Source organism: Archangium violaceum Cb vi76 (assembly GCF_000733295.1).
GTDB lineage: Bacteria > Myxococcota > Myxococcia > Myxococcales > Myxococcaceae > Archangium > Archangium violaceum.
In genome coordinates this window covers 1-56,541 of sequence record NZ_JPMI01000079.1, presented here as the reverse complement: position 1 = coordinate 56,541, position 56,541 = coordinate 1, and the positions used below count along the sequence as shown (strand labels likewise).

The window sequence follows — 56,541 nt, the reverse complement described above, 5'->3', positions numbered from 1 at the left end:
GGACGTTCTGGAAGCAGTTCACGAAGTTCGTGCAGGACTGCAGCTCGAGGCAGTCCTTCGTCCCGTTGTCCCAGTCCGCGCGCTCCGAGGAGGTGAGATCGCTCGTGCACTTGGTGTACTGGTCCGTGCACTCATCCGCGCTCAGGCCCGCCGGAAGGAAGTTGCATTCATCCGCGCGCTCGCAGAACCGCTGCTCGGTGGTAGTGCAACCAACGACGAGACTGCCGCAGGCCAGCGCCACGGCCATCTGAATCCGGAACATCCTCATGGGTCTTCCCTCCCTCATCGGAACCCCGCCCCACGGCGACAGGAGGCGGAAATTCACTTGGTGTCCGGGGGCGTGACTGCCGGAGAAAGGTGCGCATGTCAACCAGACGGCCGCCGCGTCGGGGTGGGAGGGCAGTTCACCTGTCCCCTGGAGGGCGGCTAGAGTAGGCCCGCCATGTCTCCTTCCCCCCGCCGCATCCCCCTCGTCAACCTGTCCCACTACCGCTCCGGCAACCCCGAGGAGCGAGCCCGCTTCGTCCGGGTGTTCGGAGAGGCCCTCAAGGAGTTCGGTTTCGTCTCCGTCGAGGGTCACGGCATCGACGACGGGCTCATCCGCCGCACCTACGCGGACGTGGAGTCCTTCTTCCGCCTGCCGGAGCAGGTGAAGCACCGCTACCACGTGGCGGAGTTCGGCGGTCAGCGCGCCTATACCCCCTTCGGCAAGGAGCACGCGAAGAACCGCACCGTGGGCGACCTCAAGGAGTTCTACCACGTGGGCCGTGACCTCCCCGAGGGCCACCCGCGCCGCCCGGACACCGCCGCCTACAACGTCTGGCCGGAAGAGGTGCCGTCCTTCCGCTCCAACACGCTCGCCCTCTTCAACGCGCTGGACGAGGCCGCGGGGCTGATGCTGCAGGCCGTGGCCGAGTACTTCGGCATCGAGCGCAACACCTTCAGCGACATGGCGCAGGACGGCACCTCCGTGCTTCGCGTCATCCACTACCCGCCCCTGAAGGAGAAGTTCATCCCCGGCGCGGTGCGCGCCGCCGAGCACGAGGACATCAACCTGCTCACCCTGCTGTGCGAGGGCACCGCCTCGGGCCTGGAGATCCTCACCCGCGACGGCGAGTGGATTCCCGTGGACACGCTGCGCGGGCAGATCGTCGTGGACTCGGGCGACATGATGAGCCGCATCACCAACGGCGTCATCCCCGCCACCACCCACCGCGTGGTCAACCCGCCCTCGGCCGCCGAGGACAACACGCGCTACTCCATGCCCTTCTTCGTGCACCCCTATCCGGAGTGCGTGCTCGAGCCCCTGCCCGGCACCGTGACGCCGGAGAAGCCGGGCCAGCCCCCCATTACCGCCGACGCCTTCCTCAAGCAGCGCCTGCGGGAGATCGGCCTCATCAAGTAGCCTCGGCGGCGTGGAGACTCCCACGCACGTCGGCTGCTTCAACCTGCTCCTGCTCGGATGGCTGGCGATGGCTCCCGGCGTGGCCGGAGCCGAGGAATTGCCCCGTCCCCTCCTGCGCCCGGGCAACGTCGACCTGCGCGTCGAGGCGGCCGCCTCGCTCCTCCCCCTGTCCCTCGAGGCCGGTGCCACCGTGGAGGCCGGCGTGCTGCCCATCGCCGCCGGTACGCTCTCCCTCGGCGCGGAGCTCGGCGCCAACCTGTGCGCGCTGGCCTGCTGGGTTCCCAACCTCTTCTCCGAGCGCGACACCTCACGCTGGGACCTCTCCGTCGTGGGCCGCCTGGGCTACCACTTCACCGTGACCAACCGGAACTACAGCCGGATGGACCTCTTCGGCGTCCTCCTGGGGGGCGTGCTCGAGCCGCACACCACCGTCACCGCCCCCGGCTACCGCTTCGAGGGCCGCGGCCGGGGCGCCGTCCTCGGGCTCGGCATGGGAGGGAACTATTTCCCCTCCGCCTCTCGTTTCTTCCTGGGCTTCGAGGCCCGGCTCCGCTTCTCCACCGGCACCTATGCGCTCACCCTCACCCGGGGCACCTATGACTTCACCGAGGATGATCGCCGGTGGCTCCAGCTCGGCCTCAGCACCGCCTTCTTCGTGGGAGTACGGCTTTTCTGACCCATCGAGCCCATGAACCATTGATTTCCAGACCTTTGGAGGGCCCTGCGCCCGGGCACGAAACTCCATCCAGGTCATCCCGATAATCTGAGGGCCAGAGGCGTCTTCACTTTCTCGCTGCATCCCGTTCCCCAGGGGGGAGAACACCATGAAAGTCGGACAGAACCGGCCGTCCGTGCCCACGCAGAACACCACCGCCACCGAGAGCAGCAAGGGCACCCCGGCGGCACCGGCGCGGACCACCACGGCCCGGAGCGCGAGCACGTTCCAGACGGGCTTCGACACGGCGGTGAGGATGAACACGTTCTCCGTGGAGGCCGCGGCCACGCCCGTCGTCATGACGCCGCCCCCTCCCCCCGAGAACGCCGCGCCGGGGGTGACGGGCAGCAAGCTCACCGACGATCAGCTGCGCAAGGCGCTGAACGAGGCCCACCAGATGATCTTCGGCCGCGATGTCGACCCGGCCCAGCTCGAGGGCTGGATGAACCGGGCCAAGACGCTGCGTGACCGCCCCGAGGACCCTTCCAAGCCGCTGAGTCTCGACGACATCAAGTACACCCTCTTCAGCGAGCTGCGCACCGGCAAGACCAAGGAGCAGACGAAGACGCTGGACGAGCCCACGCTGAAGAAGCTGGTGAACGATGCCTACCAGCTCTTCGCTGGTCCCGGCACCCAGCCCGACGCCGCCAAGGCGAAGGAGCTGCTCGACCTCGCCACGCAGCTGCGTGACCACCCGGAGGATCCCTCCAGGCCGCTGGATGCCGACGGCATCAAGTACGCCCTCTTCTCCAAGCTGCGTGGCACCTACAACAGCGACCCCAAGGCCAAGATCACCGACGACCAGTTGCGCAAGCTGCTGGACGAGGCCCACACCCTCGTCTTCGGCAACGGCGCCAACGGCCCCAACGTCGAGGCCTGGATGGCGAGGGCCCGGAAGCTGCGCGACGACAAGGACAATCCGCTGGACGCCAACGGCATCAAGTACGCCCTCTTCAGCCAGATGCGCCAGGTGAAGTAGCCGCGCGCACGGCCCGAGCCGCTGGAGACCGGATTCATCTTCAGCGGCTCGCCCCCGCGCCTCAGTGCACGAGTCTTCCGGACGCGGAGGACGTCTCCTCGCCCACCGGAGCACCGCCCGCTTCGAGCAGCTGGAGGAGATCCTTCGTCGTCAGCCGCGCCGCGGCGTCCGTCCCCTCGAGAACACCCGCCACGAGCGCGCGCTTGTCCGCGTGGAGCGAGAGGATCTGCTCCTCGATGGTTCCACGGGTGACGAGCCGGTACACCGTGACGGGCTTCTCCTGGCCGATGCGATGGGCCCGATCCGTGGCCTGATCCTCCACCGCCGGGTTCCACCAGGGATCCAGGTGGATGACGTAGTCGGCCGCGGTCAGGTTGATGCCCGTTCCTCCCGCCTTCAGCGAGATGAGGAACAGGTCGCCCTCGCCGCGCTGGAAGGCCTCCACCCGCTTCGCCCGGGCACCCGCCGGGGTCGAGCCATCCAGGTACTGGTAGCGGAACCCCGCCCGGTCGAGCTCCTCGCACACCAGGGCGAGGTGCGAGGTGAACTGGCTGAACACGAGCGCGCGGTGGCCCGCGTCACGGAGCTCCTCGAGCAACTCGAGCAGGCGGCGCATCTTGGAGGAGCTGACGCTCGATTTCGAGTCGTAGAGCCGCGGATGGGAGGCCAGCAGCCGCAGGCGCGTCAGGGCCGCGAGCACCTGGAATTGCTGCTGCTCGTTGCGCACGCTCCTCCCCTCCTTCGAGACCTCGGCCACGGCGGCCAGGCGCGCGTCCTCGTAGAGGGCCCACTCCTCCTCGGAGAGCGCGACGGGGACCTGGATCTCCGTGCGGGACGGCAGCTCGCGAGCCACCTCGCGCTTCGTGCGACGGAGCAGGAAGGGCTTGATCACCCGGGCGAGCGCCTCTCGGGCCTCGGGGTCCTTGCCGCGCTCGATGGGCGCGGCGAAGCGCTCACGGAACTGCTCCCAGCTCCCGAGCAGGCCGGGGAAGACGATGGAATAGAGGCTCCACAGCTCCCCGAGATGGTTCTCCAGGGGCGTGCCCGACATCGCGAGCCGGAAGCCGGCATTCAGCTTCCGTGCGGCACGGGCCCGGTGCGTGGCCGGATTCTTGAGTGCCTGGGCCTCGTCGATGACGAGGGTGGCGAAGGTGACGGCGCTCAGGCTCGCGATGTCCCGCGTGAGCAGGCCATAGCTGACGATCAGCACGTCCTTCTTCGTGAGCTTCGCGAGACATCCCGCGCGATCCGGCTGCTCGGCGTAGAGGATGGGACGGAGCTCGGGCGCGAACCGGCGGAGCTCCGCCACCCAGTTGAAGCCCACGGACGTGGGGCAAAGGACGAGCGCGGGCCCCAGGCGCGTCCGGTCCACCAGCACCGAGATCGCCTGCACCGTCTTCCCCAGGCCCATGTCGTCCGCGAGGCAGGCACCCGCGCCCCACGCGGCGACCCGGCTGAGCCACGCATGCCCCTCCACCTGATAGTCACGGAGGGTCGCCTTGAGCGCCGCAGGCGGCTTGGGCCGGAGCGACAACGAGGCCGCGAGGCGTTCGGTGAGCAGTTTCCAGGAGGGAGCCGCCTCCACCTCCGCTCCCTCGCCGCCGAGTGCTTCGATCGCGGGGACGGCTCCGGGTGACAGCTCCACCCTTCCGCTTCGAATGAAGGCGTGGTCGGAGACGGCCTGGAGCCGGTGGCGCAACGTGTCGCTGAGCTCGACCCAGCGCCGCTCGTCGACCCGAACGAAACGCTGTTGCCGCCGCGCCGCATCGAGCAACACCGCGAGCTCGAGCCGGCCCACTTCGACCTTCAGCTGGCCGTTGATGCCGAACCAATCCCGCTTCCGCTCGATCTGGACCTTGAGCGCCTCGGGGCCGACCGACGACATGACCCTCGGCTTCTCGTCGAGCCACTCGACGGCAAGTCCACGCGGCGGATTCTGCAGCGCGGCCACGAGCTCCAAGGCGGAGTCGGTGTCCTTCATCCGGAAGCAGTAGGGAGGGCCTTCTTCCGAGTTGGCGAGCGGAAGCGTCGAGAGCATCGCGCGCGCCCGCTCATCCTCGGTGAGCAGGGAGCGCCGCACGTACGCGCGCTCGGCGCCTCGCAGCAGCAGGACGTCCCGGGGACCCACGCCCGGATGGAAGAGTGGTGCACCCGGACCCGGACGCACGAGCAGCTCGAGTTCGAGCGATACGTCCGGCAGGAGCCTCAGCCGGACCACCGTCTCCGTCTCGGAGACGACCTCACGGCCCTTGAGCGACTCCGGGACGACCAGCGGGAGGCGGGCCTCCAGGCGCGAGAGCCTTTCGAGCAACGGCTGCTGCGCCTCGGGGGGGAACCGCGCGCCGTGCTTCTGGAGCAGCTCGAACAGCTGGCGGGCCTCGTCGCTCACGTCGATGAGCAGGCACCGGCTCCTCCGCTCCTCGGCGGTGAAGAGCGGCTCGCCCGGCACGAAGGACTTCATCAACGCGGTGAGCAGACGTGCATCGAAGACCTCTCCGTCGACGGAGGGCTCGAGCCGGATGTGATCGCCAGACGGCACCGCGATGAATCCCAGCCGGACCCGCTTCAGCTCGAGCGGCTCATCGGGCGAGACGTCGAGCGCCACGCGCGGATGTCCCACGAGCGCGAGAAAGGCACGGGCCGCGTATGTGCTGCCCCGAGCGCCCGGACGTGCCGACCAGGAGGAGAAGAGCTCGGCGACGCGCAGATCCTGTTCGGAGAGGGAGTCGCGGTGCTCATCGAGCAGGCGGGCGGGAGTCGTGCGCGCCCCCGAGGACAACGAGCCCCGGCGGTTCCGCTTCTTCACCGAGGGCACCGCGGTGAGCATCCCGAGCTCATGCTCGATGCGCCACCACACCTCGATGAAGGTGCGCGGCTCGGCGAGCTTCGCCTCGAATACCTCGAGCGCCTTGAGGGCCCGGGCCCAGGAGGGACGCAAAAGCTCATCGGCCAGGACGCGCGCCTCGTCGCGCCGCGCGGGGTCCTCGAGCAGGTCCAGCGTGGCGTCGAGCAACGCGAGAGCATGCGTGCAGCCACCGCCCCGGGCCTCACAGGTGCACTCGAGCCGGGGCTCGCCGTCATTCGGGAACGACAGCCTCGATTCGGCGGCGAAGGAGCCATAGGACGGCCCACCCCGAACACGCCGCCAGCGCTCCTTCCACGAGACGGCACAGGGCTCGGCGAGGAACGACCAGGTGCCGGAGGCCCGTGCGACGCGGGAGCGGGGATTGGCACGAGGGCGGATGCCGCGCCGGAGCTGCATCAACCGAGACCAGAGCACCGCGAGGGCGGGGTCCTCGTGCGACTCCGGACGCGAGACCTCCTCGAGCACCCCGAGCCGGATGGACTCCGCTTCATCGGCCAGGAACGCGGCGACCGCGAGGGGCACCGCCTCCTCGAGCACACCGCGAGCACGAGCCGCCAGATAGCGCGCGGCCCCTTCGCGAGAACCGATGTCCCGGATCGGGAGGCCGCTGAGCGCGTAGCGCAAGCTGTTCTTCTGCGCCTCATCCACCGCGAGTGCGGGCAGCAGCACTTCCGCGGAGGTCGCCAGGGCGTCCTGGAGCGAGTGGGCCTCCGCCCATTGCTCCAAGTCCTTCCGGGTCCCGAAAGGAGAAGGGAGAGAGACAGGTCCGGAGGAGGCGGGGGTGCGAGGCGTGAGGAGGGACACGGAGGCGGCGGAGTGTAATCGCGAGGGAAGTCCGGTTCAGCCCCGGGTTGTGCTGCCTGGGCCGCGAGGGAGCAGGCGCCACCGGATGGGGCACGGATGCCATGGCAGCGGCGTCATGCCGGGAGTGTTGCTCGGGCCGGGTAACACGCAAACCCTCGGGATTCCAGCGGGGCGGAAGTGGCCCGAGGCCTGCAATGGGCGGCGGCCCACAACAAGGAGGATGTACCCATCATGAAGAAGCTCACCTTCGTTCTCGCTCTCTCGCTCATCGTTGGCTGCGGCGCCGTGCAGGACTGGTCGGGAACCTACGAAGGCACCTCGAAGCGCGCGGCGAGTGCCACGGAACTGGAGGCCGCAACGGCAGTGAAGGACATCTGGACGGTCACCCATGACAAGAGCACCGGCGTCATCCAGATCGTCCGCGAGCGCACCGGAGACGCGGCCTGCACCCTGCTGGCGAGCCACGGGAGCGATGCTCACGGCGGATACGGCGCGGATCTCGAGGCGAACCAGAAGTGCGTCATCAACGGCACCGAGCACATCCTGAGCAGCGGGGAGCTGCACCACGCGGACGCCGAGGAGTTCGAACTCCAGTGGAAGACGTCCGCTGACGGCGACGTCGCCCTCGTCGAGCAGGGCACGCTCACGAAGAAGTAGCGCCCCACGAGCCCCATCTCATGGAACGGCCTGCATCCGGTGATGCAGGCTGAGCGTGGCGAGAATCTCCTGGGCGGCCCGGACGCCCTCGGAGGCACCGCCCTCCATGAAGCCCTGGAAGTCGATGGACGTGTGCTCTCCCGCGAAGAACACATTGCCCTGCGTGACGCCCTCGTATCCGGCGAAGGTCTGGTACTGGCCTCGGCGCCAGTACGAGTAGGAGCACTTGAAGTTCGGATCGAGCTGCGGGAGTCCCATGGTGGCCTTTCCATTCCACAGGGCGGTGAGGCCGGGGAACACGGGCTCGGCCTGGGAGAGGAAGCGCCGCGCGTCCGCGCGCACCGCATCGAGCTCCGAGGTCGCGATGGGCTCCGGGGTCTCCATGGCATCCGCGAAGGCCCCTCCGGCGTAGCCAACGAGGATGCCGTGGTCCCCGGGTTGGCCACGAGAGGCCTCCCACGTCGACTGGTACCCGGTGTCGGAGTAGCTGCCGCCCGTGCCGGGGTCGGGGCGAGGCCCCTGCTCGTTCCAGAGGCGCCGCGTGAACTGGAGGTGCTGCTTGCTCTGGCGGCCCCGGCCCAGCTCCTGGATGGCCTGGTGCTTGAGCGAGTCGAAGCCCGCGCGCCCGTAATCCAGCTCGCGCAGCACCGCGAATGGCAACGTGAGCAGCACGATGTCCGCCACCACCTGCGTCACACGGGAGCCCTTGGACGCAAAGGTGAGTGCATAGGCCCCCGCCGGAGTGCGTGAGAGCGCCTCCATCCGCATGCCGGTCTGGATGGACTCGGCCCCGAGGTACGCGGCGATGGCCCGCGGGAGTTGATCGTTTCCGCCCCGAATGCGGTAGCGCTCGTCGGACTCGCCGAACAGGGCCAGGTGTGCCGGGTCGGGTTGAGCGCCGAGGAGGTAGACGATGTTGAGCGCGCTCTGCTCACGGGTATCCGAGTTGAGCTCGATGAAGTACGCGGTATCGAGCAGCGCGCCGAGAGGAGAGGAATGCCCGCCAGGCACGCGTGCTTCGATCCACTCATGGACGCTCATGCTGTCGAGCATCCGCCCGTGCGGCGTGGACTGGGCGAAGGTGGTCGGGTACCCGGCGAGGCGCACGTCCTCTTCGATCACCGGCAGGATGGACTGGAAGTCCCGGTCCGCGTCGGCCTTCGGGTAGTACTTCCCGAAGAAGTAATACGTCTCCTCCGAGGGCATGGGCTGCGCCATGAGGAGATCATCCAGCTCGAGCCCGAAGCGGCTGGCCTGGGAGAGAATGGTCTCGTGGCCGGTGTCGATGAGTTCGCCATACCACTCGAACACCTGCCCCTGATCGAAGTAGGTGGTGTTGGAGAACATCCGGCCTCCCACGCGCTCCGAGGCCTCGTAAAGGGTGGAGGGGATGCCCGCATCCGCCAGCGTGAGCGCCGCGGACAGTCCGGCGATCCCAGCTCCGACGATCGCGATGCGCGGAGCGTCGCGATTCGGTGCGGCCCGGCAAGCAGCCAGGGTGGCCAGGGTGGCCGCCGAACCGACGAGAAAACCACGGCGGCTCATGCTCCCGGGCCGCTGTTCACGTGATTGGACCCGCGCCTCGCGGAGTGCATTCACCGGAAGGCCCTTCCGGACGGAGAGCCGGTGCTCAGCGGCGAGTTGCTTCAGGGAGCGAAGCAGCGGGGTTCGGGCCATGGGCGCCTCCTCGTTGCGTCACAGCCTGCCACTGCCACCCGCACGAGCAATGCCACGAGCCGCTCTGCCCCAACCACTCAACACGAACCTGCCCTGGAAGGCTACGCTCCAGCCCGGCATGACCACTGCACCCGGTACCCATCCATGAGAATCATCCTCTTTTTCTTGGGGCTTCTGTTCGCAGAGCCTGCGTTCTCCAGCCCGGTGGAGGATGGGCTGTGCCATGCGCGGCCTCAGGCCATCGAGAAGATGGAGAAGTCGGAGAAGCTCTGCCGCGCATTCATACGCGCCATGAGGATGCTCCCCGAGGAGACGATGCAGGAAGTGCAGGCAATGGTGTCTCCAGAGAGCCTGACATTGCTGGGAACGATGACCACGGCATGGATTGGCAGCCAGGGGATTCCAGTGCTCGGCCAAACAGTGGACGCGGCGTTGCTGACATTGGGTGTCACGATGGCCGCAGCGCAGACGGCCGCGGTGAAGGACTTGCTGTGGAACTACGCCAGGTACGCAAGCGAAGCGCGCGATGAAGCGGGCCTCGACACAGCAGCCAAGCACCTTGCGCGAGCTGTAGCGACGGTGGGCGTGAGCGTCGTGACGTTCATCCTGATGAAGAGGGTGTCGGGCAAGGCACAGAAACAAACAGGCCCTCCCGCTCACCCCTTCGTACTGCAGCCCGAACTCGTGCCGGTGGCCAGTGGTGGGCGAGTGGGCAACTCCATGGGGGTCAAGCCAGGTGTCGTGCCTGGAACTGGAGTAGCGCCCTCTCTAGCCACCGCGGGCGGACGCTCCGGCGGCGAGCGGGTGCATCCAGATCCCGCGAAGTCCAAGAGGGTGGACATCGCGGCCTTCAAGGCATGGTTGGAGAAAGTGAAACGGAGACCAGCCCGCCAGGATTCGGAGGCATTCCAATACCAGAGAAAACACGCGGGCCCGGAAGAAATCCAGGTTTCTGGAGGTGGCAAAAATGTCTGGGCGGACGGTGCCCGACCAGAGAGCGCGAGGATAGTAGAGGTCAAGCACATCGGTACTCCTGACAAGAGTCCGTTCATACCCGGGTCCAAGTGCGACGAGGGCGTACGACTCGCCATCCAGACGGGCGTCATCGCTGAGTTCGAACGCTACGCCACTGTCATCAAAGACCCCAACAACCCGATCGTCGCGCTCGAAGTCATCGTCAACGACGGAATGGCTGTTCCCTTTTTCGAGGCCTTACTCACGCGGCTCAGTATTCCTGGCGAAGTTCTCGTTCGCCCCTGATGCAAGGAAAAACCACTTGAAGTACTACATCATCACGGAGACAAACGGACTTCCGCCTGTGCCTGATTTTGCCTCCAGGCTGATAACACGATGGCCTGGAACCACGGTGGAGCAGCTTTCCAATCCCGAGGGGAGTTATGCCCTGGATTTCCAAGTCCCCATGGCGAGTTCCTCCGTGGAAGGACTGCTCGCCCGAACGAGGAGTTCAATCAACTTCGAGGGTGACCTCCAGGACATGTCCGAGTTCGTCCAGTGGTGCCGCACCCTCATTCCGCCCCACTTGCGCCTCATCTTCTGCGATGAGGGTATGAACGGTGAGGTCAAGGTGACTCCGCCCATGACAGCCGAGGACATCCTTCAAGCATTCCATGCGAGTGGTGGGTAAGCCCACGCCAAGGCGGATTGGGATCCTCTTCGGAGGACTACTCCCCGATCTTCTTCTTGAGCAGCTCGTTGACCAGGGCCGGATTGCCCTTGCCCTTCATGGCCCGCATCACCTGGCCCACGAAGAAGCCGAAGATGTGCTTCTTCCCGGCCTTGTACTTCTCCACCTCGCCCGCGTTCTTCGCCAGCACCTCGTCCACCACCGCCTCGATGGCGCCCGTGTCGCTCACCTGCGCCAGGCCCTTCTCCGCGATGATCGCCTCCGGGTCCTTCCCCGTCCGGAACAGCTCCCCGAACACGTCCTTGCCCGCGTTCGCCGAGATGCTCCCCTTCTCCACCGCCGTCAGCAGATTGGCGAACTGCACCGTCGTGAAGCGCAGCGTGGTGACGCTCCCGCCCTCCTCCTTCAACAGCCGCAGCAGCTCTCCGAGGAACCAGTTCGACAGCCGCTTGTAGTCCTTGAAGTGCTGCGCCACCGCCTCGAAGTAGTCCGCCAGCGGGCGCTCCGCGCAGAGAATCTTCGCGTCATACGCCGGCAACCCGTACTGGCTCGTGAAGCGCGACACCTTCGCCCGAGGCAGCTCTGGCAGGGACTTCGCCACCTCGTCGATCTGCGCATCCGCCAGGTGCAGCGGCGGCAGGTCCGGCTCCGGGAAGTAGCGGTAGTCGTGCGCCTCTTCTTTCGAGCGCATCGAGCGCGTCACGCCCTTGTTCGGGTCGTACAGCCGCGTCTCCTGCTCCACCTTCCCGCCCGACTCCAGCAGATCCACCTGCCGGGAGATTTCATACTCGGTGGCCTGCTTGATGAACCGGAACGAGTTGATGTTCTTCAGCTCCACCCGCTGGCCGTACTCCGTGCTGCCCTTGCGCATCACCGACACGTTGACGTCGCAGCGCAGCGAGCCCTCCTCCATGTTCCCGTCGTTCACCCCGATGTACACCAGCACGTCCCGCAGGGCCTTGAGGTACTCCACCGCCTCGTCCGCACCGCGCAGGTCCGGCTCGCTGACGATCTCCAGCAGCGGCACGCCCGCGCGGTTCAGGTCCACCAGGCTCTCGGCCGCCGAGGCGTCGTGCACGCTCTTGCCCGCGTCCTCCTCCATGTGGATGCGGCGGACGCGGATGACCTTCTCGCCCTCGGGCGTGTCGATGGTCAGCTGTCCCCACTCGCAGATGGGCTGGTCGAACTGGGTAATCTGGTAGCCCTTGGGCAGGTCCGGATAGAAGTAGTTCTTCCGGCTCCACACGCTCGTCTTCTTGAGGGTGCAGCCGAGCGCCAATCCCGTGCGGATGGCGAACTCCACCACCTTCGCGTTGAGCACCGGCAGCACGCCGGGCATGCCCAGACACACCGGACAGGTGTTGTGGTTGGGCGCCGCGCCGAAGCTGGTGGCGCAGTTGCAGAAGATCTTCGTGTGCGTCAGCTGTTGGGCGTGGACCTCGAGCCCGATGACCGGCTGGAAATCGCTCAGGGGCATGGCGTCTCCGGAACTCTCTAGATGGGGGCCGGGCGGCGCACGTAGTCGTGCTCGCGCTCGAAGGCCCGGGCGATCCTCAGCAACTTCGCCTCGTCGAACGGGCGGCCCATGAGCTGCAACCCGATGGGCAGGCCCGCCTTCGTGAAGCCGCACGGCAGCGACACGCCGGGCAGTCCCGCCAGGTTACACGGCAGCGTGCACACGTCCATGAGGTACATGGACACGGGGTCGTTCACCTTCTCGCCCAGCTTGAAGGCCGGCACCGGCGAGGTGGGCGTCACCAGCGCGTCCACCTGCGTGAAGGCCTTCGCGAAATCGTCGCGGATGAGCGTCCGCACCTTCTGGGCCCGCAGGTAGTAGGCGTCGTAGTAGCCCGCGCTCAGCGCGTAGGTGCCCAGCATGATGCGGCGCTTCACCTCGGGGCCGAAGCCCTGGTCACGCGACAGGCCGTACATGTCCCGGAGGCCCTTCGCCTCCCGCGCCCGCCGGCCGTAGCGCACGCCGTCGTAGCGGGCCAGGTTGCTCGAGGCCTCCGCCGGGGCCAGCAGGTAATAGGTGGCCAGCGCGTACTTCGTGTGGGGCAGCGACACGTCCACCAACGTGGCGCCCAGCCGCTCGTAGGCCTTCAGCGCCTCGCGCACGGAGGCTTCCACCTCGGGGTCCATGCCCTCGACGAAGTACTCGCGGGGCACGCCCAGCTTCAGGCCCGCGACTCCGTGCTCCAGGTCCGCCAGGTAGTCCGGCACGTCCGCCGGCGCCGAGGTGGAGTCCAGCGGATCATGCCGCGCCAGCACCTGCAGCAGCGCCGCCACGTCCCCCACCGTGCGAGCCATGGGGCCCGGCGCATCCAGCGAGGAGGCGTAGGCGATGACGCCGTAGCGCGACACACGCCCGTAGGTGGGCTTGATGCCCACGGTGTTGGTGAACGCCGCCGGCTGGCGGATGGAGCCACCCGTGTCCGTGCCCAGCGTGCCGAACACCTCGCGCGCCGCCAGCGCCGCCGCCGAGCCTCCCGAGGAGCCTCCCGGCGTGCGCGTCACGTCCCACGGGTTGTGGCAGGGGCCATAGGCGCTCGACTCGTTGGACGAGCCCATGGCGAACTCGTCCTGGTTGAGCTTGCCCAGGATGGGCGTCCCCGCCTCCTTCAACAACCGCACCGCGGTGGCGTCGTACGGGGGAACGAAGCCCTCGAGGACGCGCGAGGCACATGTCGTCTCCACGCCCTCGGTGAGGAAGATGTCCTTCACGGCCACGGGCACGCCATCCAGGGGCCCGAGCGGGTTGCCCTTCTCGCGGCGAGCGTCGCTGGCCTCGGCGGCCGCCAGGGCGCCGTGCTCGTCCAGCCGCAGGAAGGCCTTCACCTTCTCATCCACCTGGGCGATGCGCGCCAGACAGGCCCGCGTGGCCTCCACGGAGGTGGTTTCCCCCGAGGCCAGCTTCGCCGCCAGCTCCAGCAGGGTGAGGTCGGTCAGCTGCATGGCGTCACTCCAGGATCTTCGGGACGGCGAAGCTGGTGCCCACCCTGGCCGGCGCGTTGGCCAGCGCCTTCTCGGGTGGCAGCGAGGGCCGCGCCACGTCCTCGCGCAGCAGCGAGGACGCGAGCGTGGCATGCGAGGTCGGCTCCACTCCGCTCACGTCGAGCTCCTGCAACTGCGCCACCGCGTCCAGGATGGCGGAGAGCTGCGTGGCGTAGCGCTCCTCCTCCTCGGACGAGAGCGACAGCCGGGCCAGGGTGGCCACGTGCCGGACCTGCTCGACGGTGAGCTTCATGGACCAGACCTCCGCGGACTACTTGTTCTTGAAGAGGTTGAGGACGGCGCCCATCCACCGGCCATCCTTCTCGTGCGCCATCTGCTTCTGGAGCCGCTCCAGCTCGCCCCCGTCCAGGAAGATGCCGTGGCAGTTGAAGCAGGTGTCGATCTCGATGTCGCCCCGCATGAGGACCTGCAGGTCCATGCCGCACTTGGGGCACTTCATGAAGTGCAGCTTCTTGAGGTCCTCGCGCTGCTGGGCGGCCATCGACTGGGACTGCTGGATGGCCAGCTTGCGCTTCTTCTCGATTTCCTCGCGAGCGAAGTACTCCTCTTCAGTCGACGACGGCTTGTCCTGGGTGGACATGATGTAGGTCTCCTTGGTTCCACGACGCAGCCGGGGCAACATACATGCTCCGCTCCCGGGTGGTGCTTCAAAGTGGTAGCGCCGTGTACCTCTGGACGGCCGCCGGAAAATTGACCGGACCCCCTCCCTCCCTACACTCCGCGGACGGCTGCTACAGCCCGCTACGGGGAGTGAGAGGGAGTCATGGCGGAACGGAAGGCCAGAGCGGAGAAGACGGTCCTTTCGCGGCAGGAGATCGCCACGCGCCGCAAGGCCCTGGCCGAGAAGAAGGCGCAGAAGGGAATCGATGGAGAGTCAGGGCCTGGACAACGGGCGCTGCTGGGCCTCGTCCTGATGGCCGGCTCGGTCCTGTCGTTGGTGTCGGTGGCGACCTTCAGCGCGAAGGACCGCAGGGGCCCGGGCTTCGAGAACGCGGTGGGGCCCATGGGCCATCTCATCGCCGAGAGCCTGCGGGGAATGCTCGGGGTGTGGGCCTACCTGCTCCCCCTGTGCGGCGTCTACGCGGCCATGGTCGTCTTCGTGGGCAACCGGGAGCGGCGCCGCTGGCCGCAGCTGGTGGCCTTCGTGCTGCTCACGCTGAGCGGCGCGGTGCTGGCCCAGCTCTTCATCGGCACCCAGCCCGGCCAGGCCCACCCGCCCGGCGGCTTCGTGGGCGCCACGCTCGGCGGCATGCTGGTGGGGATGTTCTCCACGGTGGGCACCATCATCCTGGTGACCACGGTGTGCGCCGCCGCGCTCATCGTCGGCACGCAGTACACCTTCCTCAAGCTGTGCTCGCTGGCGTGGGCCGGGGCCTGTGTGGTGGGCCGGCGCGTGCAGGAGAACGCCCTGCTCTTCTGGGAGCAGCAGAAGGAGGCCTACAAGGAGCGCCAGGTGCGCGCCGCCCAGGAGAAGGAGGAGGAGGACGCCTTCCTCGCGGAGCTCGAGGAGGAGGAGGCCGAGCTGGAGGAGGCCGAGCGTCTGGCCCTCGAGGCGGAAGAGGCCGAGCAGGAGGCCATGGCCGAGGAGGCCGTGCGTCTGGCCCGCCAGGAGGAGAAGGAGCGCGCCGCCGCGGCGAAGCTGGCCGCCAAGGATGCACGCGAGGCCGCGAAGCTGGCCGCCCGGGAGAAGAAGCCCGAGGCGGGCCAGCAGCCCGTCATCGTGACGCCTCCGGCCGCGCCCGCTCGCCCGGCGCCGGGAGCGGATCCCGCGTGGGCCGCCTTCCTGTCGCCCTCGCCCGCCGCCAACGCGCTGCCCGCCGCCCCCGCCCTCCCCGCTGTCGCCGCCCCTCCGGCCGATGCCGCGAAGGGCAAGCGGGGCAAGGCGCCGAACATCGTCACGGGTCCCGAGGCGCCCGCCGACGCGCAGGCCTCCGAGCCCATGGTGGCCGCTGTGCCCCTGGCCGCGGCGCCCGCTCCGGCGGCCCAGGCTCCGGCCTCTCCCGTGGCCATCGTGCCGGCTCCGCCCTCGGCGCTGGCGCGCACGCCGCTCATCGTGGAGCCCAAGGCCCCGCCCAAGCCCACCGCCGTCACCATCAAGAAGAAGGATCAGGAGCAGTTCCAGTTCGTCGGTGGCCGCACCAGCTTCTCGCTGCCCCCGCTGGACGTGCTGGAGATCGAGAAGAAGGAGCGCTCGGCGCTCGACAAGGAGGCCTTCCTCACCACGGCGGAGAAGCTGCGCGCCAAGCTGGCGGACTTCGGCATCTCCGGCGAGGTGGTGGAGATCCGCCCCGGTCCCGTGGTCACCATGTACGAGTTCCTCCCGGGGCCCGGCATCAAGGTGAGCAAGATCGCCGCGCTCCAGGACGACCTGGCCATGGCCATGGAGGCGATGCGGGTGCGCATCGTGGCGCCCATCCCCGGCAAGGGCGTGGTGGGCATCGAGGTGCCCAACCGCGACCGCGAGACGGTGTACCTCAAGGAGATCGCCGAGCAGGACGTGTTCCAGAAGTCGGCCAGCCGGCTCACCATGTGCGTGGGCAAGGACATCGAGGGCATGCCGTACGTCTTCGACCTGGCCAAGGCGCCCCACCTGCTCATCGCGGGTACCACCGGCTCGGGTAAGTCCGTGGCGGTGAACTCGATGATCATGAGCATCCTCCTGAAGTCCACGCCGGAGGAGGTCCGCTTCATCATGGTGGACCCGAAGATGCTCGAGCTCTCGGTGTACGAGGGCATTCCGCACCTGCTGTTGCCGGTGGTGACGGATCCGAAGAAGGCGGCGCTCGCGCTGCGCTGGGCCGTGGAGGAGATGGAGCGGCGCTACCAGATGCTGTCCGAGGCGGGCGTGCGCAACATCGCCGGCTTCAACAAGTTCGTGGAGACGCAGGACGCGGAGAAGTCCAACGCGAAGCCCGCCGAGGAGTCCGCGAAGAAGGCCGCGCCGAAGAAGCCCAAGAAGGTGGTCGTGGTGGACGTGGCCACGCCCGAGGACGCCATCATCGAGGAGTCCCACTCCGCCAGCGCCAACGCGGGTCCCGGGGTCGCCGCCCCGAAGGACGACGTGGAGGAGCTGCGCGAGGCCCTGCCCGAGCCCGAAGAGGCTCCGGAGAGCATGCAGGCCGGGGACGAGGACGACGACGACGGGATGTCCGACGCGGTGGAGGCGGCGCTCGAGGCGGCCGGGGAGTCCGAGTCGTCGCGGGAGGAGAAGCGGGAGTGGAAGAAGCTGCCGTACATCGTGGTCATCATCGATGAGTTGGCGGACCTGATGATGGTGGCCAGCCGCGAGGTGGAGACGTACGTGGCGCGCCTGGCGCAGATGGCTCGAGCGGCCGGCATCCACCTGATGGTGGCCACGCAGCGTCCGTCCACGGACGTCGTCACGGGCATCATCAAGGCCAACTTCCCCACGCGTATCAGCTTCATGCTGCGCTCGAAGCCGGACTCGATGACGATTCTGGGTACGGTGGGCGCCGAGGCGCTGTTGGGCATGGGCGACATGCTCATCATGCCGCCCACGAGCGCGCACCTGCAGCGTGTGCACGGCGCGTTCGTCTCGGAGAACGAGATCAAGCACGCGGTGGATCACCTGAAGGCGCAGGGCAAGCCCGTCTACGACGATTCCATCCTCAAGCCGCGAGACGATGAGGGCGAGGGCGGTGGTGGCGAGGAGGACGAGCTGTCCGACGAGCTGTACGATCAGGCGCTGGCGACGGTGAGCGAGATGAGGGCGGTGTCGATCTCGATGCTCCAGCGCAAGATGCGCATCGGCTACAACCGGGCGGCGCGAATGATCGAGCGGATGGAGCGGGACGGAGTGGTGGGCCCGGCGGACGGAGCCAAGCCGCGCGAGGTGCTCATCCGCGGAGTAGGCGAGATGCCCGGAGCCGGAGCCGCCTGACCCCCCAACATCCCCTCTCCCCCCGGGAGAGGGACGGGGTGAGGGTATCAAGACCCCTGGTTGAATCCGTGTATGCCCCCTCTCCCTCTGGGAGAGGGCTGGGGTGAGGGTATCCACTTCCCAAGGGAAGCAAGCCGCACCCATGACCGTTGCCCCACGATGATCGTCACCATCAATCGCTTCCGGACGTCCGCCGAGGAGGCCGAGCGCCTGGAGACCTCCTTCCGGGAGCGCTCGCGCAGGGTGGACCAGTACGAGGGATTCCTGGGACTGGAGGTCCTGCGCTCCTTCGAGCCGGAGCCCGAGTTCCTGCTGGTGACGCGCTGGAGGGACCGGGAGTGCCTGAAGGCCTACTTCCAGTCGGAGGACTTCAAGGCGACCAAGGCGGCCAGTGCCCGGCAGGACGCCACCTTCAGCATGTACGAGGTGGTAGCGGAGTGAGCAGCTTGATAAGGCGAGCCCCCTATGGCTGAACGTCTCGCCCTCTTCGCCACCACCGCCCGCGGAACCGAGGATCTCCTGGCCGAGGAGTTGAAGGAACTCGGAGCGCGCCGCATCCGGCAGGACCGGGGCGGGGTGCGCTTCATGGCCTCGCTCGACGAGGCGCTGAAGGTATGCCTCTGGTCGCGCATCGCCATGCGCGTGCTCTACCCGCTGGGCGAGTTCGAGGCTCATGGAGCCGAGGGCCTGTACGAGGCAGTGGCGAGCGTGCCGTGGGAGGAGCACCTCACGCCGGAGACCACGTTCGCGGTGGAGGCGACGCTCAAGGACAGTGAGCACAGCCACACGGGCTTCGTGGCGCTGAAGGTGAAGGACGCGGTGGTGGACCGGATGCGCGACAAGCAGGGCGCGCGACCGGACGTGGACCCCCGGAATCCGGACGTGCGCGTGGTCGCCCACCTGGTGCGCGAGCGGCTCTCCCTCTCGTTGGACCTGTGTGGCGAGCCGCTGCACCGCCGGGGCTACCGGGTGCGGCCCACTCCGGCACCGCTGAAGGAGACGCTGGCGGCGGCCCTGCTGCGCGCGGCGGGCTACACGGGTGAGGAGGCGCTGGTGGACCCGATGTGTGGCTCGGGCACCATCCTCATCGAGGGAGGCCTCATCGCCCGGCGGCGCGCGCCCGGCATCGCCCGGGACTTCGCGGTGGAGAAGTGGCCGCACCTGGGCGCGCGGGCGCGGGAGCTGCTCGAGGATCTGCGCGCGGATGCCCGCCGCAACGAGCGCAAGGTGGCCGTCCCGATTCTCGGCTTCGACAAGGACCCCGAGGCGCTGGAGGCGGCACGGCGCAACGTGAAGGCGGCGAAGCTGGCCGAGGAGATCCTCCTCGAGGAGGGAGACGCGACGAAGCTGCCTCCCCTGCCCGCCTCGGGGGGCCTGCTGCTCACCAATCCGCCCTATGGAGACCGGCTGGGCTCGGGCGGGCAGAAGGGCATGAAGAGCTTCTACTTCAAGCTGGGCGACAGCCTGCGGGCGCAGGCGGGCTGGCGCGTCTGGGTGCTCTCGGGCAACCCGGCCTTCGAGAGCGCCTTCCACTCGCGGCCCCGGAGCCGGAGGGATTTGTGGAACGGCCCCATCGCCTGCACGCTGCTGGGTTATTCGCCGCGCGGGGGCGAGCAGAAGTCAGAAGCGCCGCTCGGTGCGCCGCATGAGCCGCTGGATGTTGCTGCGGTGCGTCCAGACGATGAGGGCGAAGAGCAGCGCTGAGAGCCACGCGTACTCGGGGGCGCGGGCGGTGAGGGAGGCGACGGCGACAGCGGTGACCCCCCCGGCCAGGGAGCCCACGGAGCTGACGCGCCAGGCGGCCACGAGCCCGGCGTAGACGAGTGCCCCGGCGAGTGCCCCCAGCGGCACGAGGACGACGAGCACCCCGAGCGCGGTGGCCACGCCCTTGCCGCCGTGGAGCTTGAGCCAGACGGGGTAGACGTGGCCGAGGAAGGCGGAGAGGCCCACGGCGGCATGCAGGCGGGGCGCCTCGGGCTCGAGCCAGAGGGCCAGGGCGACGGCGAGGGCGCCCTTGAGGGCATCCAGCAGCAGCACCACGGCGCCGAGCTTCTTGCCGGCCACGCGGGTGACGTTGGTGGCGCCGATGTTGCCGCTGCCGCTCTGACGCACATCCACGCCGCGGACCCAGCGGGTGAGCAGCACCCCGAAGGGCACGGAGCCCGCCAGGTAGCCGAGCAGCAGGAGGGCGGCGGGGTGCACGGGAGCGTCCTAGGTGAGCAGGTGGGGGAACTTCGTCTTCACCACCACCCAGGCGTAGTTGAGCAGGACGACGGTGGCGACGGTGATGCGGGCCCAGTGCCACTCGGTGGGGGACAGGTGGAGCCGGGGGATGGGCATGGCGAAGACGAGGTGCAGCACCATCACCACGATCATGAGGGCGAAGAAGAGGGCGGCCACCGTCCCGAGCGGGTTGGCGTCCCAGGCGCCGGCGAAGTTGAAGTGGGCGACCCGGTCGGCCACCCGCGTCAATCCGCAGCCGAGACAGGGCCAGCCGGTCGTTTCTCGCAGGGCACAACCCCAGAAGGGGACGATCCGGGCCACGGGGATGTAGCGGGCGATGAGCAGTCCGAAGAGGCCCACGAGGCCGAGCACATCGGCGGGGCCGAAGGTGCGGTTGGGCTTGGGGAGGGTGACCTTCACGTCCGGTAGTGTAACCGGGATGGCGGGCACCTTGCCCGGACAAAGGCTTCGGGCTATCCGTGGGGGATGAAGACCTTCCGCTCCGCCCTGCTGACGCTGTTGGCCCTTCCCCTCATGGCGCTCGCCGAGGCTCCTGCCTCGAAGCCGGCCGTTCAAGAGGACTGCCCCCACCCGCCGCCGCCCGCCGAGGCCAAGAAGCCCACCGATGGCTGGACGCTGACGCGTGGCGAGGCGCTCAAGGGAGCTCCGGCGGTGAAGCTCTCCGAGCTGCTGGCGAAGCCGCAGCCGCACGACGGCAAGACGGTGCGGGTGGAGGGCCAGGTGCGCAAGGCGTGCCAGAAGAAGGGCTGCTGGATGGAGCTCGCCGATGGAGCGAAGGGCGCCGGGGTGCGGGTGACGTTCAAGGACTACGGCTTCTTCGTGCCGCTGGACTCGGCGGGCTCGGCGGCGCGGGTGGAGGGCGTGGTGAAGGTGACGGAGCTGAGCGAGTCCATGGCGAAGCACTACGAGGCGGAGGGCGCCATCGTCCCTCGCGGCGCGGACGGCAAGCCGCGCGAGGTGCAGTTGGTGGCCACGGGCGTGGAACTGCGCCGCTGAGCGATGGCACGCGGCTTCAGCATGAGGGGCGTGATGGGCGCGGCCGATCGGGCCGTGCAATACGCCCGGAACTGGTTGCTGGCGACCGAGCCCGGCTCGCGCGTCCATGACGTGCAGGACGATCCGCGCTTCCAGCACCGAGGGGTGGACCTCCTGTGGGAGCTGCCCTCGGGAGAGGTGCGCGGCATCGAGGTGAAGGGTGACCGGCAACCCCGGCGCCGGCGCTACTTCTTCGAGCTGGTGTCCAACCTGGAGCGGGACACGCCGGGGTGCTTCCTGTACAGCGGCGCGGACCTGCTGGTGTACGTGTTCCTGGCGCAGGGGGAGCTGCACGTGTTGCCGCTGAAGACGGTGCGCGAGTGGTTCCTGCCGAGGGCGAAGTCGTACGAGCTGCGGCACACCTTCACGCAGACGGGAGCCATCCGCTACACGACGGTGGGCGCGGTGGTACCGGTGAAGGACGTGCAGGAGGCGGTGCCGGAGGTGAAGTACATCCCCCTGCCCCGCCGGGGACAGACGGCCGAGGACATCCAGGCCGCTGGAGAGGCACAGGCCGCCGCGGAGGCCCAACGACCCACCGAGGAAGACGTCCCCTACTGAGCCCCTGACCCAAGGCATATCCCCTCTCCCTCCGGGAGAGGGACGGGGTGAGGGTATCGGGGCTCGCGGGTTGAACCCCGTGGCCCCTCTTGGGAACCACGGGTTGGGAACACCGTGACAAATACCCTCACCCTGACCCTCTCCCGGGGGGAGAGGGGATATTGAGGGATGTTGGGGCTGATTGAGCGGAAGTACCGCTCAGTGCTGATGCTGGTGACGGCGGTGCGTGGGGTGGGCCTCGTCGTGGGCCTTCTCGATGCGGGCGCGGTCCTTCTCGAGGGCCGCGAGCGCGGTGCGATCGCCGAGCTGCTTGTTGGCGTGCTCCAGGCGGGCGACGATATCCAGCGCGAGGTGCCAGTCCTGGACGCGCTCGGCCTCCTCGAGGATGGGGCGGCCCACGGTGGCGACCTTGTCATTGGCCTTGAGGTGCAGCAGGCCGTCCACGGCGAGCACGCGGGAGATGGGCGTGCGCGCGCTGTCCGTGGCCGCCTTCTGCAGCTCCTCGAGCGCCGCGTCCCGCTCACCGAGAGAGGCGCGGATGATCGGCTTGGAGATGCCGCGGCGATCCGGAAGGATGAACTCCTCCAGGTCGGCGAAGGCCTGGGCGTGCTCGCGGTGGCCGGCCTTGGCGAGCATCTCGGCCAGGTCGTCGAAGGCGCGGGCGGCGCGCTCGTCGAACACGCGCAGGGCCTCCTGCATGAAGCCGGTGTCGGGCTCGCCCTTGTCATTGACGGGCACGCGCTTGCGCACCTCGTTCATCCGCTCGAAGGAGGAGGCCACGGGGGCCTGCTGGATGCCCTGGAGGATCTGCCCGAGGGCGCCCATCAACTGGGCGAGGCTCTCGGAGAGCTCGTACGGCGCGAGCCGGCCGGACTGCCAGCGCTTCCACAGCTCCCCGGCGGCGGCATACGGGAAGGCAGCGAACTGGCCGGTGCCCTTCCACTTCGGCATCCAGCCCTCGGCGATTCCAGCCGGGTACTGCTTCTCGGCGAGCTGGCGGAAGTCCGCCTCGCTGACCGTCACGCCGTAGTGCCCGAGCGTCCCGACGATGGCCTCCGTCGAGTAGTCCTTGAGCCCCTTGCGCTGCCACGCCTTGTCCACGCGATCCGTGCTCACTGCCGCTGAAGCCTCCTGGCGCCTGGAAGCGGCGCGTGCGGCCTTCTAGCAGAGAGCGGGCGGCCCGGGGCAAGGTCTGGCCGCGCCAGTGTCAGACGTAGGGCGGAGCGACGTTCTCCACCCGGGGCCACTCGGTGGGCCGGCGCCGTCCATCCTCCACCCGGCGGGCGATGAAGGGCTGGCAATCGCGCTCCTGGAAGGCGCGCTTGAAGGCGGCGAAGCTCCCACCCGCCTTCCAGGCGTCCATGGCCGCCAGGCCCGCCTCGGGGCCGCACTGGGCGAGCATGTACTCCACCCAGGCCCAGCGGGCCGAGGTGGGCCGTACCTCGGCGCGTCCCTTGAGGCCCTTGCGCAGCCGCTCCAGCCGGCCCTCCACCTCGCGGATGCCGGCGAAGGGGGCTCCATCCAGCGGGGTGTTGCGCTTGGCCACGAAGGGCGCCACGCCCAGCGCCACCGGGAGGATCTTCGACAGCTCCGTGGTGAAACGGGCCAGCTCGTCGACGTCCGCATCCTCCTCCAGCGGCAGGCCGACGACGTTGTACACCTTGAGCTGCCGCATCCCCGCCGTCTTGGCGAAGTGGGCCGCGCGGATGATCTGCTCTTCCGAGTGCTTGCGGTCCACCAGGTCCCGCATGCGCTGCGAGGCCCCATCCGCGGCCACGGTGAGGTTGGTGGCGCCGCCGCGCCGCAGCTGATCCACCAACTCCTGGGTGAGCCGGTCCGCGCGCAGCGAGGACACACCCACCTCGCGGCCCGAGTCCACCAGGGTGCGCAGCAGCTCGACGATGCGGGGGTGATCCGTCACGGCGGCGCCCACGAGTCCCACGCGCTTCGCATGCTCGGGGATGAGCGACAGCACCCGCTCGGGTGGAACGGTGCGCATGCCGCCGTTGGTGGTGCGCCGCATGACGCAGTAGTGGCACCCGCGCGAGCAACCGCGCTCGGGCTCGATGAGGAACATCGAGCGCAGCTCCGTGTGGGGGGTGATGATGGCGGAGCGCGCTGGCAGCCGGGAGTCCGTGGCCTTGGCCACGTGGTAGCGCTTTCCTCCCCGCCCGGCCACGCGGAAGCCGGGGACGCCCGCCAGGTGCGCCAGCAGGGCGTCCTTCTCCATGGACGCCGCCGCCTCCAGCAGGACGTGGATGAGGTCATCGGCCTCGCCCTGCACGAGCACGTCCACGAAGGGCTCGAGCGGATCCGGATTGGAGAAGGTGAGCGGTCCGCCGGCCACCACGAGGGGGTGGCGCTCGTCGCGCGCCTCCTTGAGGAGGGGAATGCCGGAGAGCTCCAGCATGGAGAACAGGCCGGTCATCTCCAGCTCATAGGCCACGGAGAAGGCCAGCATGTGGAAGCTGGAGACGGGGGCCTGCGACTCGAAGGTGAACAGGGGCGTGCGCGTGCGGCGGTACGCCTCGACGTCATCGGGCAGGAAGGCGCGCTCGGCGGTGGCTCCCGGGTGCTCGTGGATCTCCCGGTACATGGCCTGGTAGCCGAGCGAGCTCATGCCCACGTGGTAGGGGCTCGGGTAGCAGAGGGCCACCCGGTAGGGCGCCTCCTTGCGGAGCGTTCCCTGCTCATCGGCCAGCAGCGCCGCGACACGTTCAACCAGTGAAAACCGACCCTCCATGCACCTTCCCGGAAAGACTCGAAACGGAGTTCAACCGTCCATAAACACCGCGGCCCCGGGCCGCCACTCCCGCGTGGGGGAGGAGCAACCGGGGCCGCGATTCACTTCAGTTCAGCCTCGAAGAGGCTGCCTGCCTACTTGCTCTTGAAAGCAGGCACGCCCGTGGCCGGGTTCGGCACGCACGCGGCGTCACCACCGGCGATGCCCGCGACGCACACCGCGTCGAAGTCCGGGTTGAGGCCGGAGCCCTCGGCGCAACGATCCGCGGCGTTGGCCTCGGTCGGGTTGGCGAAGGCCTCGGGATCGCACCCCACCTGCGGCCACAGCGCCAGCACCGTGTACTCCGCCTCGCAGCCCGGGCCATCCGAGTACTTCAGCGTCCCCGTCAGCTGGGTGCCAGGCGCGGACGGATCCGAGTACACCTTCACGTCGCTGAACGTGTAGCTCAGGCTCTCCGCGGGAGCGACCGTGATGACCTCGCCCGTCTCCTCGTCTGTACGGGTCACGGCCGTGGTCGTCACGGTCGCGGGCTTGAAGCCCGAGGTCGAGCACAGACCCTTCTCATCCGGCTCGTCGGCCAGGGTCTCGGACAGTGCCGTGGACAGCTTGGCGATCGCGTAGTTGTCGGCGCGAGCACCCGGGACACGCTCCGCGGTGATCTCCTCCATCACCGGTTCGCCGTCCTCGTCCACCTGGACGGACCCATCGGTGTTGAGCACCTCGTCCTCGTAGGTGACGGACTCGAACCGCTGAGCCAGCCCCTCCGGACGAATGCCGATGAACGCGCGCTTCTTGGTCAGCTGCTCGTTCGCGCCCTTCTCGAACTCGATGTACTTGAAGACACCGAGCGCCTCACCCTTCAGCTTGCCGCACGACTTGGCCTCGTCCGCGCTGTTCTTCAGCACGTACAGGGCCTGCCACGGATAGTCCGTGGAGTCCTGCACGATGCAGCCGGCGGACGGCTGCTCGAGAGTGCAACCGGAGATGACACCAGCCGCACCGATGAGAGCCACTGCAGTAACGATACGCTTGCTCATTGTTTCGAATCCCAATCCGGCTGGAGGTTCCTAGAACGTGTACTTCAGACCGAGGCGGATCTGACGCGGGGCCTGGTAGGAAGTGGCCTTCGTCCAGTTCAGGTTGCGCTGGGCCTCCGTCATCGGACGGCCGTTCGACTGCGTCACCTGCTCGGGCTTCAGGTCCATCGGGTTGCCGTCGATCTTGCCACCCTCGATGGGCAGCACGTACACGCCCGCGTTGGTGTAGGCGTTGTCGACCGTCGCGACCTCCTGGAAGTTGAACAGGTTGAACACGTCGAGGCTGAACGACACGACGTTGCTCTTGCTGATCCGGTAGTTCACACCGATGTTGGAATCGATGTTGTGGAGCCACGGGGTCCGGCCCACGGAGCCGCGGTTGAGGATGAACGCCTCGGTGCCGCCGTAGATGGGGTGACCACCCAGGGCGCTGATGGGCGTACCGGAGTTACCACGGTAGGACAGGCCCAGGCTGGCGCTCAGATCCTTCGTGAAGTTGAACTCCTTGGCGCCGAACAGCTTGATGGCGTGGGTGCGGTCATAGGGCAGCAGGCCCTCACGGTTCTCCAGCAGCGACGTCAGGTCGAAGTCCGAGGTGATGTTCGGATCGAGCTGGCCGTTCTCCGGACGGAACAGACCGGCGTAGTTGCCGTACAGCCGCGACCAGGTGTAGCTCGCCTGCGCCAGCCAGCCATCGCTGAAGGTGCGGTTGAGGAGCACCGTGACCGCGTCGTAGTTACGCGTGGCCTTGGGGAACTCCTTGGCGAAGCCCTCGCTCGGGTTGCCGATGAAGTACGTGTGGCCGTCATCCCGGCTCATGTCCTCGATGACCGAGTTCATGTAGCGGTGGGTGTAGTTGGCACCCACGCGGATGTTGGCGAGCACTTCGTACTCGGCGCCCACGAGGAACTCATCCGAGCCCTGCGGCTTCAGCGCGGGATCCACCGGAGTGGTGTCCACCTTGCCGCCGATGTACTTGAAGCTCGGATCCAGGGTGGTCAGACCCTCGCCACGCTCGATGACCGAGGAGTCCTTGCGGCACTCGTCCTGGCCCTCACGCGTGGTGATGGTGGCGGGATCGCACGGAGCACCCGTACCACCCTGGCGGTAGGCGGCGTAGCTGGCCTCGGGCGGGAACGCGCGGTCCGCCATGTTGAGCGGCACCTGCTCGTAGTAGCGCGCGAAGTTCGCGTACACCTTCATGCGGCCGTTGGCCAGCGGGTCCACCACCAGGCCGAGGCGCGGAGACACCTGGTTGGGCAGCACGATGCCCAGCTGACCGGTGGCACCGTACATCCACTGGGTGTCGTAGCGGACACCGGCGTTGAGCGTCACGCGGTTGGCGATCGTCCAGCTGTCCTGGAGGAAGCCACCCACCGTGGTGCTGCGCGACAGGGAGTCCTGGAAGGCCAGGTTCACCGGCTGGTCAGGACCGTTCTGGTAGCCGTAGCGGCGCGAGTCCAGCCAGCTGCCGTCGGCCTCCTCGGCCAGGTTCACGCCACCGGCGAAGGTCTTGCGCTGCTGGTAGCTGAGGAGCTCCAGGTCCGCGCCGGCCTTGAACACGTGGTTGCCGAGGGCGCTGAACATGTACGTGGCCTTGGCGTTGGCCTGGTAGCGGTCCAGCAGACCATCCGAGATGAGGCCAGGACCACCCGAGACGTACGAGCGCACCGGGCAGGCGAGCGTGCCGCCGCGGCCGTCCGCGTTGCAGAGCGCCTGGGCGTTCAGGTTCGTCTCCACATCCGCGATGGAGCGCAGGTTGCGGAACTGGACCAGCGACAGGCCAGCGAGGCCCTCCATGGAGCCGATCTCGGAGCCGTCGCTCGGCAGCGTGGCGGACGTCTGGTGGAACCAACCCACGTTGGCGTCGATCAGCACCTTCTTGTCCATCAGGGCGCCGGCGTACTTCAGGGCCACCGTGGTGGAACCGGCCACACTCTGGGTCTGGCCGTAGGCGTTCGGATCACCACTCAGCGTGCCCGGCAGGGCGCCCGAGCGGGGGTTGATGGCCAGCGCGCCGTTACCACCCGACACGCTCGGGGTACCGGCGAGCGAGACGGAGACGTTGTGGTCCTGGTTGATGAGGTACGTCAGCTTGCCCATGTACTGCAGGCTCTGCCCCGTCACGTCGTACTCACGCTCGGAGCCCGGGATCTGCTGCGACTTGTTGAAGCCGGTCACCGGATCCCTCACGACGCGGCGCGCCGTGGTCCCGGTCGACGTGGTATACTCCTCGGTCTCGAAGTAGTTGACCGAGCGGGTGTGGGTGTAGTTGGAGAAGGACGGGGCCACACCGGCGAAGAACCACAGCTTGTCCTTGAGGATCGGACCGCCCAAGGTGGCGCCGAAGTCACCGATGGCCTGCAGGTTGTTGCGGCCGGTGACCACGGAGGCGGCACTCACCACGGGGGTGCGCTGCCCCTCGAAGATGCCCGGGGTCAGGTTGCCGTAGACGGAGCCGTGGAACTCGTTGGAGCCGGACTTCGTCACCGCGTTGAGCACGCCGCCGGTGGAGCGGCCGTACTCCGGCATGTAACCGCCGGTGATGATGTTCACGTCCTGCACGAACTCGACGCTCAGCGGGCTGGCGTTGACGCCGAAGGCAGGGTCGTTCGTGGACAGACCGTCCACCACGTACCCGTTCTCAGGAGACGTGGTGCCGTTGATGGACACGCCGTACGAGTCGCTCTGCGCGCCCGGGGCGAGTTCGGCCAGGGACTCGAAGGAGCGGGTCGCGCCCCCCTTGCCGCCAGGACGGTTCACCGCGATGCGCTTGATGAAGTCCTGATCCACGTTGACGCCGACGCTCGTCGAGCCAACGTCGATGGTCGGCGGCGTCGCCGTGACCACGATCGTCTCGCTCATCTCCTCCGGCAGCATCTCCACGTTCACGCGGATGGTGCGATCCAGGCGCAGCTGGATCTCCGAACGCGAGAACGGACGGTACGACTCCTTGTCGAACCGGAGGGTGTAGACGCCGGGCGGGAGCTGGGGAATTCGGTAGTTACCCTGCGCGTCCGTCACCACGACCTGCTCGCCCTGAAGATTGGGCGACGTCGCCGTGACGACCACGTCAGCGGCAGGCTTCTTGTTATCGGCACTGACAACCGTACCAATGATCACGCTATCGGCGTAAGCCGCGGTGCCGTACGACAGGCTCGCGACCACAACCACTCCAGTTGCCCGGAGCATCCGTCTCACTTGCATGCTGGGAACCCCTCCAAGGTGGGCTTGCACTGCAACTAAAATGGTACGGGAAAATACCTGGGGTCTACCAGTTGTCAATATGCCGTTGCTTTTTGGTGACTACTGGGGCATTGGCCGATCACGCAGGTGGCCTTCCAGGGTGGGGTCACTTGCACCCGTTCCCGGTTTTTGTAATGTAGCGCGCCTTTTGCGATCCGGGCGGGACGAGGTGGGTGTCCACCGGAGTTCAGGAGCGTAGCGCATGTTCGACTCTGTCCTTGACCGCGGACAAGGCCCCAAGACGCGTTTCGGCGTGGGCACCTTCATCTCGGTCATCCTTCACGTGGGTCTCTTCGGCTTCGCCGTGTGGATCTCCCAGCAGCCTCAAAAGGAGAAGGAGAAGGAGGTGGAGGTCACCTTCAAGCAGGCCATGGCCCCCCCGGTCTCGGCCGCGCCGCCTCCTCCCCCGCCTCCGCCGCCTCCGGCGAAGAAGAGCAACCCCACCAAGAAGCCGGTGGTGAAGAAGCCGGACGTCATCGTCCAGCCCAAGGAGATCCCCCAGGAGAAGCCGCCCGAGGTGGAGCCGGATCCGAACGCGGGTCAGGAGGAGGAGGAGTCCACTGAAGAGGAGGTGGAGGGCGGTGTCGAGGGAGGCGTGGCCGGCGGTGTGATCGGCGGTGTGGTGGGTGGTGTGGTTGGCGGAGTGCTCGGCGGCCAGGTGGGCAGCACCGGAACGGACGTGCTTCCGTTCGGCGCGGGAATGACCCGCCCGGAGAAGATGTCTGGCCCGTCGCCGCAGTACACCCGCGAGGCCCTTGAGGCGCGCGTTCAGGGTCTGATGATCGTCAAGTGCGTCATCACCACCGAGGGAGCGATCGAGCGCTGCCGCATCATCAAGCCGTTGCCCCATATGGAGCAGGCGGTGTTGGATTCGCTGTATGCTCAGCGTTACAAGCCCGTGACGTTCCAGGGTCGGCCCGTCCAGGTCGACTACACCTTCAACATCCGTCTGAGCCTGCCCCGCTAGTCCAGGACGTCGCCATTGTCGTAATCGCCGTACCCCAACCGCGCTCGAGGAGGAGCGCTTCCCCCAACCATGCAATTCACGCTTGCCGAAATCTGGGCGCACACGGGTCTTTTCGCCCGTTGCATCATCTTCACTCTGGCGATCATGTCCGTCGCGTCGTTGGTGGTCATGGCGGAGCGTATGATCGTCTTCCGCAAGACCCGCAGGGACTCGCGCAACTTCGCGGCCAAGATGGGCTCCATCCTGGCCAAGGGCGATCTGCAGCAGGCCGCCAACACCAACATGGGCAAGGAGATCGGCCACCTGGGCCGGGTGATCGGCTCCGGTCTGACCGCGTACCGGATCAGCCCTTCCGACAAGGAAGTGGCGGTGGAGTCGGTGGCGCGCGCCCTGGAGCGCCAGGCGCAGCGTGAGGTGCAGAGCCTCAAGCGCGGTCTGGGCGTGCTGGCCACGGTGGGCTCCACGGCCCCGTTCGTGGGTCTGCTGGGCACCACGATGGGTATCGTGAACGCCTTCCAGCTCATGGCGGCCGCGGGCTCCGGTGGTCTGGGCACCATCTCCGCCGGTATCGCCGAGGCGCTCATCACCACGGCCTTTGGTCTGCTGGTGGCCATCCCCGCGGTGATGGCCTACAACTTCCTGTCGGGCTGGGTGGACGCTCGCTCGGTGGACATCTCCGAGTCCTCCAACGAGTTCCTGGACGTGGTCGCGCGCAACCTGGGTGGTTCGCACGCCCCCCAGGCCTAGTCCCAACGAGAGCCAAAGGCCCGCCTCCCAAGGGGTCTCCGGGAAACGGAGACCCTCTCCATGGGGGGGCGGGCGCTCTCTTCTCCAGGAACAGGTGCACGCATGGGAATGTCCGCAGGCGGCTCCCAAGGGGGCCCGAAGAGCGAGATCAACGTCACGCCGCTGGTAGACGTGGTGCTGGTGCTCCTCATCATCTTCATGGTCGTCACGCCCATGCTCCAGCGTGGCAAGTCCGTCACCTTGCCCAAGGCGGCCAAGGTCGAGGAGGACAAGGGCGGTACGAACGACCCGGATCCAATCATCCTCTCCGTTACCATGGACAAGAAGATGTTCGTGGAGCAGGACGAGTTCGACGCGGCGGGGCTGGAGGCGAAGTTGAAGGACACGCTCTCCTACCTGCCCAACAAGAAGATCCTCCTCAAGGGTGACAGCGCCCTCACCGTGGGTGATGTACGCCAGGTGATGGAGGTCACCCGCAAGGCCAAGGCCAAGAAGATCTTCCTGGGCGTCGAGGAGTTGAAGAACTAGCCATGAGCACCAAGCGCAAGTTTGTCAAAGCCACGACCCCGCCCAACTCGGAGATCAACGTCACGCCGCTGGTGGACGTGGTGCTGGTGCTCCTCATCATCTTCATGGTCGTCACGCCGCTCCTCGAGAAGGACATCGAGGTGCGCATTCCGGAGACGGAAGACGTCCCCGTGGAGCAGATGCCGCAGGACAACAGCCAGCTGATCGTCAAGCTGGACGCCGACGGTACCTATTCCATCAACACCGAGACGGTGCAGAAGGACGAGTACGTCAACAAGCTCCGGCGCATGCTGACGGCCAAGAAGAAGGAGGACCGCATCGTCTTCTTCGTGGCGGACGACAAGGCGAACTACGGTCTGCTCGTGGCCGCCTTCGACGGCGCCAAGCAGGCCGGTGCCTTCGTGCTGGGCATGGCCACCGAGGACATCCCGGCCGCCGCCGCGGGTGGTGATCCGGTGGATCCGAACGCGGCTCCGGCTCCCGCCCCGGCCCCGTAGTCTCAGTGAGATTCACAACCCGGGAGCTCGTCGGCTAGAGTCCTCGACTCTGATGGCCGACGAGCTCTTGGTTTTCGAGCAGACCGTCGAGGCGGTCTTCGCTCGAGGTCTGCACGGGCGCATCCCGCCCTCCTGCAAAGCCCGCCTGCGCCAGGCGGGGCTGGATCTGGAGCTGAAGCTCCGCACCGCCTACCCGCTCGACGCGTGGATGACGTTCCTGCGCATCACGGCGCAGGAGCTCTACCCCGACGAGCCGCTGGAGCAGGGAGCCTTCAAGCTGGGCGAGGCCTTCATCGACGGCTTCCACGAGACGTTGCCGGGGCGTGCCGTGCTCTCGCTGCTGCGCGTGCTGGGGCCGCGGCGGGCCCTGATGAGGACCACGAAGAACTTCCGGGCGGGCAACAACTACACCGAGTCACGCCTCGAGGAACTGGGCCCGCGCCAGTTCGAGCTGTGGATGAACGAGGTGGGCTCGCTGCCCACGTTCACCGCCGGCATTCTCCACGCGGGCCTGAGGACGGCCGGCGCGGCGGACATCCGCATCGACCTGTCCGGCTACGACCACCACGCCTGCACCTACTGCATCAGCTGGAGCGAGGCCTCCGTCTCCTCGGGCGTGGCTGGCAAGGGCGACTCCAGCGCCGCCACCAGATCCGGATCCATCATCTCCCTGTAGATGAACTCCGCGATCAGCCCCGTCACCATCCAGATGGGCAGGATGTAGAGCGACGTCATCTGCCAGAGGATGGCGCCGCTGTCCGCGTAGTACCAGATGCGGTAGCCCGTCAGCTTCTCCAGGAACACCCCGCTCAGGCCCTCGAAGAGGAGGATGGCGTGGCCGTAGAGCACCGCGCGCAGCAGCGTGTGCTGGCGGAAGGTGCGGCGGTAGATGGCCTCGATGAAGAAGAAGCAGGCCACGCCGTAGATGAGGAACATCCACAGCGAGCACTGGCCGTACGCCGCGACGATGGGCGTGTCCCAGATGTCGTTGAGGGGCAGCCGCTCATCCACCCGCCACTGGAAGCGGAAGAGCATCTCGAGCAGCGGCACGTGCCGGGCGATGCGCACCAGGTTGTAGAAGAAGATCTCCGAGGACAGGCCCACCATCCCGTAGAGACAGAAGCGGAAGACCGCGAACGTCAGCTTCAGCCGGGCATTTCGCTTCAGATCGCCTCGGCGAACGTGGATGGACGACCGGGAATGACTTCCCGGGTGCGGGGCCAGGACGGAGTGTTCCATGGCTTGCCAGATTACCTGACTTTCACGGTAGCTGTCTTCTTCCTCTCCCACGGTACGAGCGGACGAGCGACGAAGAGCCCTCGGACGTGAGACGTGCCATCCGAGCCCGGGGACACCCGCGGCGCGGCTTCTCCTCGGAGAGAGGCCGGTACGCGCATTGCTCCCGCATGGCGGAAACCATTCGGAGGGCGGGACATGCTGGCGCGGGTGCGGTCGGGCGCGTTGATGGGAATCGACGCGGTGGTGGTGGAGTGCGAGGTGGATATGGCGCTGGGGTTGCCCTACTTCAACGTGGTGGGGCTGCCGGAAGGCGCGGTGCGTGAGTCCAAGGTGCGCGTCATCTCGGCGCTGAAGAACTGTGGCTTCGAGCTGCCCTCCAAGCGCATCACCGTGAACCTGGCCCCGGCGGACATCCGCAAGGAGGGGGCGGCCTTCGAGCTCCCCATCGCGCTGGGAGTGCTGGGGGCGGCGAAGCTGATGGAGGAGGAGCCCCTGTCGCGCTACCTCTTCGGCGGGGAGCTGTCGCTGGACGGGGCCGTGAAGCCCATCAAGGGCGTGCTGCCCCTGGCGGTGGCGGCACGGAACGGGGGCTACCGGGGGGTGATGGTGCCAGCGGCCAACGCGGCCGAGGCGGCCCTCGTCGCGGGCATCCACGTGCTGGCCGTCCACCACCTGCGCGAGGCGGTGGACCACCTCACCGGAGAGAAGCCCCTGGCCCCCTTCACCCGCGAGGAAGGCTCCCCTGCCCCGTCTCGAGGGCGCCAGACGCCCCTGGACATGTCCGACGTGCGGGGACAGGCGGACGTCAAGACGGCGCTGGAGCTGGCCGCCGCCGGTGGCCACAACATCCTGATGTGCGGTCCGCCGGGCTCGGGCAAGACGATGCTGGCCCGGAGGCTGCCCGGCATCCTCCCCGCCATGACGTTCGACGAGGCCTTGGAGGTGACGAAGATCTACTCCGTGCTCGGCCTGCTGGGGGAGGAGCAGACGATGATGCGCGAGCGGCCCTTCCGCGCGCCCCACCACACCATCTCCGACGCGGGGCTGGTGGGCGGAGGCCCGGCCACTCGGCCCGGTGAGCTGTCCCTGGCACACCATGGAGTGCTCTTCCTCGATGAGCTGCCCGAGTTCCGCAAGAACGTGCTGGAAGTGCTGCGGCAACCGCTGGAGGAAGGCACCATCCACCTGGCGCGCGCCGTCCAGCACGTGACCTATCCCTGCCGGGTGATGCTGGTGGCCGCGATGAACCCGTGCCCGTGTGGCTTCTTCAACGTCCCCGGCCGCAAGTGCTCGTGCCAGGAGTTCCGAATCCACGACTACCACTCGCGGGTGAGCGGACCGTTGATGGACCGCATCGACATCACCCTGCAGACGCGCCCCGTGGAGTACCACCACATCGCCAGGAACGACGGGGAGGAGCCCACGAGCGCGTACTACCGCGAGCGCGTGGAGGCCGCTCGCGACCGGCAACGGTTCCGCTTCCGCGACGAGCCCGGGGTGTACTGCAACGCGCAGATGCCCTCCCGGCTGCTGCGCCGCTACTGCAAGCTGTCCCAGAAGGCCGGCGGTGATCTGGAGAAGGCCATGACCCAGTACGGCCTCTCCGCGCGCGCCCATGACCGCATCCTCAAGCTGGCGCTGTCCCGGGCGGACCTGGAAGGGCACGAGCGCATCGAGGACGCGGACGTGCACCTGGCCATCGACTGCCGGCAGATCGACCGGCGGACGTGGCTGCACACCAATACCCTGGGAGGCCCGCCCCCCTGGCAGGGCGACATCAACCCGCCGCCGCGTCCCGGACGGAGCCCCCGGTCCCCGGACGACCCGTGAGCGGCCCCTCCCCTGCCCTCTCGGGCCGCACCAACTCCGGCAACGGGCCGGTGATGAGGCGCGCCGAGCGCTTGAAGGCGATGAACGAGTACGCCCAGTTGATGAGCACCGCCAGCTTGCTCCGGAAGCCAATCAGGAAGAGCACGTGGATGCCCAGCCAGGCCAGCCACGCACTGAAGCCCGAGGACTCGAAGCGCTGGAAGGCCACCCCCACCGCCTGGCCTCGTCCGATCACCGCGTAGGTGCCACGGTCCCAGTAACGGAAGGCCTCCATCGGCTGGCCTCGCAACCGACGGAGGATGTTGCGCGCGGCATGCTTGCCCTGCTGCATCGCCGCGGGCGCCACTCCCGGAATGGGCTGGCCGTCCTGGACGAAGTGCGCCAGGTCACCAATGACGAAGATGTCCTCGTGGCCAGGAAGCGTGAGCTCGGGCGCCACCTTCACCCGGCCCGCCCGGTCCAACTCCACGCCCAGCGAGCGCGCCACCGGAGAGGCCGCCACGCCCGCGGCCCAGATGATGCTCCGCGCCCGGATGTGCTCCTCGCCGATGTATACGCCCGTCTCGTCGATGTGGGTCACCCGCGTGTCCGTGCGGACTTCCACCCCCAGCTTCTCCAGCGAACGGCGCGCCTTCTCCGAGAGGTGCTCCGGGTAGACGGGCAGCACGCGTGGCAAGCCCTCCAACAGGAGGATGCGCGCCTGGGAGGGGTCGATGTTGTGGAAGTCCCGCGTCAACGAGTGGCGGGAGATCTCCGCGAGCGCCCCCGCCATCTCCACCCCCGTGGGCCCCGCGCCGATGATGACGAAGGTGAGCAGCTCGCGGCGGCGGAGCGGATCCGTCTCGCGCTCGGCCCGCTCGAAGGCCAGCAATACCCGGCGGCGGATCTCCAGCGCGTCATCGATCGTCTTCAACCCCAGGGCGTGCTTCGCCCACTCGTCGTGGCCGAAGTAGGAGTGCGTCGCCCCCGTGGCGATGACGAGGGAGTCGTACGACAGCTCCCCATCCGCCAGCAGCACGCGCTTGCCCGCCACGTCCACGCCCGTCACCTCGGCGAGCAGCACCGTCGTCTCCCGCCCCAACAATCCACGGATGGGCGAGGCGATCTCTCCCGGGCTCAGGGTGGCCGTGGCCACCTGATACAGCAGCGGCTGGAAGAGGTGGTGGTTCTGCCGGTCCACCACGGTGACGCGCACCGGAGCGTCGCGCAGCGAACGGGCGGCATACAGACCACCAAAACCACCACCCAGGATGACCACATGGGGAAGCGTGTCGCGTGGGCCTGTCATGTTCAGGATGTTCCTCCCGGTCGGCGCAACTTCAAGGCAATCGACGTCACCGCCTCTACCCCGTACCCGCCGTTGATTGGGCGAGCTAGAAGGCCGGGTGATGAAGCTCCTGTCACCCCTCATCGCACTCTTCCAGGCCGTCTTCCTCGTCCTGTGGCTGGTGTTCTGGATTACCGTGTCCGGGCTGGCGGCGATCCTCACCCTCAACGGCGAGGTGCCCCTGATGATGGCGCGGCGTTTCTGGGCCCCCATGCACTGGCACATCACCGGCTCGCCCCTGCTCGTGGAGCCCCTGCCGGACGTCGACTGGAGCAAGCCCCACATCTTCCTGATGAATCACCAGTCCGCCTTCGACATCCCCGTGGCCTTCGCGGTGATTCCCGTGAACATCCGCTTCATCGCCAAGCACGTGCTCAAGTGGATTCCCTTCCTCGGCTGGTTCATGGCGGGCACGGGGATGATCTTCCTCAACCGCTCCAACCGGCGTGAGGCCATGCGCAGCCTCAAGCAGGCGGGCGAGCGCATCCGCGCCGGCTCCAACATCCTCGCCTTCCCCGAGGGCACCCGCTCGATGGACGGGCGCATCCTCCCCTTCAAGAAGGGCTCGTTCGCGCTGGCCGTGGAAGCCGGAGTGCCCATCATCCCGATGGCCATCGAGGGCACGCGCGGAATGCTCCCCCGAGGCAGCATCCGGCTGCGGCGCCACTCCATCCGCGTGAAGGTGGGCCAGCCCATCGCCACCGCGGGACGCAAGGGACCCCAGCGCGAGGCCCTCATGAACGAGGTGCGGGACATCATCATCCAGCTCCACCGGGACATCGGCGGTGAGGGCGGCGTGCCCCAGGACGCGCTCACGGCCGGAAGCGACGATGGCCTCTCCGAGACGCCCGCCTGAGCGCCTTTCCCCAGCGCGCCTCCTCCCCCGTGAACCCCACCGTTCCACCGTGCGGGACCCTTCGCGCCAGATGAGACCCCTCCGCGCCACGCGCTCCGAGTGAGCGAAGCACGGCACGGCTGTTGCTCATGCTCCTCGCGGCACGCCCGGGCCATTCCGGCTCCGAGGCGAAGCCCCACTCAACAAGGGCGGCGAGGAGCGACATGAACAAGCTGACGGAGAAGCTGAAGGCGGTGGCGGCGGCGGTGGCGGCGATCGAGAAGCAGTTCGGCAAGGGCGCGGTGATGCCCCTGGGCGGCGAGGTGCGCGAGCAGCGGGTGGCGGTCATCCCCACGGGCTCGGTGGGACTGGACCGGGCGCTCGGGGTGGGCGGCTACCCGCGTGGGCGCGTGGTGGAACTGTTCGGCAACGAGTCCTCGGGCAAGACGACGCTCACCCTGCACGCGATTGCCCAGGTGCAGGCGCAGGGCGGCGTGGCGGCCTTCATCGACGCGGAGCACGCGCTGGACGTCAACTACGCGCGCAAGCTCGGCGTTCGCGTGGAGGAGCTGCTCATCTCCCAGCCGGACACCGGTGAGCAGGCACTGGAGATCACCGAGCAGCTCGTGCGCTCGGGGGCGGTGGACCTCATCGTGGTGGACTCGGTGGCGGCGCTGGTGCCGCGCGCGGAGATCGAGGGCGAGATGGGCGACGCGCACATGGGCGTGCAGGCGCGGCTGATGAGCCAGGCGCTGCGCAAGCTGACGGGCGCGGTGAGCCGCACCGGGTGCTGCATCATCTTCATCAATCAGATCCGCATGAAGATCGGCGTGGTGTTCGGCAACCCGGAGACGACCACGGGCGGCAACGCGCTGAAGTTCTACTCCTCGGTGCGCATGGAGATCCGCCGCACGAGCAACCTCAAGGACGGCGAGAGCGTGGTGGGCACGCGGGCGAAGGTGAAGGTGGTGAAGAACAAGGTGGCCCCGCCCTTCCAGGAGACCGAGTTCGATCTGCTGTACGGCGTGGGCATCAACCGCCCGGGCGAGGTGCTCGACCTGGGAGTGCAGGCGGGACTGGTGGACAAGGCCGGCAGCCACTTCAGCCTGCGCGGCGAGCGCATCGGCCAAGGCCGGGAGCGGGCCTCGGAGTGGCTGCGCGAGCACCCCGAGGCCATGGAGGCGCTCGCCCGTGACGTGGTGGGGATGACCCTCCCCGTCCCCACGCCGAACCCGGCCGCCGCCGAAATGGAAGCCCCCGCGGCGATGGCCTGAGCCCCTTCAGGGCAGTCCACGAAGGAGCGCTCCATGCGCTGACCGTGACCCTCTCCCCTCGCCCTCCGGGAGAGGGACGGGGTGAGGGTGCCACGCATCCCGGGTTGAACCCCCTGTCCCCAATATGGGTCACGGGTTGAAGAACGGGCTCGGGAACCCTCACCCTGACCCTCTCCCGAGGGGAGAGGGGATATCTTCGCTCACTTTGCTGATGGAGTTCAGGCGCCCAGGGACTCGAGCGACACGGGCACCGCGAGGCGGCGCTGGCCGGCACGCAGATACAGGCGGCCGTCCTCGCCCTGCTCCATCAGCTCGCCGAGCTGGTACTGGGCATCCCGGGAGAAGCGCGCCTTCGCCCGGCCGCGTTTGACCCGGCAGGTGAGGACGCCCTCGGAGTCCACGCCGAGGGTGTCTGGCTCGAGCGCCTCGGCAGTGCGATCGCTCAGGCGCACGGACACGCGCTCGTCCGGGGTGACATCCACGGTGCGCACCTCGTAGGCGGCGTCCTCCACCTGGATGAAGCACCAGTCCTGGCCAATCTGGAGCTGGTAGCGGCCCTGCTCGTCGAGCACCAGCGAGCTGTTGAAGAGCTCGATGATGCGCGGGTGCTCGATGGGCTCGTCGTCGTGCCACCAGCGCAGCCGCGCATCGAGCCGGATGCCGCTGTCCTCGCGGGTGTGCCAGCGCTTGCCCGGGGGCGGCGGTCCCGAGGGAGGTGTGGGTCCTGAGGGCGGTTGAGTCACGTCTCGTTATCTGCTCGCCCGAGGGCGGCCGGTCAAGCCCACGTGCCCGGCCCTACCAGTTCCGGACAAGCTCGGTGTAGCCACGGAAGGCCACCGCGCCCCAGAAATTCACCAGCACGCCGAGCACCACCACGGCCTGCACCGCGCGATTTCGCAGGGACCAGCCACCGATGGCGAAGAGCAACAGCAGGTAGGGCGTGTAATCGATGCTGAACCGGAAGCCGAACTGCATGTACCCGGTGTTCTGGTAGAAGAGCCCGGGCAGCGCCGTCACGGCCACGGTGAGCCACAGCGGCCAGTGCAGGCGCGGCCTCAGCTTCGGCACCACCAGGAAGACGAGCAGCGGCAACGTCAGCAGCAGCGACAGGCCATGCGGGTCGTAGCCCAGCCGCAGCGGATTGAAAGAGACCTTCGGCAACTTGAAGAAGGCCGCCTCCAGGTTGCGCGACAGGTAGACCGGATCGAACAGGCCCCAGCGGTCGATGTCCACGTTGACGCGGTTGTTGTAGAGGAACGCGTGGCCGAACTCGCCCGGGCTGCCGAAGCGGTAGACGTTGTAGGCCGCCGCCAGCAGCGCGAGCGGCGCGGCCCCGAGCGCGAACAGGCCCAGCTTGCGCACCACCGGCTTCCAGTGCTCGCCCAGTGCCTTGAGCTGCCCGAGCCGGTCCGGTCCCGGGCACAGCGCCTCCAGCACGAAGAAGAGCCCGGAGAACAGCAGCGGCGTGCGGGTGAGCGTGGCCATGGAGAAGAACAGTCCCGCGAGCACCGGGCGGTGGGCCCGCACCGCGTTGCGCACGTAGAGGCACGTGAAGACCACGCCCATCACTTCCGCGCTGAACCACACCTCGCCCCGGATGGCCGCGTAGAAGAAGAGCGTGCCGAAGGCCAATGTCAGCGCCAGGCCGATGTTCTCCGTACGGTCCCTCGACGTCTCTCCCTCCTTCGCGAGGAAGCGCAGCAGCGAGTAGAAGAGCGCCACCGCCAGCGCCCCGACGATGACCCCGAACGAGGTGTCGTTGAACTGGTAGCCGTGCAGCGCCACGAAGGGCAGCATCACCACCGCGGGGAACGACGGGAAGCTCACGAACCAGCGGTCCCCCGGCCTCACCCGGCCCTCGCACCGGACCTTCTCCCCCGCCACCTCCCGCACGCACGCCCAGTCCTCCAGGTTGGGCAGCACCTCGGGGTCCAGGTCCAGCCTCCCCTCCAGCCACGCCTTCGACTGGTACACGAAGTGCGGCGCCTCGCTCTGCCGCAGGAAACGCTGCGAGCTGAAGCTGGCCAACACCACGAAGCTCACCAGGAAGAGCACCACCTCCACCCGGTACGCCGAGAGCCAGATCCTCAACGCGGCTCCCGCGACTCCACCTGACGCTCCCGTGGACACGGAGGGCTCCACGGGCCGCTCGGGGGTGGTGGACTCCGGTGGGGCCGGCCGGGGCTCGCTGGCCGATGCGGCGGACGGCGCGGACTCGGGCGCCGGCGCGGAGGACTGCTTGGGACGCTTGGACTTGGAGCGGCTCATGGGGCGGAAGAAGGGGTCAACAGGCGCTCACGCAGCAGCTCGAGCGCGTACGAGGCGGCGAACAGGCGCACGAGGTCCCGATCACCAGCAATGGAGAAACGCTCACAGCGGGTGGGAGCCCCCTCCGTGGCGAGCGCACAGTAGACGGTGCCCACCGGATCCTCGGGGGTGCCCCCCGTCGGGCCCGCGAAGCCCGTCACCGACAGGCCATGGGTCGTCCCGCACGCGGCCCGGATGCCCTCGGCCATGGCCACCGCCACCGGCCTCGACACCGCGCCGTACGTGGCCAGCAGCTCGGGCGGTACCCCGGCCCAGGCCGTCTTCATCGGCTCGGTGTAGACGACCGCTCCACCCAGCAGGAAGTTGCTCGCACCGGACACCCCGGTGAGCTGCGCCGCGATGAGGCCTCCCGTGCAGCTCTCCGCGAGCGACAGCGTGGCCTTCGCCTCCGTCAGCAGCTTCGCCAGCACGACGGGATAGGTGTCCCCGTCCGCGCCGTACACCGCCAGGCCCAGCTCCTGGCGAGCGGCCTTCTCGGCGGCGGCCAGGGCGGCATCGGCCTCGGCCCGCGAGGGGGCCTCCGCCATCAGCTTGAGCTGGTTCTCCGGCGCGTGCGTGCGGAAGCCGAACACCACCCGCGGGTGCGCCGCCGCCAGCGGGGTCACACGCGCGTCCAGCACGGACTCGGGGAGGCCCACCGTGCGCAGCAGGCGGAAGGCCCGGTACGTGCGCCCCGGCCGCTTCTCCAGCTCCTCGCGCACGCGCGGCAACACCTCGCCGTCCACCAGCGCCCGGTACTCGCGCGGCACGCCCGGCAGGAAGAAGAGCCGGCAGCCGCCCATCCTCACGATGAACAGGGGCGCGGCTCCCACCGGGTTGAGCACCACCTCCGAACCCTGGGGCACCAGCGCCATGCGCGCCACGTTGGGCAGCAGCTCCCGGCCCTGCTTCCTGGCCCGCTCGCGCAGGAACTGGAGCGTCCGCGCGTCCTCGACGAGCGGCACACCCGCGGCCGCGGCGGCGCACTCGGCGGTGAAGTCATCCGCGGTGGGACCCAGCCCTCCCGAGACGATGACCACGTCCGCCCGGTGGGCGGCCTCCTTCAAGGCCCCGGTGATGTCCTCACGAACGTCCCCCACCAGCACCACCCGCGTGACCTTGAGGCCCAGCTCGAAGAGCCGCGCCTCCAGGTACGGGCTGTTGGTATCGGTGGTCAGTCCGGTGACGAGCTCGTCACCGGTGCACAGCAGCTCGACGCGCATGGGCGGCGCATCCTAGCCGCACCCGCCGTCTCCGGCACGCGCAGATACGGGCGCGCCTACGCCACCTTCCCGTCGTCCTCGTCCTCGTCGTCCAGCTCGTCGTCGTCCTCCTCGAGGACGGCCGCGGCAACGGCGCCCCGCCCCATCTTCCGGGCCACGAGCCGGTTGCGCACCAGGAAGGCGGACTCCACGAGACCGAAGGCGAGGTAGGCGAACGAGTAGGCCACCAGCACGTAGGCCGGGTGGAAGTGGGTGCCGATGACCACGCCACTGGCGAGCACCAGCATCAGGACGAAGGCCGAACGGCGCGACAGCCGCAGATCCTTGAAGGTCCGGTAGCGAACGGTGGACACCATCAGCAGCGCCAGCAGCGTCGCCGCCACCGCCACGGGGCCCCGGGCCGAGTCCTCGAGCACCTCACCCGCCGTGGCGGCATGGTGGGCGATGATCATCGACACGAGCACGCCGGCGGCCAGCGGGATGGGCAGGCCCACGAAGAAGCTCCCGCCACCGCCCTGGGGGCTGCGCATGGCCAGCACGTTGAAGCGCGCGAGCCGCAGCGCCCCACAGGCCGCGAAGGCGAAGGAGAGGAACATTCCCAGGAAACCCAGGGGCTCGAGTGCCCACTTGTAGACCAACAGGGCAGGCGCGGCGCCAAACGAGATGACGTCCGCCAGGCTGTCGAGCTGCATCCCGAAGTCGCTCTGCGTCTTCGTCAGGCGGGCGACACGGCCGTCGAACCCGTCGAAGAACATGGCGAAGAGGATGGACAGGGCCGCCTGATTGAACTGCGCCGGGCCCGGCTGCCCCGCGCAGAGGATCATGGCGTAGAAGCCACAGAGGATGGAGGAGACCGTGAACAGGTTGGGCAGGACGAACATCAACTTGTGGGGTCTCATCGTTCTCCTGACTCCATGTGTTGGCCACTGGCCGTTCCGGTGAAAGCCGGGGGAGAACGAATCATATCAGGGTTTTATTTGCCCGGTCTTCGCGGAGGGCCGATGGACGCGGTGCGTTGGACATCCTGGGTATTGCTCGCCGTAGTCACCCTGTTGGGTATCAACGGTCTGTGGGTGCTCGCCGTTCGCCGGTGGTACCGCCTGCGCACGTCCGAGCCCGAGCGGTTGAAGGTCCGCTGCCAGGATGGGTGGGAGTTGACTGTCCACGTGCGCCGCGCCGCCCACCGGCGCTTCGAGGAGCCGGTGTTGCTGTGCCACGGGCTCGCCGCCAACCGGTGCACCTTCGACTTCGAGCCGCCCTATTCCCTCGCCCACGCCCTGTCCGAGGCCGGCTTCGACTGCTTCAGCGTGGAGTGGCGCGGCATCGGCCACTCGCGCCCCTCGCCCCCGGGCCGCCGCTGGCCCGACGTCACGGTGGATGACTTCGTCGCCCAGGACGGGCCCGCCCTCATCGAGCTGGCCCTCGCCCAGACGGGGGCCCGGCGCGCCCTCTGGGTGGGCCACTCGCTGGGAGCACTCGTGGGCTACGCGGTGGCGCAGGGGCCCGCGGAAGAGAAGCTCGCGGGACTGCTCGCCCTGGGCGCTCCGGTCTTCTTCCCGCCGGATCCGCTCATCCGCCGGCTCAGCCACGTGGGCAGCCGGGCCTCGTGGCCGCGCGGCTTCCGCAACGAGTGGCTGAGCCGCTCGATGGCGCCCTTCCTCGGCTACGTCACCCTGCCCCTGTCCGACGTCATCATCAACCCGAGGCACATCCCCCCGCCCACCCAGCGCAAGGTCTACGCGAACATGATGGCGTCGATGAGCCGCAACGTGCTGCGGCAGTTCCGGGATTGGATCGACCACGACGCCTTCCGCTCCTTCGACGGGAGCGTGGACTGGCGCGCGGGGCTCGCCAGGCTCTCGCTGCCGGTGATGGTGATGGGCGGGAGCATGGACCGGCTCGCCTCGCCGAAGAACCTGCGCGCGCAGTTCGAGCTGGTGGGCTCATCGGACAAGAAGCTCCACGTCTTCGGCTGCGAGCGCGGCGACAAGATGAACTACGGGCATGGAGATCTGCTCTTCGGCACGGGCGCTCCCATCGAGGTCCACCCGGAGATCCGCGACTGGCTGGTGGCCCACGCCACGCCCCTGGCTCAGGGAGAGACGCTCGCCACACAGGCCAGCCGGGGCCCCGTCTCCCTGCCCTGACCCGTCACGCGGCCCAGCGTCACCCCGGTGGAGCCCTCACAATCGGCCATCACGAGCCCCGCGGCGTTGTCCCTCGCCGTGAGCGCGTCCACCCGCAGCACTCCGTCCACCATGGCGACCAGCGCGGGCCCACGGGAGCCTCGCACCTCCAGGCCCACGGCCGTCACCTGGCCCAGGGTCTCCGCCCATACCCCGGCCTCCTGGCATGACTCCAGCGAGGCCTCGCGCAGCACCACCTGGGCGCCCTGCGCCGCCAATACGCCCACGCCCGAGGCCTGACGCACCACGAGGCCCTCCACCTCCACCTGGGTGTCTCGCAGGTGCAGCCCGTCCCCCGACTCCCCATCTCGCGTCGTCAGCCGGGTGAGGACCGCCCGCTCCAGCCGGAGCCGCCCGCGCGTGGCCATGACGCCGTACTCCTCCGCCCCATCCACCCGGAGGCCGCGCAGCACCGTCTCCGAGGCCACCAGCGACACCCCTCCAAAGGGACCACTGCCCAGCACCACCGTGTCCTCCAGTTCCACCTGGGAGCCCACGAGCGCCACACCCGCCCGGAGCGCCCGCACCGAGGTGAAGCCCCGCCCCTCCAGCGTGGCCTTCATGGACTGGAGCCCATACTCGTGTCCGGTGACGGTGACGTCCTCGAGCCGCAGCGTGCCCCGCTGGACGAAGAGGCCCACCTCGCGTCCCCCCTCCACCGACACGTGCCGCAGCCGCACCCGCCCCGCCTCCTGGTAGAGCGCCGTCTGGGGCCCCCGGAAACGCACCGACTCCAGCTCCGCCTCCGCGTTCCTCGCCTCCATACCCCGCCGGAAGGAGCCCGTGAACGTGGCCTCGCGCACCTCCGCGCGCGCGCCCGCCCCCAGCAGCACCCCCACCGCCCCCGTCCCCTCCGCCTCGAGGCCGCCTCCCTCCACCGTGAGCTGCCCCGACTCCATCCGCACCCCTCCCTGGCCCTGCCCCCGGAAGCGCACCGCCTCCAGCCTCACCGCACCCGCCGCCTCCAGGCCCCAGGTTCCGCCCTCGATCACCAGGTCCTTCGAGCGGACCCCTTCCAGTGCCCGGATCACCGGCTCCGTCCCCGCCCCGTGCAGCACCGAGCCCTCCCCTGCCCCCATGAGCTCCACCCCGGCGGGCAGGACGAAGGGCCCCGCGTAGCGACCCGGCGCCAGATGCACCCGGACGGGAGTACCCCCGCCCAGGCCCCGTGCCAGCACCTCGTGAAGGGAGGTGAAGGGCCGCGCCCGCGACCCGTCCCCGGCCTCGCGCCAGACCCCGTCGACCCACACCTCGGTGGGTCCGGCGGGCGAGACGGGGGCGATCATCCCGGCGGTTGCACGGCAGGCCGGAAACGTCAGGCAGCAGATCATCAGCAGGCAGCGGAGCATTCGATCGCACACACTATTACCTGCCGGCCTTCCATGCCCGTCTGGATCAGAAGGCGTCGCGCAAATGATCGAAATGACAAAGAAAAACCCTCTCAATCGATCACATCCACACCTCGTGGGTCATGAGACCCACGGCGCTCGTCTCCAGAGGGGCGCGGGACGGCTTCTCCTCTCTAGAGGAGCCCGGCGAGCCGTCAAATTCCTCGCGGATCACGCGGAGGCCGATCTACCGGCCTCGCAATGGTTGTCAGCATTGACAGACAAAAGAGCGATTTGTTACCAACCTCGGACTTTCGAATTTCAACGCTGACGGAGACGGAGAGAGCGCGGATGACCAAGGCAGAGCTCGTGGAGGCGGTGGCGGCGCAGTCGCGGCTGACGAAGAAGTCGGCGGCCGAGATTCTCGACATCGTCTTCGCCAACATCGGCAAGGCGGTGAAGAAGGACCAGCGCTTCAGCTACCCCGGCTTCGGCACCTGGTCGGTCCGCTCCCGCAAGGCGCGGAAGATCCGCAACCCGCAGACCAACGAGATGATGAAGCTCAAGGCCTCGAAGACGATCGGCTTCCGGCCCGCCAAGGAGCTGAAGAACTCGCTGTAGTCCACCGGAGCCCGCGAGCGCGCTCCGACCTCACTGGGGGCGTCGTCCGAGAGGACGGCGCCCTTCACGTTGGGAGACCTCGACCGGCGCCGTCTCGCGCCGCGCGAAGGAAGGCTCCTCGCCGGACTCCGTGGGGCCCAGCTCGTCGAGCGGATCCACTGCCTCTCCCCCCCGCCACAGCTCGAAGTGCAGGTGCACGCCGGTGGCCAGGCCCGTCTTGCCGGCCGCGCCCACCACGTCCCCCTCCTCGAGCACCTCGCCGGGCGTCACCAGCACGCGCGACAGGTGGCTGTACCGGGTGGTGACGTTCCCATCGTGCTGGAGGATGACCTGGTTGCCGTGCGAGCCGTTCCACCCCGCTCGCACCACCACGCCCTTCGCCGCGGCCGAGACGAGCTGGCCCCGCTTCGCCGCGAGATCCAGGCCCAGGTGATCCCTCTCCCGGCCAGTGATGGGGTGCACCCGGCTGCCGAAGACACTGGTGATGACGACCGGGTCCACCGGCCAGATGAACCGGAGGGGCTTCTTCGAGGGCTTGAGCTGCAACAGGCGCAGCTCGGCCATGCGCACCGCGAGTTGATCCATCCGGGCGAGCACGGCGTCGGCCAGGTCCGCGGGCATGTCCCCGTAGGTGCGCGCGTCCTCCTCCAGCTCGGCCTCCAGCGTCACCCGGGCGCGCACCACGTCCAGCGAGGACGTCTTGCGCGCGGACTGGCTCAGGAAGGCGTCCAGGGTGAGGTTCATCTCCCGCCAGTTGAGCACCTGGGCGTCCGGCATGGGGCTGCCCCGCTGCATCCGCGACCGCGTGGCGCGAGCCTGCGTGGCGAAGGTGGCCAGGGCGTCCCGCAGCTCCTGGGACACCGGGGCATCCACCAACGAGCCCTTCCGCCTCGCCTGGGGCATGCGCTTGGACGTGCCCCCCGGGGACACGGCCCCCGCTCCCGCGTCCACCTGGGAGGGCGCGGTCTCCTGGGAGTAAAGCTCGTCGAAGCTCATCTTCTGCCGGGCGCGAGGAACGGCACACGCCGACAGGATGAGCAGCATGAGGGCGGCAGGACGACGCAAGGCGACGCTGAGTGTATCAACCTTCTGGCGATCAGCCAGCCAGCGTCCGAACCCCCCAGCCGGGCGTCTCACGGGAGACACTCCAGGGATGTCCCCGGCCCGGAGAGGTCAGATGAACCGTCCTGAGAGGTAGTGGAAACTGCTTTACGTCCGAGGTCGGTTTTGCCATAGAGCACCCCGTGTCGCGCGAGTCGATGGAGTCGAAGCGGAAGCGGGCGGTGGACGTGCTGGACCGGCTGGAGGAGTCCATGCCGGACGTGCGCATCGAGCTGGACTATCGCACCCCCATGGAGCTGCTGGTGGCGGTCATCCTCTCCGCCCAGTGCACGGACAAGCGGGTGAACATGGTCACCCCCGCGCTCTTCCAGCGCTTCCCGGATCCGTACTCGTACGCCCGGGCCACGGTGGAGGAGCTGGAGCCCTACATCCAGACGTGCGGCCTGTACCGCGCCAAGGCGAAGAACATCATCGCGGCGGCCCAGGCGCTGGTGGACGAGCATGGCGGCGAGGTGCCCCGCTCGCGAGCCCTGCTGGAGGAGCTACCCGGCGTGGGCCGCAAGACGGCGGGCGTGGTGTGCATCCACCTCGGCGGCGACGATGCCTTCCCGGTGGACACGCACGTGAAGCGGCTGGCCTACAGGCTGGGCTTCTCCCGCCACGAGGACCCGGACAAGGTGGAGCTGGACATGCAGGCTCTGCTACCACCGGAGCGGTGGGCCAAGGGCCACCAGCTCCTGGTCTGGCACGGGCGGAGGACCTGCCTGGCCCGGGCGCCCGCGTGCGAGCGCTGCGCGGTGGCTCACCTCTGCCCGAAGAAGGGCGTGCGCCTCAGACCGACGGCCGGTCCTCGCGAGACGCCTTGACGCGCTTCATCCGCTTGCGGATGAGCTCGCGCTTGAGCGTGGAGACGTGGTCCACGAAGACGGTGCCATTGAGGTGGTCCGTCTCGTGCTGCACCGCGATGGCCAGCAGCCCGTCGCACGTCAGCGTCTGCTCACGGCCCTCGGGGTCCAGGTACTTCACCGTCACCACCGCGGCGCGGTCCACGTCCTCGGCCTCGCCGGGGATGGACAGGCAGCCCTCGGTGTAGGTCATCTTCCCCTCCAGCGCGATGATCTCCGGGTTGATCATCGCCAGCGGCTGGGACTCGGGCTGGCGCGGCCGGCTGTCCAGGACGATGACCCGCTGCAGGATGCCCACCTGCGGCGCGGCGAGCCCCACGCCATCGGCGGCGTACATGGTCTCGAACATGTCCTTGACCAGGGTGCGGATGGAGTCGTCCACCCGGGCCACCGGCCTGGCTTTCTGCTTCAGGATGGGATCGGGCCAGATGAGGATTTCGCGAACCATGGCGCCCGTCTTAACTCCCTGACAACGGACGGGCAACCGGCCAGCGCGGCTCGTCCGCTGCCCGACAGCTCGCTCTTTCCAGCACCAGGACTTCAAACTTCCAGTAAAATAACTGCTACTGAGAGTGTGTGCCGAGAAAGCCTCGGGGCCGCTTTCCACCGGGCGAGCGTCGAGGCACACTGATTCCAGTCTGAATTCCCCGCGAGAACAGCACAGGAGGGATTCGCCGTGCTCCGGAAGATCGCACTGCTGTCGACCCTGGTGCTGTGCGCATGCGAGCCCTACACGTCGCCGGCGCCGAACATCATCTCCATCGAGCCCGAGGAGGTGGTGAGCGGTGAGGCCACGACGGTCGCGGTCAAGCTGGATGGGCCGCTGCCGGTGAAGGTGGACTACGGCAAGCAGACGGCCACCCTGGTGACGCCCACCCTGCTGATTGGCGGGCAGGCGGCGCCCATCACCCACGTGGAGCAGGATGGGACGCTGCTGGCCACCCTGCCCGGGAGCCTGTCCGCCGGGCCGCAGGATGTCCGGCTGGAGCTGGCGAACGGAAGCGGCTCCGTCAGCGAAGAAGGTCTCACGGTGCTCCCACTGCCTCCAGAGATGGAGCCCCCCCGGGACGGTGGCCCAGGGGACCCCGGCACCGAGCCGGGCACGGGAAACGGCGGTGGAGACCAGGAGCTGCGCGTCACCGGTGTTCTCATCGAGCCCATCCCGGATCAGGTCCGCGACGTCCCGTTCATCATCACCCTGCGGGTCGAGGGCCCGGACGCGGCCCTCTTCGAGGGGCAGGTGCAGCTGTCCACCAACAAGGGGCGCGTCCAACCGAACCTGAGCAGCTCCTTCAGCAAGGGCGTGCGGCAGGAGCAGGTCGTCCTCGACAAGCAGGGCGGCAACATCGTGCTCACCGTGCGCGTAGGCTCCACCCTCGTCGCCAGGTCCAATCCCTTCAAGGTCTCGCCCAAGTAGGACGGGCCTGGCGGCACGCGGCCGCCCCGCTCAGTCCAGCAGGCTTCGCGCGTACTCCTCGCGCAGCCGGTCATCCGCGAGCGCCCGCGCCGCCTCGGCCAGGGCGGTGGAGATCTGCTGGGCGCGGTGCTGGAGCGCGGGATCCGGGTGCCCCGCGAAGCGCAGCGGGTGGAACTCGGTGGTGAGCAGCTCGTAGGCGCGCTTCACCTCCTCGCTGCCCGCCGAGCGCGAGAGCCCGAGCACGGTGAAGTAGTCCGCCTCCTGGATCTCCTCGAACTTGGACTCGAGCCGGCGCACGTCCAGCTCGCCCGGTGCGTCCTGCTCCGAGCCCGAGGGCTTGGAGGCGGGGCGCAGGGTGATGAGACCCAGGGCCCGTGCCACGGCGAGCGCCTTGAGCGCGGTGTCCTGCGGCATGCCCGCGCCCAGCAGCAACTGCTCGAGGGTCTGCTCGCCGTCGATGTCCTCGAGGAGCCGCAGCTCGCGCGAGGAGAGCCCGAAGGCCTCCGGCGTGGGCTCGGGCTCGCCGCGGACGACCACGGCGCGCAGTCCCCCGGCGGCCTCCACGAGGGAATCGCTGGAGACCCCGTTGCGCAGGGACTCGGCCAGCAGGTGCAGCAACGGCCGGGTGGAGGCGGCGAGCGCCACCTCGTGCGGCGGCAGCTCCTCGGTGAGCCGGTACAGCGAGGAGGGCTCGGAGAGCGCGTCCAGGGCCACCTGCTCGGTGTAGCGCTGCACCAACGGGACGAACTCGTTCTCGCGCAGGTAGCCCCGGCTCCGCATGGCGTCGAGCAGCGTCCCCGTGGAGGCGCTGCGCACCAGGCGCAGCTCGTTCTCCTGGCGCGCGTCGATGAGCCCATCCGCCCGCGCCCGGTCGACGAGCGACTCGTCCGGCGCCGAGGAGATGGCGCCCACCAGCGCCCCATCCTTCAACCAGAGGATGCGCAGGGCTCCCGCCACCTTGAGCTCGAGGCGGACCTGGGCGCGCGCCTCCTGGAGACGGGTGACGAGCCTCGCGAGCCCCTCCGCGTTGACACTGCCCGAGCGGGGAATGTCCACCTCGAACCTGCCGGGCACCTGGATGGAGACGATCGCCGCACGGGCCCGGGCCGCCAGCTCCTCGGCCTCGGCACGGGCCTTGGCGAGCGCCGCGTCCGCCTCCGCGCGCACCCGGGCAACGGTCTGCTCGGCCTCGCGCAACGCCTTCTCCTCGGCCTCGCGACGGGCCTGCTCGGCGCGCGCCAGACGCTCGACCGTCTCCGCCTGCGCCTGGGCCCGCGTCGCCTCGAGCCGCTCCACCTCGTGGGCGAGGAACTCGCGCTCCTCCCGCTCCTGGGCCAGCGTCTGCGTGAGCCGCTCCGCCTCCGCCCGCGCCTCGCGGACTCGCGCCGCATGCTGGGCCACCGTCTCCTCGAGGCCCGCCAGCCGCGACTCCAGCTCCGAGCGCACCCGCGCCCATTCCTCGCGCGCCTGGGACTCCGCCTCGGCACGGGATTCCGATTCGGTGCGCGCCCGCTCCGCTTCCCCGGCACGCTCCTCCGCCTCGGCGCGGGCCTGCTTCTCCTCCGCGGCCTTCGCCTGCGCGGCGGCACGCGCCTTCTCCGCGCGCTCGGCTCGGGCCTCGGCCTCGGCGCGCAGCCGCTCCGCCGCCTCGGCACGCTCCTCCGCCTCGGCCCTCGCCCGCTCCTGCTCCCCGGCGTACCCGTCCGACGTGCTCCGCGCCTTCTCCGCGCGCTCGGCTCGGGCCTCCAGCTCGACGCGCAGCCGCTCCGCCGTCTCGGCCCGCGTCTCCGCGTCGGCCAGCGCCCGCTCCTGCTCCTCGGCCCGGGCGAGCGCCTCGGAACGCTCCTGCTCCGCCTTGACGGCACGCGCCTCCGCCCGCGCACGGGCCTTCTCCATCGCCTCGGCGCTCAGCTCCGCCTTGGCCCGGGCCCGCCCCTCCGCCTCGGCTCTCGCCTCCGCCTCGGACCGCGCCTTCTCCGCCGCCTCGGCGCGCGACTCCGCCTCGGTGCGGGCTTTCATCTCCGACTGCACACGCGAATCCGCGCTGGTGCGCGCACGGGCCTCCACCTCGGCCCGAGCCTTCTTCTCGGCGGTGACCCGCGCCTCCGCCTCGGCCAGGGCCTTCTCCGCGTCGGCGAGCCGCTCCTCGGCCGCCACCCTCGCCTGGGACTCGGCCGCCAGACGGGACTCGGCCCGCGTGCGGGACTGGAGCTCCGCCTCGGCCCTCGCCTCCGCGTCCGCCCGGGCCTTCGCCTCCTTCTCACCGCGCGCCGTCACCTCCTTGCGCGCCTTCGCCTCCCCGTGCGCCCGGCCTTCCCACTGCTCGCGGGACTTCGTCTCCGCCTGGGCCCGCTCCTCCACCTCCGCCCGCGCCGCCTTCTCCGCCTCGAGCCGCGCCTCCACCCGCGCCCGGGCCTCCGCCTCGGACGTGGCGCGCTGCTCCGCCCCAGCCCGCAGCCGCTCCTGCTCCTCGGCCTTCTCCCGCCACTCGGCGACCTGCTGCTCGAGGGCCTGGATTCGCTGGCCCAGTTGGGAGCGCTCCTCCTCGCGCCGCGGTTGCAGCTCGGCCTCGCGCTCGCGCGCCGCGGCCGCCTCGGCCTCCATCTCCTGGCGGCGCCGCGCCTCGGCCGTGCGCGCCTGCTCGAGCTCCGCTTCCCGCGCTCGCGCCGCCTCCAGCTGCCGCTCCGCCTCCAGCCGCAGCGAGGACTCCTGCCCCCGCTCCTCCGTCAGCGCCTCGAGCCGCGTCCGCCAGGCCTCGGCCTCGGCACGCAACGACTCCTCCCGCGCCGACGCTTCCTGCTTCAGCCGCTCCACCTCGGCACGCAGCGAGGTCTCGAGGGATTCCAGCCGCGCGTCCGGCACCTCCGGCCGCGTCTCCAGCGAGGCGCGCAGCCGTGCCACCTCCGCCTCGAGCTCCTCGCTCCTGCTCTCCGCCTCGCGCCGTCGCGCCAACGCGCCATCCCGCTCGGACAGCACCTGGGAGAGCCGGCGCTCCGCCCGCATCAGGCGCACTTCCAGCACCGCCACCGCGTCATCCGCCGACAGCGACGTCACATCCGGCGCGTCCGCCGCCCCGGGCACCGGCCGCAGCGGGAACTTCGACGTGGTCTCCAGCGACTTCTTCGGCGCGGGCTGGCCTCCCTCCCCGTCCTCCTGCTCCTCTCCCGGTGCCGCCTCCGAGACCGGCTCGGCCTTCACGGCTCCGGCGTCCACCGGCTCCGCCTTCGCGGGCCCGGCCTTCACCGGCTCGACACGCGGCGCCCCGGCGGATTCGGAGCCGAACCAGTCCGCGCCCACGCTCTCCTGGTGCGGTTCCTCCCACCCCTCGGGTGCATCACCCTCCGACGGCAGGGGCGCATCCTCTGGCACGGGCTCCAGCTCCGAGCCATCCAGGGGCCGCACGGACATGGGCGTCTTCGGAACATCGAAGAACCCCTCCTCCCCGAGCTTCGGCCCCACCTTCTTCTGCGTCTCGGCGGAAGGACTCTCCTCCTGCGCGCCCGACGCCGCCCGCTCACGCGCCAGCGCCGCTTCAATCTCCTGCTGGGCGAGCCGCTCGGCCTCCGCGCGGGCCTCCGCCTCCACGTCCACGACCTTCACCGGCGGCAGCGAAGGCAGCGAGGCCAGGGGCACCACCGGCTCCGGCGCCTTCACCGGCACGGGCCCCAGCTCGACCGGAGTCGGAGCCGTGATGATGGGAATCGCCGAGCCCATCGCCGGAGTCCGCGCGAAGAGCCCCGCCGAAGACGACTCAGGCAGCGAGGAGTCCTCCTGCTTCATCCGGCGCCGGGCGGCGGCCTCGCGGCGCACGTCTTCCTCCATGCGCCGCAGCTCGTCCTCGTTGGGGCCCGGGGGCGCCTGCAGCGGCACCTGGACAGACCCGGTCACCGCCTGCTCCGTCGCACCGAAGAGGGACTCCGCCTCGGTGCCAGGGTCCGGCTCGGTCACCACCGGGGCCCTCGGAGCCGGAGCCTCCGCGGGCGTGAGCGCCGGAACGGGCGCCACCACCGCCTGCTCCGTCTGCGAGAAGAGATCCTCGGCATCGAGCGAGGACTGGGACCGCCGCGGTGCGTCCGCCCTCGGCAGGTCATCGAAGAGCGCGTGCTCCAGCGCGGCGTTGCGGCCGGGCCCGGCGGACCTGTGGACGAGTCCCGGCGGCCCGGACGGCGCGGGCGCGGGTGCCACCGGCTCCACCACGTCGTCCTTCACCGCGAACCAGGCCTCCGGGCCCGCGGGCGACACGATGACCGTGGCCACCTGCTCCACGAAACCGGAGCCATCCAGGGGCAGCGGCGCCACCGGCGCGGCACTGCCGGGGACGGACTCGCCGAGCAGCAGCACGCGGGCGAGCCGCATGTCCGGATGCTGGCCGAGCTCATCCAGGACGAGGGAGCCGCGCCCGCCCTCCATGCCGGGCGCCAGGATCATGAGCGCGGGCAGGTGGTGGCCAAAGGCGATGAGGGCATCCGCCACGGAGGTGGCGAGGATGACCTCATAGCCCTCGCGTGCGAGCAGACGGCGCACGGTGGCGATGGTGGCGATGTCGTCGTGGACGAGGAGGACCGATTCGGCCATTGGAATCGCGGGCGAGTCTACAGCATGGCCGCGGGATCCACGTCGATCGTGACACGCACGGAAGAAGGAATGTCGACCAGCTTCGCCTCCAGGCGGGCGAGCAGCGGGGCGAGGGCCGCGTGGGAGGGGGCCTTGAGGAGCAACTGCCACCGGGTGCGGCCGCGAATCCGGGAGATGGGGGCCAGGGCGGGCCCCAGCAGGCGCACCCCCCACGAGGCCGGAGGCATCCGCCGGGAGAGGAAGTCGCCGAGCTGCCGGGCCACGCTGGCCGTCTGCTCGGCGCTCTCGCCCTCGAGCCGCACCGCCGCCATGCGGGTGTAGGGCGGCCAGGCGAGCACCTTGCGCCGCTCCAGCTCCCGCTGGGCGAAGCCGTCGAAGTCATGGACGAGCATGCGCTTCACCGGGTCCGCCTCGGGGTTGTAGGTCTGCACGAGCACCCGCCCCGGGTCCTTCCCACGCCCGGCCCGGCCCGCCACCTGGGTGAGGAGGTGGAAGGTGCGCTCGGCGGCGCGGAAGTCGGGGATGGCCAGCGAGGTGTCCGCCATCACCACGCACACCAGCGTCACCCCGGGGAAGTCGTGCCCCTTGGCCACCATCTGCGTGCCCACCAGCACGTCGATCTCCCGGCGCGCGAAGGAGGCGAGCATCTCCGTGAGGCGCTCGGCACTGGTGGCCGAGTCCCGGTCCAGCCGGGCCACGCGCGCCTGGGGAATCCGCTCGGCGACCTCCGCCTCCACGCGCTCGGTGCCGACGCCCATCTTGAGCAGCGGCCCGGTGCACTCGCGGCAATGGTCCGGAACCGGGTGGGCCACGCCGCAGTAGTGACACACCACCCGGTTCTGCGAGCGGTGATAGGTGAGGCACACGTCGCACTCGGAGCACTTCACCGAGGTGCCGCACACCTCGCAGATGAGGAAGGTGCTGTGGCCGCGGCGGTTGAGGAAGAGGATGACCTGCTGGCCCTTGGCGATCGTCTCCGCCATGGCGTCGAGCAGCGGCGCCGAGAGGATGGGCGCCTCCTCCTGGACGAGTGGCTCGCGGGGACGCTCCTGGCGCAGGTCCACCAGAGCGATGGAGGGCATGGGCCGGTCATCCACGCGGTTCTTGAGCTCCAGCTTGCGGTAGCGGCCGCGGCGGGTGTTCTCCAGCGTCTCCAGCGAGGGCGTGGCCGAGCCGAGCACCACCACCGCCCCGGCCTGCTTGGCGCGCACCACGGCGAGGTCGCGCGCCTGGTAGCGCAGCTTGTCCTCCTGCTTGAAGGAGGGGTCATGCTCCTCGTCCACCACCACGAGGCCGAGGTTCTCCACGGGAGCGAACACCGCCGAGCGCACCCCGACGGCGATGCGCACCGTGCCCTTGCGAAGGGCCTGCCAGTGGAAGAGGCGCTCGCGGTCCTTGAGGCCCGAGTGCAACACGGCCACGTCCGCGCCGAAGCGGCTGCGGAAGCGGCCCACGAGCTGCGGCGTGAGGGCGATCTCCGGCACCAGCACGAGGCTGCCCTTGCCGTGCTCGAGCGCGCGCTCCACGGCGCGCAGGTACACCTCGGTCTTGCCACTGCCGGTGACTCCGTGGAGGAGGAAGGGCTGGAAGCCGCCCGTGTCGACGGCCGTGTGGAGCTCCTTCACCGCCGCGTCCTGCTCGGGGGTGAGCTGCGCGGGACGGCCCTGGCCGAGCCCCTCCTTCACCCCGGGGGCGATGACCTCCTCGTCGATGCGGACGAGGCCGCGCTCCACCAGCTTGCGGAGCGTCTCACGGGCACCGGGGATGGCGTGGGCCACTTCCTCCAGGGGAGCGCGGCCACCCACCGCGAGGAGATAGGCCAGCGCGGCGGATTGGGCGGGAGCACGGCGGAGGGCGGCGGGCGCCTCGGTAACGAGCGCCACGGCGAACTCCTGCACGTCAGGCTTCGCCTCCTTCTCCATCTCGGCCTTGGTGAGCCCGGGGGGAAGCGCGCTCTTGATGACCTCGCCGAGCGGGTAGCGGTAGTGCTCGGCGGCGAAGCGCAGGAGCGAGATGAGGTCCGGCGGGAGGGAGGGCGAGTCCTCCAACACCTTCATGATGGGCTTGAGCTTGACGCTCTCGGCCTCGGGAGGAGGCGTGGCGGGCCCGAGGAAGAAGCCGAGCGACATGCTGCGGCCGAAAGGCACGAGGATGCGCTGGCCCGGAGACAGCCGCCCCGTGAGCCCCTCGGGGACGACATAGGTGAACTCGCCCCGGACGGGACGGCCGACTGCGACGGAGGCGAGGTTCGAGGAGTTCACGGCGACCTGTGAACCACTGTAGCGGCGTGCCCTGACACCGGTAGTTTCTGGCCGGAGTGACCACAGTGGGCGCACGGGTGCGCTGTCCGGGCCGCACTGTGGGTGCTGGAGACTTCGGCCGCGAAATCACCCGCTCCTCAGGTGACGACGAGTGCCGTGCTCCGCCGCCCCCTGATTGCAAGACGATAAGGAGCACATCCATGATTCACCGCCTCCTGCTCACCACTTGGATACTGCTGTCCTCGCCCTCCAAACTACCCTCTCGAGCCTCTTGGAGGGAGACCTTCGGGTCATCACCCCAAAAGCAACCACGGACACCATCAATGAGGGCGTGGCCGTGAAGAACCTGTATCTGCGGCCCTCCCTGGCACTGCCGGCGACCCGGACTCGAAGAGCAGTGTCACATGCACTCACACCAGAGGGGGACAATACCCATGGGTGTTGATGACGTACGGATCGGTGGCGCACACATTCCTCCAATCGCCTCGGTGCTGAACTCGACAGCCCTCCAAGGAAGGCGGCATTCCGGCCTTCCCTCACCGCAGCAATACCGATGAAACCAATCGACAGAGCCAAATCATAAGCGGCGTGCCTTCGTTCGCAGCCCTCAGCCCTCTTATGATCAAGGCCTATTGAGCCGTATTGCAGTTTAAGTTTGCCACGCAGCCTGCGCTGCCGTTGACGTGCGTGAAACACCGTGCCATATACCATTTTCGGGAGTAGCCTGGCCGAGCACGTACGACCGACTGATACATAAGCAAGGAGACAACCCATAGTTCCGTCGCGCCTAGAGCGAAGTGGCGTTTCCGGAGGAAATTATTTCTGCACTTCGGGGGTTGTAGTGACCAGCAAGAATCATCACTCTCTTTCCGCAAGGGAGCA

At 68.9% G+C, this 56,541-nt stretch carries 47 protein-coding genes (1 of these 47 only partly in view); 23 read left to right on the top strand and 24 right to left on the bottom strand.

Annotation, left to right across the window (positions count from 1 at the left end):
• Positions 1-268, bottom strand: the 5' portion of a protein-coding gene (locus Q664_RS12760) for a hypothetical protein (RefSeq protein ID WP_043394096.1). 11 nt of this gene lie to the left of the window's left edge; 268 of the gene's 279 nt are visible here — the first part of the coding sequence; the start codon lies at positions 266-268; the stop codon falls past the left edge of the window.
• 174 nt (positions 269-442) lie between these two features.
• Here Q664_RS12760 and Q664_RS12755 point away from each other — a divergent pair, with 174 nt between their 5' ends.
• From Q664_RS12755 to Q664_RS12745, 3 genes are all read left to right on the top strand, one after another.
• Positions 443-1,405, top strand: a complete 963-nt coding sequence (locus Q664_RS12755; RefSeq protein WP_043394094.1) for an isopenicillin N synthase family dioxygenase — start codon at positions 443-445, stop codon at positions 1,403-1,405.
• 10 nt (positions 1,406-1,415) lie between these two features.
• Positions 1,416-2,081 (top strand): hypothetical protein, encoded by a 666-nt coding sequence (locus Q664_RS12750; protein WP_043394092.1) that lies wholly within the window; start codon positions 1,416-1,418, stop codon positions 2,079-2,081.
• Between the two features lie 148 nt (positions 2,082-2,229).
• A complete protein-coding gene (locus Q664_RS12745; RefSeq protein ID WP_043394090.1) occupies positions 2,230-3,099 on the top strand; it encodes a hypothetical protein in 870 nt (289 codons plus the stop codon).
• A 61-nt stretch (positions 3,100-3,160) separates the two neighbouring features.
• On the opposite strand, the gene Q664_RS12740 is transcribed toward Q664_RS12745, so the two are convergent.
• Positions 3,161-6,691, bottom strand: coding sequence for a DEAD/DEAH box helicase (locus Q664_RS12740; RefSeq protein WP_235216674.1), 3,531 nt, complete (start codon positions 6,689-6,691; stop codon positions 3,161-3,163).
• A gap of 309 nt (positions 6,692-7,000) precedes the next feature.
• On the opposite strand from Q664_RS12740, the gene Q664_RS12735 reads away from it, so the two are divergent.
• Positions 7,001-7,426, top strand: a complete 426-nt coding sequence (locus Q664_RS12735) for a hypothetical protein (RefSeq protein ID WP_043394088.1) — start codon at positions 7,001-7,003, stop codon at positions 7,424-7,426.
• 18 nt (positions 7,427-7,444) lie between these two features.
• On the opposite strand, the gene Q664_RS12730 is transcribed toward Q664_RS12735, so the two are convergent.
• Positions 7,445-9,103, bottom strand: coding sequence for a flavin monoamine oxidase family protein (locus tag Q664_RS12730; RefSeq protein ID WP_043394086.1), 1,659 nt, complete (start codon positions 9,101-9,103; stop codon positions 7,445-7,447).
• A 144-nt stretch (positions 9,104-9,247) separates the two neighbouring features.
• On the opposite strand from Q664_RS12730, the gene Q664_RS12725 reads away from it, so the two are divergent.
• Together Q664_RS12725 and Q664_RS12720 are read left to right on the top strand one after the other, a co-directional pair.
• Entirely contained in the window at positions 9,248-10,363 is a 1,116-nt protein-coding gene (locus Q664_RS12725; protein WP_043394084.1) for a restriction endonuclease fold toxin-2 domain-containing protein, read from the top strand.
• 16 nt (positions 10,364-10,379) lie between these two features.
• On the top strand, positions 10,380-10,748 hold the full coding sequence (locus Q664_RS12720) for a hypothetical protein (RefSeq protein WP_152622062.1): 369 nt from the start codon (positions 10,380-10,382) through the stop codon (positions 10,746-10,748).
• A gap of 37 nt (positions 10,749-10,785) precedes the next feature.
• On the opposite strand, the gene gatB is transcribed toward Q664_RS12720, so the two are convergent.
• The 4 genes from gatB to Q664_RS12700 are packed head-to-tail and all read right to left on the bottom strand — an operon-like array spanning position 10,786 to position 14,343.
• Positions 10,786-12,225: an Asp-tRNA(Asn)/Glu-tRNA(Gln) amidotransferase subunit GatB gene (gatB, locus tag Q664_RS12715; protein ID WP_043394081.1), complete on the bottom strand. Its 1,440-nt coding sequence runs from the start codon at positions 12,223-12,225 to the stop codon at positions 10,786-10,788.
• A gap of 17 nt (positions 12,226-12,242) precedes the next feature.
• Positions 12,243-13,703, bottom strand: coding sequence for an Asp-tRNA(Asn)/Glu-tRNA(Gln) amidotransferase subunit GatA (gatA, locus tag Q664_RS12710; protein ID WP_043394078.1), 1,461 nt, complete (start codon positions 13,701-13,703; stop codon positions 12,243-12,245).
• 4 nt (positions 13,704-13,707) lie between these two features.
• Positions 13,708-13,995: an Asp-tRNA(Asn)/Glu-tRNA(Gln) amidotransferase subunit GatC gene (gene gatC / locus Q664_RS12705; protein ID WP_043394077.1), complete on the bottom strand. Its 288-nt coding sequence runs from the start codon at positions 13,993-13,995 to the stop codon at positions 13,708-13,710.
• An 18-nt stretch (positions 13,996-14,013) separates the two neighbouring features.
• Complete coding sequence (locus Q664_RS12700; protein ID WP_043394260.1) at positions 14,014-14,343, bottom strand: TFIIB-type zinc ribbon-containing protein; 330 nt, start codon at positions 14,341-14,343, stop codon at positions 14,014-14,016.
• Positions 14,344-14,526: 183 nt separating this feature from the next.
• Between Q664_RS12700 and Q664_RS12695 the strand changes: the two genes are divergently transcribed.
• The 3 genes from Q664_RS12695 to Q664_RS12685 all read left to right on the top strand — a co-directional run bounded on the left by Q664_RS12695 (position 14,527) and on the right by Q664_RS12685 (position 19,368).
• Positions 14,527-17,664 carry a DNA translocase FtsK gene (locus tag Q664_RS12695; RefSeq protein ID WP_043394076.1) on the top strand — a complete coding sequence of 1,046 codons (3,138 nt, stop codon included), beginning with the start codon at positions 14,527-14,529 and terminating at the stop codon, positions 17,662-17,664.
• A 159-nt stretch (positions 17,665-17,823) separates the two neighbouring features.
• Positions 17,824-18,105: an antibiotic biosynthesis monooxygenase family protein gene (locus tag Q664_RS12690; RefSeq protein ID WP_043394075.1), complete on the top strand. Its 282-nt coding sequence runs from the start codon at positions 17,824-17,826 to the stop codon at positions 18,103-18,105.
• A 24-nt stretch (positions 18,106-18,129) separates the two neighbouring features.
• A complete protein-coding gene (locus Q664_RS12685; RefSeq protein ID WP_043394074.1) occupies positions 18,130-19,368 on the top strand; it encodes a THUMP domain-containing class I SAM-dependent RNA methyltransferase in 1,239 nt (412 codons plus the stop codon).
• On the opposite strand, the gene plsY is transcribed toward Q664_RS12685, so the two are convergent.
• Both plsY and Q664_RS12675 read right to left on the bottom strand, forming a co-directional pair.
• Positions 19,285-19,866, bottom strand: a complete 582-nt coding sequence (gene plsY, locus Q664_RS12680; RefSeq protein WP_043394073.1) for a glycerol-3-phosphate 1-O-acyltransferase PlsY — start codon at positions 19,864-19,866, stop codon at positions 19,285-19,287. The two genes, Q664_RS12685 and plsY, sit on opposite strands and share 84 nt — an antisense overlap.
• 9 nt (positions 19,867-19,875) lie before the next feature.
• Positions 19,876-20,307: a DUF2752 domain-containing protein gene (locus tag Q664_RS12675; RefSeq protein WP_043394072.1), complete on the bottom strand. Its 432-nt coding sequence runs from the start codon at positions 20,305-20,307 to the stop codon at positions 19,876-19,878.
• Positions 20,308-20,373: 66 nt separating this feature from the next.
• Here Q664_RS12675 and Q664_RS12670 point away from each other — a divergent pair, with 66 nt between their 5' ends.
• Positions 20,374-20,904, top strand: a complete 531-nt coding sequence (locus Q664_RS12670) for a DUF4920 domain-containing protein (protein ID WP_043394071.1) — start codon at positions 20,374-20,376, stop codon at positions 20,902-20,904.
• Between the two features lie 3 nt (positions 20,905-20,907).
• A complete protein-coding gene (locus Q664_RS12665; RefSeq protein ID WP_235216673.1) occupies positions 20,908-21,504 on the top strand; it encodes a hypothetical protein in 597 nt (198 codons plus the stop codon).
• Positions 21,505-21,702: 198 nt separating this feature from the next.
• Here the strand turns inward: Q664_RS12665 and Q664_RS12660 are convergent, their stop codons facing one another.
• From Q664_RS12660 to Q664_RS12645, 4 genes are all read right to left on the bottom strand, one after another.
• Positions 21,703-22,620 carry a hypothetical protein gene (locus Q664_RS12660; protein WP_200883695.1) on the bottom strand — a complete coding sequence of 306 codons (918 nt, stop codon included), beginning with the start codon at positions 22,618-22,620 and terminating at the stop codon, positions 21,703-21,705.
• 91 nt (positions 22,621-22,711) lie between these two features.
• Positions 22,712-24,247, bottom strand: coding sequence for a radical SAM protein (locus tag Q664_RS12655; RefSeq protein ID WP_043394070.1), 1,536 nt, complete (start codon positions 24,245-24,247; stop codon positions 22,712-22,714).
• Between the two features lie 134 nt (positions 24,248-24,381).
• Positions 24,382-25,284 carry a hypothetical protein gene (locus tag Q664_RS51985; RefSeq protein ID WP_152622061.1) on the bottom strand — a complete coding sequence of 301 codons (903 nt, stop codon included), beginning with the start codon at positions 25,282-25,284 and terminating at the stop codon, positions 24,382-24,384.
• A gap of 30 nt (positions 25,285-25,314) precedes the next feature.
• The gene (locus Q664_RS12645) at positions 25,315-28,476 is read right to left on the bottom strand and encodes a TonB-dependent receptor (RefSeq protein WP_481954996.1); all 3,162 of its coding nucleotides are present in this window, start codon (positions 28,474-28,476) and stop codon (positions 25,315-25,317) included.
• Positions 28,477-28,732: 256 nt separating this feature from the next.
• Here Q664_RS12645 and Q664_RS12640 point away from each other — a divergent pair, with 256 nt between their 5' ends.
• From Q664_RS12640 to Q664_RS12620, 5 genes are all read left to right on the top strand, one after another.
• Positions 28,733-29,497, top strand: a complete 765-nt coding sequence (locus Q664_RS12640) for an energy transducer TonB (RefSeq protein ID WP_043394068.1) — start codon at positions 28,733-28,735, stop codon at positions 29,495-29,497.
• A 69-nt stretch (positions 29,498-29,566) separates the two neighbouring features.
• Positions 29,567-30,244: a MotA/TolQ/ExbB proton channel family protein gene (locus Q664_RS12635; RefSeq protein WP_043394067.1), complete on the top strand. Its 678-nt coding sequence runs from the start codon at positions 29,567-29,569 to the stop codon at positions 30,242-30,244.
• Positions 30,245-30,346: 102 nt separating this feature from the next.
• Entirely contained in the window at positions 30,347-30,772 is a 426-nt protein-coding gene (locus tag Q664_RS12630; RefSeq protein WP_043394066.1) for an ExbD/TolR family protein, read from the top strand.
• Positions 30,773-30,774: 2 nt separating this feature from the next.
• Positions 30,775-31,269: an ExbD/TolR family protein gene (locus tag Q664_RS12625; RefSeq protein WP_043394065.1), complete on the top strand. Its 495-nt coding sequence runs from the start codon at positions 30,775-30,777 to the stop codon at positions 31,267-31,269.
• A 52-nt stretch (positions 31,270-31,321) separates the two neighbouring features.
• Entirely contained in the window at positions 31,322-31,945 is a 624-nt protein-coding gene (locus Q664_RS12620; RefSeq protein WP_043394063.1) for a DUF2378 family protein, read from the top strand.
• On the opposite strand, the gene Q664_RS12615 is transcribed toward Q664_RS12620, so the two are convergent.
• Positions 31,846-32,508: a hypothetical protein gene (locus Q664_RS12615; protein WP_052518022.1), complete on the bottom strand. Its 663-nt coding sequence runs from the start codon at positions 32,506-32,508 to the stop codon at positions 31,846-31,848. The two genes, Q664_RS12620 and Q664_RS12615, sit on opposite strands and share 100 nt — an antisense overlap.
• A gap of 195 nt (positions 32,509-32,703) precedes the next feature.
• Here Q664_RS12615 and Q664_RS12610 point away from each other — a divergent pair, with 195 nt between their 5' ends.
• On the top strand, positions 32,704-34,338 hold the full coding sequence (locus tag Q664_RS12610; RefSeq protein WP_043394062.1) for a YifB family Mg chelatase-like AAA ATPase: 1,635 nt from the start codon (positions 32,704-32,706) through the stop codon (positions 34,336-34,338).
• On the opposite strand, the gene Q664_RS12605 is transcribed toward Q664_RS12610, so the two are convergent.
• The gene (locus Q664_RS12605; RefSeq protein ID WP_052518021.1) at positions 34,286-35,626 is read right to left on the bottom strand and encodes an NAD(P)/FAD-dependent oxidoreductase; all 1,341 of its coding nucleotides are present in this window, start codon (positions 35,624-35,626) and stop codon (positions 34,286-34,288) included. The two genes, Q664_RS12610 and Q664_RS12605, sit on opposite strands and share 53 nt — an antisense overlap.
• Before the next feature lie 100 nt (positions 35,627-35,726).
• Between Q664_RS12605 and Q664_RS12600 the strand changes: the two genes are divergently transcribed.
• Positions 35,727-36,521 carry a lysophospholipid acyltransferase family protein gene (locus tag Q664_RS12600; RefSeq protein WP_052518020.1) on the top strand — a complete coding sequence of 265 codons (795 nt, stop codon included), beginning with the start codon at positions 35,727-35,729 and terminating at the stop codon, positions 36,519-36,521.
• A 203-nt stretch (positions 36,522-36,724) separates the two neighbouring features.
• The gene (gene recA / locus Q664_RS12595) at positions 36,725-37,774 is read left to right on the top strand and encodes a recombinase RecA (protein ID WP_043394060.1); all 1,050 of its coding nucleotides are present in this window, start codon (positions 36,725-36,727) and stop codon (positions 37,772-37,774) included.
• 218 nt (positions 37,775-37,992) lie between these two features.
• Here recA and Q664_RS12590 read toward each other — a convergent pair whose 3' ends face one another.
• Genes Q664_RS12590 through pssA form a run of 4 tightly spaced genes read right to left on the bottom strand, consistent with a single transcriptional unit; the run spans position 37,993 to position 42,203 of the window.
• Entirely contained in the window at positions 37,993-38,517 is a 525-nt protein-coding gene (locus tag Q664_RS12590; RefSeq protein WP_043394058.1) for a DUF1285 domain-containing protein, read from the bottom strand.
• Between the two features lie 52 nt (positions 38,518-38,569).
• Positions 38,570-40,042: a hypothetical protein gene (locus Q664_RS12585; protein WP_043394056.1), complete on the bottom strand. Its 1,473-nt coding sequence runs from the start codon at positions 40,040-40,042 to the stop codon at positions 38,570-38,572.
• Positions 40,039-41,304, bottom strand: a complete 1,266-nt coding sequence (locus tag Q664_RS12580; RefSeq protein ID WP_043394054.1) for a CinA family nicotinamide mononucleotide deamidase-related protein — start codon at positions 41,302-41,304, stop codon at positions 40,039-40,041. Before Q664_RS12580 ends, Q664_RS12585 begins: the two co-directional genes overlap by 4 nt.
• A gap of 56 nt (positions 41,305-41,360) precedes the next feature.
• Entirely contained in the window at positions 41,361-42,203 is an 843-nt protein-coding gene (gene pssA, locus Q664_RS12575) for a CDP-diacylglycerol--serine O-phosphatidyltransferase (RefSeq protein ID WP_043394052.1), read from the bottom strand.
• Between the two features lie 102 nt (positions 42,204-42,305).
• Here pssA and Q664_RS12570 point away from each other — a divergent pair, with 102 nt between their 5' ends.
• Entirely contained in the window at positions 42,306-43,451 is a 1,146-nt protein-coding gene (locus tag Q664_RS12570) for an alpha/beta fold hydrolase (RefSeq protein WP_052518019.1), read from the top strand.
• On the opposite strand, the gene Q664_RS57645 is transcribed toward Q664_RS12570, so the two are convergent.
• Positions 43,397-44,839 (bottom strand): right-handed parallel beta-helix repeat-containing protein, encoded by a 1,443-nt coding sequence (locus tag Q664_RS57645; protein ID WP_052518018.1) that lies wholly within the window; start codon positions 44,837-44,839, stop codon positions 43,397-43,399. The two genes, Q664_RS12570 and Q664_RS57645, sit on opposite strands and share 55 nt — an antisense overlap.
• Positions 44,840-45,169: 330 nt before the next feature.
• On the opposite strand from Q664_RS57645, the gene Q664_RS12560 reads away from it, so the two are divergent.
• Positions 45,170-45,439: an HU family DNA-binding protein gene (locus tag Q664_RS12560; RefSeq protein ID WP_043394050.1), complete on the top strand. Its 270-nt coding sequence runs from the start codon at positions 45,170-45,172 to the stop codon at positions 45,437-45,439.
• A gap of 30 nt (positions 45,440-45,469) precedes the next feature.
• Here the strand turns inward: Q664_RS12560 and Q664_RS12555 are convergent, their stop codons facing one another.
• Positions 45,470-46,504, bottom strand: a complete 1,035-nt coding sequence (locus tag Q664_RS12555; RefSeq protein ID WP_084609810.1) for a M23 family metallopeptidase — start codon at positions 46,502-46,504, stop codon at positions 45,470-45,472.
• Positions 46,505-46,698: 194 nt separating this feature from the next.
• Here Q664_RS12555 and nth point away from each other — a divergent pair, with 194 nt between their 5' ends.
• Positions 46,699-47,367 carry an endonuclease III gene (nth, locus tag Q664_RS12550; RefSeq protein WP_052518044.1) on the top strand — a complete coding sequence of 223 codons (669 nt, stop codon included), beginning with the start codon at positions 46,699-46,701 and terminating at the stop codon, positions 47,365-47,367.
• Here nth and def read toward each other — a convergent pair.
• Positions 47,333-47,854, bottom strand: a complete 522-nt coding sequence (gene def, locus Q664_RS12545) for a peptide deformylase (RefSeq protein WP_043394045.1) — start codon at positions 47,852-47,854, stop codon at positions 47,333-47,335. The genes nth and def overlap by 35 nt on opposite strands.
• A gap of 228 nt (positions 47,855-48,082) precedes the next feature.
• Here def and Q664_RS12540 point away from each other — a divergent pair, with 228 nt between their 5' ends.
• Positions 48,083-48,823: a hypothetical protein gene (locus tag Q664_RS12540; protein ID WP_043394043.1), complete on the top strand. Its 741-nt coding sequence runs from the start codon at positions 48,083-48,085 to the stop codon at positions 48,821-48,823.
• A gap of 30 nt (positions 48,824-48,853) precedes the next feature.
• On the opposite strand, the gene Q664_RS12535 is transcribed toward Q664_RS12540, so the two are convergent.
• On the bottom strand, positions 48,854-53,398 hold the full coding sequence (locus Q664_RS12535) for a response regulator (protein WP_043394041.1): 4,545 nt from the start codon (positions 53,396-53,398) through the stop codon (positions 48,854-48,856).
• A 17-nt stretch (positions 53,399-53,415) separates the two neighbouring features.
• Positions 53,416-55,659 (bottom strand): replication restart helicase PriA, encoded by a 2,244-nt coding sequence (gene priA, locus Q664_RS12530; RefSeq protein ID WP_043394039.1) that lies wholly within the window; start codon positions 55,657-55,659, stop codon positions 53,416-53,418.
• Positions 55,660-56,541 lie beyond the last annotated feature (882 nt).

What these genes read in the sequence shown, in the direction of transcription:
- Q664_RS12755 (WP_043394094.1), top strand. Translation starts at nt 443, where the DNA reads ATGTCTCCTTCCCCCCGCCGCATCCCCCTCGTCAACCTGTCCCACTAC.
- Q664_RS12745 (WP_043394090.1), top strand. Translation starts at nt 2,230, where the DNA reads ATGAAAGTCGGACAGAACCGGCCGTCCGTGCCCACGCAGAACACCACC.
- Q664_RS12735 (WP_043394088.1), top strand. Translation starts at nt 7,001, where the DNA reads ATGAAGAAGCTCACCTTCGTTCTCGCTCTCTCGCTCATCGTTGGCTGC.
- Q664_RS12730 (WP_043394086.1), bottom strand. Translation starts at nt 9,103, where the DNA reads ATGGCCCGAACCCCGCTGCTTCGCTCCCTGAAGCAACTCGCCGCTGAG.
- Q664_RS12725 (WP_043394084.1), top strand. Translation starts at nt 9,248, where the DNA reads ATGAGAATCATCCTCTTTTTCTTGGGGCTTCTGTTCGCAGAGCCTGCG.
- gatB (WP_043394081.1), bottom strand. Translation starts at nt 12,225, where the DNA reads ATGCCCCTGAGCGATTTCCAGCCGGTCATCGGGCTCGAGGTCCACGCC.
- gatA (WP_043394078.1), bottom strand. Translation starts at nt 13,703, where the DNA reads ATGCAGCTGACCGACCTCACCCTGCTGGAGCTGGCGGCGAAGCTGGCC.
- gatC (WP_043394077.1), bottom strand. Translation starts at nt 13,995, where the DNA reads ATGAAGCTCACCGTCGAGCAGGTCCGGCACGTGGCCACCCTGGCCCGG.
- Q664_RS12700 (WP_043394260.1), bottom strand. Translation starts at nt 14,343, where the DNA reads ATGTCCACCCAGGACAAGCCGTCGTCGACTGAAGAGGAGTACTTCGCT.
- Q664_RS12695 (WP_043394076.1), top strand. Translation starts at nt 14,527, where the DNA reads ATGGCGGAACGGAAGGCCAGAGCGGAGAAGACGGTCCTTTCGCGGCAG.
- Q664_RS12690 (WP_043394075.1), top strand. Translation starts at nt 17,824, where the DNA reads ATGATCGTCACCATCAATCGCTTCCGGACGTCCGCCGAGGAGGCCGAG.
- Q664_RS12685 (WP_043394074.1), top strand. Translation starts at nt 18,130, where the DNA reads ATGGCTGAACGTCTCGCCCTCTTCGCCACCACCGCCCGCGGAACCGAG.
- Q664_RS12670 (WP_043394071.1), top strand. Translation starts at nt 20,374, where the DNA reads ATGAAGACCTTCCGCTCCGCCCTGCTGACGCTGTTGGCCCTTCCCCTC.
- Q664_RS12665 (WP_235216673.1), top strand. Translation starts at nt 20,908, where the DNA reads ATGGCACGCGGCTTCAGCATGAGGGGCGTGATGGGCGCGGCCGATCGG.
- Q664_RS12655 (WP_043394070.1), bottom strand. Translation starts at nt 24,247, where the DNA reads ATGGAGGGTCGGTTTTCACTGGTTGAACGTGTCGCGGCGCTGCTGGCC.
- Q664_RS51985 (WP_152622061.1), bottom strand. Translation starts at nt 25,284, where the DNA reads ATGAGCAAGCGTATCGTTACTGCAGTGGCTCTCATCGGTGCGGCTGGT.
- Q664_RS12645 (WP_481954996.1), bottom strand. Translation starts at nt 28,476, where the DNA reads ATGCTCCGGGCAACTGGAGTGGTTGTGGTCGCGAGCCTGTCGTACGGC.
- Q664_RS12640 (WP_043394068.1), top strand. Translation starts at nt 28,733, where the DNA reads ATGTTCGACTCTGTCCTTGACCGCGGACAAGGCCCCAAGACGCGTTTC.
- Q664_RS12635 (WP_043394067.1), top strand. Translation starts at nt 29,567, where the DNA reads ATGCAATTCACGCTTGCCGAAATCTGGGCGCACACGGGTCTTTTCGCC.
- Q664_RS12630 (WP_043394066.1), top strand. Translation starts at nt 30,347, where the DNA reads ATGGGAATGTCCGCAGGCGGCTCCCAAGGGGGCCCGAAGAGCGAGATC.
- Q664_RS12625 (WP_043394065.1), top strand. Translation starts at nt 30,775, where the DNA reads ATGAGCACCAAGCGCAAGTTTGTCAAAGCCACGACCCCGCCCAACTCG.
- Q664_RS12620 (WP_043394063.1), top strand. Translation starts at nt 31,322, where the DNA reads ATGGCCGACGAGCTCTTGGTTTTCGAGCAGACCGTCGAGGCGGTCTTC.
- Q664_RS12615 (WP_052518022.1), bottom strand. Translation starts at nt 32,508, where the DNA reads ATGGAACACTCCGTCCTGGCCCCGCACCCGGGAAGTCATTCCCGGTCG.
- Q664_RS12610 (WP_043394062.1), top strand. Translation starts at nt 32,704, where the DNA reads ATGCTGGCGCGGGTGCGGTCGGGCGCGTTGATGGGAATCGACGCGGTG.
- Q664_RS12605 (WP_052518021.1), bottom strand. Translation starts at nt 35,626, where the DNA reads ATGACAGGCCCACGCGACACGCTTCCCCATGTGGTCATCCTGGGTGGT.
- Q664_RS12600 (WP_052518020.1), top strand. Translation starts at nt 35,727, where the DNA reads ATGAAGCTCCTGTCACCCCTCATCGCACTCTTCCAGGCCGTCTTCCTC.
- recA (WP_043394060.1), top strand. Translation starts at nt 36,725, where the DNA reads ATGAACAAGCTGACGGAGAAGCTGAAGGCGGTGGCGGCGGCGGTGGCG.
- Q664_RS12585 (WP_043394056.1), bottom strand. Translation starts at nt 40,042, where the DNA reads ATGAGCCGCTCCAAGTCCAAGCGTCCCAAGCAGTCCTCCGCGCCGGCG.
- Q664_RS12580 (WP_043394054.1), bottom strand. Translation starts at nt 41,304, where the DNA reads ATGCGCGTCGAGCTGCTGTGCACCGGTGACGAGCTCGTCACCGGACTG.
- pssA (WP_043394052.1), bottom strand. Translation starts at nt 42,203, where the DNA reads ATGAGACCCCACAAGTTGATGTTCGTCCTGCCCAACCTGTTCACGGTC.
- Q664_RS12570 (WP_052518019.1), top strand. Translation starts at nt 42,306, where the DNA reads ATGGACGCGGTGCGTTGGACATCCTGGGTATTGCTCGCCGTAGTCACC.
- Q664_RS57645 (WP_052518018.1), bottom strand. Translation starts at nt 44,839, where the DNA reads ATGCTCCGCTGCCTGCTGATGATCTGCTGCCTGACGTTTCCGGCCTGC.
- Q664_RS12560 (WP_043394050.1), top strand. Translation starts at nt 45,170, where the DNA reads ATGACCAAGGCAGAGCTCGTGGAGGCGGTGGCGGCGCAGTCGCGGCTG.
- nth (WP_052518044.1), top strand. Translation starts at nt 46,699, where the DNA reads ATGGAGTCGAAGCGGAAGCGGGCGGTGGACGTGCTGGACCGGCTGGAG.
- def (WP_043394045.1), bottom strand. Translation starts at nt 47,854, where the DNA reads ATGGTTCGCGAAATCCTCATCTGGCCCGATCCCATCCTGAAGCAGAAA.
- Q664_RS12535 (WP_043394041.1), bottom strand. Translation starts at nt 53,398, where the DNA reads ATGGCCGAATCGGTCCTCCTCGTCCACGACGACATCGCCACCATCGCC.